Source organism: Flavobacterium sp. (assembly GCF_044369455.1).
Lineage (GTDB): Bacteria > Bacteroidota > Bacteroidia > Flavobacteriales > Flavobacteriaceae > Flavobacterium.
This window is the reverse complement of record NZ_JBIPLW010000008.1, coordinates 57,672-115,342: the sequence shown is the minus strand read 5'-3', so window position 1 is coordinate 115,342 and position 57,671 is coordinate 57,672. Positions and strand designations below refer to the sequence as shown.

At 32.7% G+C, this 57,671-nt stretch carries 44 protein-coding genes and 1 pseudogene (2 of these 45 cut by a window edge); 26 read left to right on the top strand and 19 right to left on the bottom strand.

The genetic code is table 11. The features are described from left to right. From ACIQ2L_RS09430 to ACIQ2L_RS09420, 3 genes are all read right to left on the bottom strand, one after another. Positions 1–176: the beginning of a M56 family metallopeptidase gene (locus ACIQ2L_RS09430; RefSeq protein WP_396158114.1), read on the bottom strand. 1,765 nt of this gene lie to the left of the window's left edge; only the first 176 of its 1,941 coding nucleotides appear in the window; the start codon lies at positions 174–176; its stop codon lies beyond the left edge, outside the window. A gap of 1 nt (position 177) precedes the next feature. After that, positions 178–537 (bottom strand): BlaI/MecI/CopY family transcriptional regulator, encoded by a 360-nt coding sequence (locus tag ACIQ2L_RS09425; RefSeq protein ID WP_396158112.1) that lies wholly within the window; start codon positions 535–537, stop codon positions 178–180. Positions 538–672: 135 nt separating this feature from the next. Beyond that, entirely contained in the window at positions 673–1,896 is a 1,224-nt protein-coding gene (locus ACIQ2L_RS09420; RefSeq protein ID WP_396158110.1) for an MDR family MFS transporter, read from the bottom strand. A 95-nt stretch (positions 1,897–1,991) separates the two neighbouring features. Between ACIQ2L_RS09420 and ACIQ2L_RS09415 the strand changes: the two genes are divergently transcribed. Genes ACIQ2L_RS09415 through ACIQ2L_RS09405 form a run of 3 tightly spaced genes read left to right on the top strand, consistent with a single transcriptional unit; the run spans position 1,992 to position 3,968 of the window. After that, complete coding sequence (locus tag ACIQ2L_RS09415) at positions 1,992–2,579, top strand: DUF1684 domain-containing protein (RefSeq protein WP_396158108.1); 588 nt, start codon at positions 1,992–1,994, stop codon at positions 2,577–2,579. Continuing rightward, positions 2,579–3,223 (top strand): TatD family hydrolase, encoded by a 645-nt coding sequence (locus tag ACIQ2L_RS09410; RefSeq protein WP_396158106.1) that lies wholly within the window; start codon positions 2,579–2,581, stop codon positions 3,221–3,223. Before ACIQ2L_RS09415 ends, ACIQ2L_RS09410 begins: the two co-directional genes overlap by 1 nt. A gap of 55 nt (positions 3,224–3,278) precedes the next feature. After that, positions 3,279–3,968, top strand: a complete 690-nt coding sequence (locus ACIQ2L_RS09405) for a hypothetical protein (protein ID WP_396158104.1) — start codon at positions 3,279–3,281, stop codon at positions 3,966–3,968. A 2-nt stretch (positions 3,969–3,970) separates the two neighbouring features. Here ACIQ2L_RS09405 and ACIQ2L_RS09400 read toward each other — a convergent pair whose 3' ends face one another. After that, positions 3,971–4,735: an NYN domain-containing protein gene (locus ACIQ2L_RS09400; RefSeq protein WP_396158102.1), complete on the bottom strand. Its 765-nt coding sequence runs from the start codon at positions 4,733–4,735 to the stop codon at positions 3,971–3,973. Positions 4,736–4,913: 178 nt separating this feature from the next. On the opposite strand from ACIQ2L_RS09400, the gene ACIQ2L_RS09395 reads away from it, so the two are divergent. Next, the gene (locus ACIQ2L_RS09395; RefSeq protein ID WP_396158100.1) at positions 4,914–5,639 is read left to right on the top strand and encodes a ThiF family adenylyltransferase; all 726 of its coding nucleotides are present in this window, start codon (positions 4,914–4,916) and stop codon (positions 5,637–5,639) included. Between the two features lie 64 nt (positions 5,640–5,703). Further along, positions 5,704–6,360: an HAD family hydrolase gene (locus tag ACIQ2L_RS09390; RefSeq protein WP_396158098.1), complete on the top strand. Its 657-nt coding sequence runs from the start codon at positions 5,704–5,706 to the stop codon at positions 6,358–6,360. Here the strand turns inward: ACIQ2L_RS09390 and ACIQ2L_RS09385 are convergent. The 3 genes from ACIQ2L_RS09385 to ACIQ2L_RS09375 all read right to left on the bottom strand — a co-directional run bounded on the left by ACIQ2L_RS09385 (position 6,357) and on the right by ACIQ2L_RS09375 (position 8,926). Continuing rightward, positions 6,357–7,643: a cryptochrome/photolyase family protein gene (locus ACIQ2L_RS09385; protein ID WP_396158096.1), complete on the bottom strand. Its 1,287-nt coding sequence runs from the start codon at positions 7,641–7,643 to the stop codon at positions 6,357–6,359. The two genes, ACIQ2L_RS09390 and ACIQ2L_RS09385, sit on opposite strands and share 4 nt — an antisense overlap. Positions 7,644–7,755: 112 nt before the next feature. Further along, positions 7,756–8,454 carry an SDR family NAD(P)-dependent oxidoreductase gene (locus ACIQ2L_RS09380; RefSeq protein ID WP_396158094.1) on the bottom strand — a complete coding sequence of 233 codons (699 nt, stop codon included), beginning with the start codon at positions 8,452–8,454 and terminating at the stop codon, positions 7,756–7,758. A 1-nt stretch (position 8,455) separates the two neighbouring features. Continuing rightward, on the bottom strand, positions 8,456–8,926 hold the full coding sequence (locus ACIQ2L_RS09375) for a cell division inhibitor (RefSeq protein ID WP_396158092.1): 471 nt from the start codon (positions 8,924–8,926) through the stop codon (positions 8,456–8,458). 145 nt (positions 8,927–9,071) lie between these two features. Here ACIQ2L_RS09375 and ACIQ2L_RS09370 point away from each other — a divergent pair, with 145 nt between their 5' ends. Next, positions 9,072–9,926 (top strand): DUF2911 domain-containing protein, encoded by an 855-nt coding sequence (locus ACIQ2L_RS09370; RefSeq protein WP_396158090.1) that lies wholly within the window; start codon positions 9,072–9,074, stop codon positions 9,924–9,926. A gap of 56 nt (positions 9,927–9,982) precedes the next feature. Here ACIQ2L_RS09370 and ACIQ2L_RS09365 read toward each other — a convergent pair whose 3' ends face one another. From ACIQ2L_RS09365 to ACIQ2L_RS09325, 9 genes and pseudogenes are all read right to left on the bottom strand, one after another. After that, positions 9,983–11,704, bottom strand: coding sequence for a sodium:solute symporter (locus ACIQ2L_RS09365; RefSeq protein WP_396158088.1), 1,722 nt, complete (start codon positions 11,702–11,704; stop codon positions 9,983–9,985). Between the two features lie 112 nt (positions 11,705–11,816). After that, positions 11,817–14,312 carry a PIG-L family deacetylase gene (locus tag ACIQ2L_RS09360; RefSeq protein WP_396158086.1) on the bottom strand — a complete coding sequence of 832 codons (2,496 nt, stop codon included), beginning with the start codon at positions 14,310–14,312 and terminating at the stop codon, positions 11,817–11,819. 177 nt (positions 14,313–14,489) lie between these two features. Beyond that, a complete protein-coding gene (locus ACIQ2L_RS09355) occupies positions 14,490–14,864 on the bottom strand; it encodes a hypothetical protein (protein WP_396158084.1) in 375 nt (124 codons plus the stop codon). Positions 14,865–15,204: 340 nt separating this feature from the next. Then, positions 15,205–15,789 (bottom strand): Maf-like protein, encoded by a 585-nt coding sequence (locus ACIQ2L_RS09350; protein ID WP_396158082.1) that lies wholly within the window; start codon positions 15,787–15,789, stop codon positions 15,205–15,207. Continuing rightward, complete coding sequence (locus tag ACIQ2L_RS09345; RefSeq protein ID WP_396158080.1) at positions 15,776–16,708, bottom strand: geranylgeranylglycerol-phosphate geranylgeranyltransferase; 933 nt, start codon at positions 16,706–16,708, stop codon at positions 15,776–15,778. Before ACIQ2L_RS09345 ends, ACIQ2L_RS09350 begins: the two co-directional genes overlap by 14 nt. A gap of 36 nt (positions 16,709–16,744) precedes the next feature. After that, a pseudogene (locus ACIQ2L_RS09340) lies at positions 16,745–17,116 on the bottom strand (four helix bundle protein). Between the two features lie 68 nt (positions 17,117–17,184). Then, positions 17,185–17,712 carry a KdsC family phosphatase gene (locus ACIQ2L_RS09335; RefSeq protein ID WP_396158079.1) on the bottom strand — a complete coding sequence of 176 codons (528 nt, stop codon included), beginning with the start codon at positions 17,710–17,712 and terminating at the stop codon, positions 17,185–17,187. Beyond that, positions 17,696–18,457: a Rossmann-like and DUF2520 domain-containing protein gene (locus ACIQ2L_RS09330; protein ID WP_396158077.1), complete on the bottom strand. Its 762-nt coding sequence runs from the start codon at positions 18,455–18,457 to the stop codon at positions 17,696–17,698. Before ACIQ2L_RS09330 ends, ACIQ2L_RS09335 begins: the two co-directional genes overlap by 17 nt. Before the next feature lie 58 nt (positions 18,458–18,515). Continuing rightward, complete coding sequence (locus ACIQ2L_RS09325) at positions 18,516–19,715, bottom strand: serine hydrolase domain-containing protein (protein ID WP_396158075.1); 1,200 nt, start codon at positions 19,713–19,715, stop codon at positions 18,516–18,518. A gap of 276 nt (positions 19,716–19,991) precedes the next feature. Between ACIQ2L_RS09325 and ACIQ2L_RS09320 the strand changes: the two genes are divergently transcribed. From ACIQ2L_RS09320 to ACIQ2L_RS09310, 3 genes are all read left to right on the top strand, one after another. Next, the gene (locus ACIQ2L_RS09320) at positions 19,992–21,209 is read left to right on the top strand and encodes an NAD(P)-dependent oxidoreductase (RefSeq protein WP_396158073.1); all 1,218 of its coding nucleotides are present in this window, start codon (positions 19,992–19,994) and stop codon (positions 21,207–21,209) included. Between the two features lie 96 nt (positions 21,210–21,305). Then, positions 21,306–23,399, top strand: a complete 2,094-nt coding sequence (locus tag ACIQ2L_RS09315; RefSeq protein ID WP_396158071.1) for a glycoside hydrolase family 97 protein — start codon at positions 21,306–21,308, stop codon at positions 23,397–23,399. Positions 23,400–23,411: 12 nt separating this feature from the next. Next, positions 23,412–24,842 carry an MFS transporter gene (locus tag ACIQ2L_RS09310; protein WP_396158069.1) on the top strand — a complete coding sequence of 477 codons (1,431 nt, stop codon included), beginning with the start codon at positions 23,412–23,414 and terminating at the stop codon, positions 24,840–24,842. A 92-nt stretch (positions 24,843–24,934) separates the two neighbouring features. Here the strand turns inward: ACIQ2L_RS09310 and ACIQ2L_RS09305 are convergent, their stop codons facing one another. After that, entirely contained in the window at positions 24,935–25,528 is a 594-nt protein-coding gene (locus ACIQ2L_RS09305; protein ID WP_396158067.1) for a hypothetical protein, read from the bottom strand. 295 nt (positions 25,529–25,823) lie between these two features. Here ACIQ2L_RS09305 and ACIQ2L_RS09300 point away from each other — a divergent pair, with 295 nt between their 5' ends. After that, complete coding sequence (locus ACIQ2L_RS09300) at positions 25,824–27,005, top strand: M28 family peptidase (protein ID WP_396158065.1); 1,182 nt, start codon at positions 25,824–25,826, stop codon at positions 27,003–27,005. Between the two features lie 758 nt (positions 27,006–27,763). Here the strand turns inward: ACIQ2L_RS09300 and uvrA are convergent. After that, on the bottom strand, positions 27,764–30,583 hold the full coding sequence (uvrA, locus tag ACIQ2L_RS09295) for an excinuclease ABC subunit UvrA (RefSeq protein ID WP_396158063.1): 2,820 nt from the start codon (positions 30,581–30,583) through the stop codon (positions 27,764–27,766). A gap of 389 nt (positions 30,584–30,972) precedes the next feature. Between uvrA and ACIQ2L_RS09290 the strand changes: the two genes are divergently transcribed. The 16 genes from ACIQ2L_RS09290 (at position 30,973) to ACIQ2L_RS09215 (ending at position 57,376) form a co-directional block, all read left to right on the top strand. Further along, complete coding sequence (locus tag ACIQ2L_RS09290; protein ID WP_396158061.1) at positions 30,973–32,310, top strand: T9SS type A sorting domain-containing protein; 1,338 nt, start codon at positions 30,973–30,975, stop codon at positions 32,308–32,310. 285 nt (positions 32,311–32,595) lie between these two features. Further along, entirely contained in the window at positions 32,596–33,990 is a 1,395-nt protein-coding gene (locus ACIQ2L_RS09285; RefSeq protein WP_396158059.1) for a T9SS type A sorting domain-containing protein, read from the top strand. A 127-nt stretch (positions 33,991–34,117) separates the two neighbouring features. After that, positions 34,118–36,949: a triple tyrosine motif-containing protein gene (locus ACIQ2L_RS09280; RefSeq protein WP_396158057.1), complete on the top strand. Its 2,832-nt coding sequence runs from the start codon at positions 34,118–34,120 to the stop codon at positions 36,947–36,949. Positions 36,950–37,284: 335 nt separating this feature from the next. Then, positions 37,285–40,404: a glycosidase gene (locus ACIQ2L_RS09275; RefSeq protein WP_396158055.1), complete on the top strand. Its 3,120-nt coding sequence runs from the start codon at positions 37,285–37,287 to the stop codon at positions 40,402–40,404. A gap of 24 nt (positions 40,405–40,428) precedes the next feature. Then, positions 40,429–41,898: a glycosyl hydrolase family 16 gene (locus tag ACIQ2L_RS09270; RefSeq protein ID WP_396158053.1), complete on the top strand. Its 1,470-nt coding sequence runs from the start codon at positions 40,429–40,431 to the stop codon at positions 41,896–41,898. Between the two features lie 27 nt (positions 41,899–41,925). Then, the gene (locus ACIQ2L_RS09265; RefSeq protein ID WP_396158051.1) at positions 41,926–42,807 is read left to right on the top strand and encodes a family 16 glycosylhydrolase; all 882 of its coding nucleotides are present in this window, start codon (positions 41,926–41,928) and stop codon (positions 42,805–42,807) included. A 17-nt stretch (positions 42,808–42,824) separates the two neighbouring features. Further along, entirely contained in the window at positions 42,825–43,595 is a 771-nt protein-coding gene (locus ACIQ2L_RS09260; protein ID WP_396158049.1) for a PKD domain-containing protein, read from the top strand. A gap of 9 nt (positions 43,596–43,604) precedes the next feature. Further along, positions 43,605–47,066 (top strand): hypothetical protein, encoded by a 3,462-nt coding sequence (locus tag ACIQ2L_RS09255; protein ID WP_396158047.1) that lies wholly within the window; start codon positions 43,605–43,607, stop codon positions 47,064–47,066. Then, on the top strand, positions 47,063–48,313 hold the full coding sequence (locus ACIQ2L_RS09250; protein WP_396158045.1) for a glycosyl hydrolase family 17: 1,251 nt from the start codon (positions 47,063–47,065) through the stop codon (positions 48,311–48,313). Before ACIQ2L_RS09255 ends, ACIQ2L_RS09250 begins: the two co-directional genes overlap by 4 nt. Positions 48,314–48,318: 5 nt before the next feature. After that, a complete protein-coding gene (locus ACIQ2L_RS09245; RefSeq protein WP_396158043.1) occupies positions 48,319–49,833 on the top strand; it encodes a glycoside hydrolase family 30 beta sandwich domain-containing protein in 1,515 nt (504 codons plus the stop codon). A 24-nt stretch (positions 49,834–49,857) separates the two neighbouring features. Next, positions 49,858–51,282, top strand: coding sequence for an MFS transporter (locus tag ACIQ2L_RS09240; RefSeq protein WP_396158041.1), 1,425 nt, complete (start codon positions 49,858–49,860; stop codon positions 51,280–51,282). 18 nt (positions 51,283–51,300) lie between these two features. Next, positions 51,301–52,236 (top strand): glycosyl hydrolase family 17 protein, encoded by a 936-nt coding sequence (locus tag ACIQ2L_RS09235; RefSeq protein WP_396158040.1) that lies wholly within the window; start codon positions 51,301–51,303, stop codon positions 52,234–52,236. A gap of 88 nt (positions 52,237–52,324) precedes the next feature. Next, complete coding sequence (locus ACIQ2L_RS09230; protein ID WP_396158038.1) at positions 52,325–54,028, top strand: family 16 glycosylhydrolase; 1,704 nt, start codon at positions 52,325–52,327, stop codon at positions 54,026–54,028. Positions 54,029–54,118: 90 nt separating this feature from the next. Then, a complete protein-coding gene (gene bglX / locus ACIQ2L_RS09225; protein WP_396158036.1) occupies positions 54,119–56,380 on the top strand; it encodes a beta-glucosidase BglX in 2,262 nt (753 codons plus the stop codon). Between the two features lie 203 nt (positions 56,381–56,583). Next, positions 56,584–57,171, top strand: coding sequence for an RNA polymerase sigma factor (locus tag ACIQ2L_RS09220; RefSeq protein WP_396158034.1), 588 nt, complete (start codon positions 56,584–56,586; stop codon positions 57,169–57,171). Positions 57,172–57,232: 61 nt separating this feature from the next. Then, positions 57,233–57,376, top strand: coding sequence for a hypothetical protein (locus ACIQ2L_RS09215; RefSeq protein ID WP_396158032.1), 144 nt, complete (start codon positions 57,233–57,235; stop codon positions 57,374–57,376). Here the strand turns inward: ACIQ2L_RS09215 and nth are convergent. Further along, on the bottom strand, positions 57,373–57,671 hold the 3' end of the coding sequence (gene nth / locus ACIQ2L_RS09210; protein ID WP_396158030.1) for an endonuclease III domain-containing protein. The gene runs 379 nt beyond the window's last position; 299 of the gene's 678 nt are visible here — the last part of the coding sequence; its start codon lies off the right edge, out of view; it ends in the stop codon at positions 57,373–57,375. The two genes, ACIQ2L_RS09215 and nth, sit on opposite strands and share 4 nt — an antisense overlap.

Sequence of the window (57,671 nt, the reverse complement as noted above, 5' to 3'; positions counted from 1 at the left end):
AGTATAATTTTCTTGATAAAGAAAAACGGTAATAGGAGCGAAGTGAATAATCCAAATAACAGAAACCAACGATTACTGTTGAAAAACGTTTCTTTTCGAACCAAAAAAAGATAGGCCAAATAGAAAACAGCAATCAATCCGCTGGATTTTAAAAGATAAATGAATATTGGTTCCATATTACTTCTTGTTTTCGATGATGGTTAAAATCTCTCTTAACTCTTCTGCCGATATCTTTTCTTCTTCAGCAAAAAAAGAAACCATATTTTTATATGAACTATTGAAATAAGTATCAATAGCCGTATTCATAAAACGCTTTCTATAGTCTTCCATTTTAATAATAGGAAAATATTGATGTGTGTTTCCATAAGCGTTATGCGAAACAAAACCTTTTTCTTCAAGGTTTCTTATAATAGTAGAAAGGGTATTATAATGCGGCTGGTCTTCTGATATTTCTGCCATGACATCTTTTACAAATGCTTTTTTTAGCTTCCATAAAATTTGCATGATTTCCTCTTCCTTATTTGTTAACTTTTGCATATCCTTAAATTTAATTGTCATTCTGAGCTTGTGAAGAACAAATATACAACTATATTTTTAGTTACGCAACTATATTTATAGTTATTTAACTATTTTTTAAGGAATAAAAAACACGAATGGAGGTGAAGTATTGAATTATATAGCTTTGACTTCATTTTGAACAAGTCTGAAAACCCAAATCCCTAAAATAAAACCCAATAAACCTAGAAGTCCCATAAACAACCAATTCATTTGGTACCCATAATATTGAATAATTTCCATTCCTATTTTAGCACTCAGGATATGTGCCAAACTAAAACTCATCGTATAAATTGCCATATACCGTCCTTCGTGGCCTTTGGGTGCTCGACTTAATGCAACCGAATTGGAGAAAGGAAAGGCAAACATTTCAGCAAAAGTCATAAAAAGCATCATTATAATTAAAACTCCAGCCCAAGTATTGATTAGCATTAAAAACAAACTTATAGCCATAAATAGACATCCTATTGAAACGACTTTTACTTTATCGATTTTTTTTCGTTCTACATAACCCACGATGGCCATTTCACAAAAGAAAACCAATACACCATTCATCGTTAATAATAAACCTGTTTGAAACTCAGTTAAATTAAATTGTTCTCTATGATATAATGGAATAGTCGTGAAAAGTTGAAAGAATAAAATCCCAGTTATAAGGCAAGTCCCAAGAAAAATCCAAAAAGGTTTGTCTTTAAAAACGGAATGGGTTAAGACTTCTCCGGGATGTTCTTTGTCTAAATAAGGAGATTTCTTTTTCTCTTTTACTTTAAACTTAAAAATAAGAATGGCCACTATACACGTTGCACCGTCAACCCAAAATAATCCTCTATAACCTATATTCATTATAATCAATCCGCCCAAAGCTGGACCGGCGGCAAAGCCAAGGTTAATAGCAAGACGTACTAAGGTTAAGGCACGCGTTCTACTTTCAGGTTTGGCATAAGCACCAAGCGAAACAAACATAGCAGGTCGAAACATATCAGCAACGACCATAATGACAAACATACTTATGCAAAGTCCAATAAAACTGGTGATAAACTGTATTACAAAGAATAGTAAGCCACTGGTGAACAAACTGAAAATCATGATTTTATAAAACCCGATTTTATCCGATAGTTTACCTCCAAGCCACGAGCCTAGCATAGAACCAGTTCCGAAACAAACCATAATCCAACCTACTTCACTATAGGTAAAATGCAAATCTTCCTTCAAATACTTTGAAAGAAAAGGCAAAACCATCGTTCCTGCACGATTGATAAAAGTAATAATGGCGAGTATCCAAATTTCTCTTGAAAATCCTCTGAAATTATTGATGTATCGCTGAAAAGCTACTTGGAGCATGAAGTAATGTTTGATTTACAAATTTAAAAAAACTTTGTGGCTCATACTCTTGGAAGCGTAGTTAGTTTTACAGTATTTTTGTTAAAAAGTACACAATGAAAAAAATATTTTCACTTTTGTTTTTACTAACAAGTTTTTTGATAACAGCACAAGAATCATCAAAAGAATTCCAAGACACACTCAATAAAGATTATTCAAATCGTGAAAAGAGCCCATTGACCGCAGAGGATTTTGCATCTTTTAAATCGTTGGATTTTTTTCCTATAAATACTAACTTTATAGTGGAAGCGAAGTTCGTCCGTTTACCAAACGAAAAAATATTCAAGATGAAAACGTCAACATCACGAACACCCGAATATGTGAAGTATGGCAAATTATTGTTTACAATTGATGGAAAAGATTTCAAACTCAATTTGTATCAAAATATAGAATTAATTAAAAAAGCAGGTTTTGAAGATTATCTTTTTCTGCCTTTTTCTGATTTGACTTGCGGAAAGGAAAGCTACATAGGCGGAAGGTATATTGATATGCGAATTCCAAAAGGAAATACAACAATAGTCGACTTCAATAAAGCGTATAATCCTTATTGTGCTTACAACCATAAATATTCTTGTCCTATTGTTCCTCTCGAGAATGATTTAGAAATTGCCATTTTGGCTGGTGTAAAAAAGTTTCATGACTAATGCAATACTTCAATTTGCATACTCACAAGTTCACTAACAATCCAACCACTTTGGAATTGGTCAATCAATATCCTTGGGAGTTTGACGAAAATATTCCGCAGTATTCCATTGGAATTCACCCTTGGTATATTGATGAAAACAGATTGGAAACCGATTTACGAATTATTGAAGAAAAACTGCAACTTCGCGAATGTTTAGCTCTAGGCGAATGTGGTTTAGACAAACGCATAGAAATTCCATTAGCATTGCAAATCGAAGTTTTTGAAAAACAAATTGAGTTGGCAGAAAAGTATCAAAAACCATTGGTAGTGCATTTGGTGGCTGCTTTTGATGAGCTCATTGCAATCAAAAAAAGAGTAAATGTTACCGTTCCAATAATTATTCATGGTTTTTCAAAAAACGAACAACTGGCAAAGCAGTTATTGGATAATGGATTTTATTTGTCGTTTGGAAAATATTTATTGCATAACCCGGAGTTGAAATATGTTTTCATATCGATTCCTAATAATCGGTTTTTTCTTGAGACTGATACCGTTGGAGAAACTCTAGAGGAAGTATATAAATTGGCAGCTCAATATAAAAGGATGACCGGCACAGAAATAATAGAAGTGGTTGCTAATAACTGGAAAAAAGTTTTTGGTTAATTCAGAAATACTGAATAATTTTTCCCTAACTTTAAAATTTATAAACGATACAATAATGAAGAAACATATTTTAGTAATAATAGGAGTATTTTTTTCGGTCTTAGGATACGGACAAGAAGCAACCAACAGACTAAAGTCTTTAGAAGATTCGGGAGTAAATTTATATCAAGCTCGTTCTAGGAGTAAAATTGCTAGTATAAACGGTTCACCCTATATTATTAAAATCTTTTCGCATGCCAAAGTTGGAACTGTTATACAAAATGCACTTGTGCGTTATAATGCATGTGATGATGAATTTGAGTTTATAAGTTCAAAAGGAGATACTTTAGTCTTAAGTAAATCGGAAGATTATGCCGATATCACTCTTACAGCAATGAAAACCCGTTATCAATTAGTAAATTTTATCGAAAAAAACGGTAAAAGTAATTTGGGTTATCTGATTAACTCTTATGAAAAAGACGGCAACATTTTGTATAAAAGACAAAAAGTAGATTATTATCCCGCTAAAGCCGCAAAATCATCATATGAGACAAGCACGCAGGCAAGATATTCTGAAGTTAAAGCCATTTTTTTTATTAAAATAAAAGATAATGAAATTACAGAATTGCCTTCGAGTAAAAAGGGATTATTAAAATTATTTCCTGAGAAAAAAATCGAACTTGAAACTTTTTTAAAACAAAATGATATTGACTTAGAAAAAGAACAAGATTTAATGCGATTGTTAGATTTTTTTAGTTTGCAATAAATCTATTTTCTTTTAATTAACGCATGGCTTTTCCCGTTAAAATCTTTACGAACGACTTCGTAGTTTGGTAAACTTTCAAACAATCCGGTTAAGTTTTTAAATCCAAAGGCTCGCGTGTCAAAACTAGGGTCAATTCTTCTCAAGTTGGTTCCTATTTGAGAAACATAAGCCAAATCATCTTCATCTACTGATATATCAAAAGCCTTATCAATCATTTTGAATTTGGTATCTTCCTTTATAGAAACAACCTCGGTTTTTGGCTTTACTACACCTTGAACTTTTCTAGGTTGTTTCTTTGCTGGTTTTTCTATCTCTGAATTTAGTTGGTCCTCCGGATAAATATTTTCAACAAATGTGAAAATTTCACAAGATTGAATAAAGGCAACGGGTGTACTTTTACGGCCTATTCCCATTACAAAAACACCTTGTTCCCTGATTCTCTTTGCCAAACCGGTATAATCACTATCACTCGAAACAATGCAAAAGCCATCTATATTTCTTTCGTGTAAAATATCCATAGCATCAATAATAAGAGAACTGTCTGTAGAGTTTTTCCCATTGGTGTATGCAAATTTCTGAATAGGATTAAACGAGTGTTGATTTAGCGTTTCTTTCCATCCTTGCATTTGAGGAATGGTCCAGTCACCATAAATTCTTCGAATAGTTGCTTTGCCATATTTAGCAACCTCTTCGAGCATTTCTTTTAAAATTTTTGGCTGCGCATTATCGCCATCAATTAATATGGCTATGTTAAAATTTGATTTCATGTATTACTTTTAAAAATACTACTCATAATTATGTAGCATAATACAAAGGTACTCGAATAATAGCTGTGTTAGTATTAAAAAAGCGTATTGTAGCCCTTTATTGTAAACATCATAACTATTTCTTTATTTTTGCCACTTCAAATTGGATAAGATTTTAAATTTTCAAATACTCTAATAAATGGCAAAGTGGCAAGAAAGAGCAGCGCTCTTATTCAAAAATGACGGATTAAACAATTTAAAAAATTCCAAGGTATTGGTGGTTGGACTTGGTGGTGTTGGTTCATTTGCAGCTGAGTTTTTAGCTCGGGCTGGAGTTGGAAATCTAACTATTGTAGATGGTGATGTCGTAGATATTACTAACATAAACAGACAATTACCAGCGCTACATTCTACTGTTGGATTGCCTAAAGTTCATGTGGTAGGTGATCGATTAATGGATATTAATCCAGAGTTGAACCTAACTCGAATAGAGGAATTCCTTTCGCCAGAGCGTGCATTAGAAATTATCACTCCCGATTATGATTATGTTTTGGACTGCATTGATAGTGTTACTCCAAAACTACATTTGATTATTGCTTGTAAAAGGCAAAGAGTTAAAGTAATATCGAGTATGGGAGCAGGTGGAAAAATGGAAGCTGCCAAAGTAAAAGTTTCGTGTATTAGTAATTCAACCAATTGTTTATTGGCTAAAACCATAAGAAAGCGCTTAAAAGAGTACAAAATAGACAAACTAAAAGTGGTTTTCTCTTCGGAAATACAAGACGAGAGCAGCTTAAAAATGACCGATGGCACCAATTACAAAAGATCGTTTTATGGCACGAACAGTTATATGCCCTGTCTTTTTGGATTGTATGCCGCTGAAACGGTAATTCGGTATTTGTTGAAGAAAGAGGAAAGAGAATAGAGTAAAGAGAATAGATTATAGAACCAAATCTTGGGAACAGATTGCCACGTTCCTTGCAATGAACATGATTAAAACGGTAATTTTCGATATGGATGGTGTAATTGTAGATACTGAACCTGTTCATCACTATGCTTATAACCAACATTTCAAACAATTAAACATCGATGTTTCACCCGAAATGTATGCTACGTTTACAGGCAATTCGACCAAAAATATTTTTGAAAGATTAAAAGTGCAATTTAATTTATCGGATGATGTTCCAACTTTAGTGGAAACGAAACGCAATTTATTTAATGAAGCATTTGATAGCAAAGAAGATTTATTTTTATTAGATGGTGTAGAAGATTTGATTAAAGATTTACATCAAAACGGAATGCAATTGGTTTTAGCATCTTCATCTGCTAAAGTAACTATAAATAGAATTTTCAATCGTTTTGGATTGCATAAATACTTTACTCACATTGTTTCTGGTGAAGATTTTCCAAAATCGAAACCACATCCAGCTATTTTTCAACATGCCGCATTTTTGGCAGAAACTCTTCCAGAAAACTGTATCGTTATCGAAGATAGTACTAACGGAATTAAAGCGGCAAAAGCGGCCGGAATTTATTGTATTGGTTATGATAGTTTTCATTCAAAAATGCAGGATTACTCGATGGCCGATAGGGTAATTAGTAATTTTGTGGATCTTAATTTTGAAACGATACAAACGATAAATTAACCAACTGCTTCCTTATAAACTTTAAGGCACTTTTCACGAGCTTCTTTATGGTCGACAATAGGAAGTGGATAATCTAAAGAATTCCACTCGGGTATCCATTTTTTGATGTATACTAAATCCTTATCAAATTTTTTGATTTGTTCCGTTGGATTGAAAATTCTAAAGTAAGGAGCTGCATCAACACCGCTGCCTGCAGCCCATTGCCAGTTTCCAACGTTACTTGATTGTTCATAATCTAACAATTTACTTGCAAAATAGGTTTCGCCCCAACGCCAATCAATTAATAAATGTTTGCACAAAAAACTTGCCGTAATCATTCGTACGCGATTGTGCATGTGTCCGGTAGCATTTAGTTCGCGCATACCAGCATCTACAAAAGGATAGCCCGTTTTTCCTTCGCACCATTTTTGAAATAAAACTTCGTTATTTTCCCATTTTATTCCATCATATTTTGGACGGAAACTCAATTTGTTTGTGTGTGGAAAATGCCATAGTATTTGCATAAAAAATTCTCTCCAAATCAATTCTTTAAAAAATGTTTCGTTTTTACTTTCAATTGCCTTGGCTATCATTTTCCGAATAGAAACTGCTCCAAAACGTAGGTAAATCCCAAGATAGGAAGTTTTGTTTAAAGCTGGAAAATTGCGAGTAGCTTCGTAATTATCAATCAAAGAATTGGAAATATCGAAAGGTGTTATTTTTATAGTAGAAGTTTCAAAACCGATATCATTCAAACTTAAAAATGGATAGGAGTGAAGTGTAATTTTGTTAAGTAAATACTCTGATTTATAATTAATTAACTGTATCTTTTTAAAGTTATCTTTCCATTTATTTGAATAAGGTGTATAGACAACATAAGGTGTTCCATCGTCTTTGACTACTTCGCTTTTTTCGAAAATGACTTGGTCTTTGCTAGTTTTAAATTCAATAGTATGTTGTTTAAACAAATGATACAAATCCAAATCTCTTTTACGGGCATAAGGTTCATAATCATGATTGGTATAAACTGCTTTAATAGTATTTTCTGCAATCAGTTTCTGAAAAACTTCAATAGGTTTTCCATGAAAGACAGCCAAAGATTTTCCAACTTCTTGTAATTGGTTTTGGATTTTTTCTAGTTGTTGGTGAATAAAAGTAACGCGCGCATCGGCTACTGGTAATTGAGATAGAATATCTTCATCAAAAATAAAAATTGGTAACACCCCTTCATTACTATTTAAAGCGTGAAAAAGTCCAACATTATCATCCAATCGTAAGTCGCGTCGAAACCAGAATAGGTTCATAATATCTAATTTTTTTGTTTAAGTTGGTTTAAGGTTGTTTAAAGTAGTTTAAGTTTACATACCCTGGATAGTAACAATTTTAAACTCTTAAACCTTTAAACTTTTAAACTTTTTATCCGTTCACTAGCAGCGTTGACATGCCACCATCAACATGAAAAGTTTGTCCCGAAATCCAACTGCTTTTATCACTCAATAAGAAACTAGCCATTTGTGCCATATCTTCGGATGTACCTACACGTTTTAAAGGATGACGCAACGCTGACTTTTCTCTTTTTTCCTCATTGCTTAAAAATTTCTCTGCCAAAGGTGTATCTGTTAATGAAGGTGCAATCACATTCACTCTAATTTTTGGAGCATATTCTGCAGCTAATGCTTTAGAAAAACCTTCAATAGCTCCTTTGGTAGCTGCAACACTAGTGTGAAAAGGCATTCCCATTTTTACAGCCACAGTACTAAATAAAACAATACTTGATTGTTCAGATGCAGTTAGCTGTGGAAGTATTGTTTGAATGACTTTAACCATTGAAAAGAAATTAAGTTGCATATCACTTTCAAAAGTTTCTAGTTTTAAACCTCTAAAAGGACGCAAATTAATACTACCAGGGCAATACACCAAACCGTCAATAACTGCGGGTAACATTGAACTGTCTAATGTATCAGTAATTGCATCAAAAGAAATGTAGGTTATGTCTAATCCGTCAAGATTTTCATTAGTTCTAGAGGCCACAAAAACGGTATTGTCTTTCTGTAATTCTTTTGCTAACTCATAACCAATGCCATAAGAGCCTCCAATTAGTAGTATGTTTTTCATTTTATTGTTCTTTAAATTCTCCAAAAAGTTCGATTAATTTTTTTCTGCGATACTCAAATATTTCTTTAAGTTTTGGTTTCACTAAGAAAGGATGTACCATTTGTCCTAAAATTCCCATAGGTACTTTATAATCTACAATATCTTCCATTTCAACACCACCGGGAATTTCTTTAATAAAATGCTTGTGGTGCCATAGTGCATAAGGTCCAAAACGCTGTTCGTCAACAAAATATTTCTTATCAACCACATGTGTTATTTCTGTTACCCATTTGGTTGGAATTCCCAAAACAGGAGTAACGATATACTGAATAATTTGCCCTGGAAACATTGGTCTATCTGCGCCGGAAAGGATTTTAAAACCCATATATTCGGGAGTTATTTTTTGTAAATTTTTAGGATCCGATAGTAAATTCCATGCTTCGTCCATAGAAATGGGTAAATTTTGTTTGCTATGCAATCGATATATTTTCATTTGAAATTATTTTGTGTAAAATTACGCTTTTTGTTTAATGGTTTCTTTAAAAAATTAAACACACGTCAATATTTATGTTATTCTTAACATTTAGGAATCCTTACAATAGGTAAATTTGGCCAATGTAAAAAAAAACAACCTCTTTATGAAAAAAATTATTTTTGTTTTGACCTCTATTATTGCAACTTATGTGCTTAATGCTCAAGTTAAGACACCGCAGTCAAGTCCTAATTCAACCTTATCACAAGTGGTAGGTTTAACAGATGTTATGATCAATTATTCAAGACCAAGTGCTAAAGGAAGAACTATTTTTGGAGACTTGGTTCCTTTTGGAAAATTATGGAGAACTGGAGCCAATGCTAATTCTACAGTTTCATTTAGTGAAGATGTCTTAATTAATGGTGCCACATTAAAAAAAGGGAAATATGCTATATTCACAACGCCAAAAGCAGATATGTGGGAAGTAGTTTTCTATACGGACACTGATAACTGGGGTACTCCAGAGGAATGGAATGCAAATAAAGTGGCGGTTGTGACTAATGTTGATCCAATAGGTTTAGGAAACAATGTTGAAACCTTGACCATTTCAATTAATAATATTACAAATGATAGTGCTACTTTAGACATATCTTGGGAGAAAACTATGGTTTCTGTTAAATTTATTGTTCCCACACAAAAAGCAGCCATGGCAAGCATTGAAAAGACATTGGCCGGTCCAACTGCTGGTGATTATTTTTCCTCTGCACAATATTTATTACAATCTAACGGAGATATGAACAAAGCTTTAGAGTATATCAATAAAGCAACAGCAATGACAAAGCCTGGAGCTGAAGTTCCCTTTTGGTATTTACGTCAAAAATCTTTAATTCAAGCCAAACTAAATGATAAATCTGGTGCAATTGCAACTGCTAAATTATCTTTGGCAGCGGCAGAGAAAGCCAAGAATGATGATTATGTAAAAATGAATAATGATAGTATTAAAGAATGGTCTAAGAAATAATTTTTTATTTTCTTCAAAGAAAAACCACGATTTCTATTACAGATTTTGTGGTTTTTTTATGCAATTACTTTTCCTTTATCTCTAAATACGAACTGCGTAAGTATAGATAAAATAACCGTTAAGGATGCCCCAATAAAATTTAACCACAGATAACCTAATTTCTCTTGACCCGCTGGGTAAATATGAATAGTATAGTAGTAAATGAAAAAGATAGTTGTTTGACTAACCACTGCGCTATAAAAAATAGCATTAGCTTTTACATATTTAATATAGAAGCCAACTAAAAACACACCCAATACGGTTCCGTAAAATATAGAGCCAACGATATTGACCAATTGAATTAAATTTTCAAACAAGGTCCCAATACAAGCAAAACCAATGGCTATTAATCCCCAAACAAGTGTGAAAAACTTAGTGGCATTTACAAAATGCTTTTCTGATTTTTCTTTTGTTACATTTCGTTTATAAATGTCTATGGCAGTTGTAGAAGCTAAAGCTGTTAAACCGGAAGCTGAAGATGACATCGCTGCAGATAGAATTACAGCTAATAATAGTCCGATTAATCCCGAAGGTAAATAGTGTAAAATGAAATAAATAAACACATAATCTTTGTCGTTGGTTTCCGCTTTTTCATCTACTTTACTTATGATTACTTTGGCTTCTTCGTGTAGGTCTTTTTCTTTTCCAGATAGTGAGATTAATTTATGTCTCAATATTTTATTATCGTAGCCTTGATTTAGGTGATCGATATAAATTAAGTTAAATTCTTTTTTTTCTTCTGATAATTGTGCTAATTGTTTTTCAAGCGAATGATATTCTTCTGCATACTTTGATTTTTCTATAGCTACTTTATTAACAGGATTAAAGTTAAGTGGCACAGGATTAAATTGAAAAAATACAAAAACCATAACACCAGTAAGTAAAATAAAGAATTGCATGGGCACTTTTAGAAAACCATTCATGATTAACCCCATTTGACTTTCGCGGTCAGATTTTCCAGATAAATAACGCCCTACTTGCGATTGGTCAGTTCCGAAGTACGAAAGCATTAGAAAAAAACCGCCAGTAATTCCACTCCAAAAAGTATACTTATTTTCTGGGTCAAAAGAGAAATCCAAGATGTTCATTTTGTCATTGGCGCCAGCAATATGCATCGCATTTGAAAAAGTCATGTCATTTGGTAACAAATGTAATATCAGAAAAAACGTTGTAAACATTCCCAGCATGATGATAAACATTTGTTGCTTTTGGGTAACGTTTACGGCTTTGGTTCCGCCTGCAAAAGTATAAATCATTACCAAAATCCCAATTATTATATTCAGCATTGTTAAATTCCAGCCGAGAATTGACGATAAGATTATAGATGGAGCATAAATGGTTAAGCCAGTTCCTAAACCACGTTGAATAAGAAAAAGTATAGCTGTTAGTGAACGTGTTTTTAGATCAAATCGTTGCTCAAGGTACTCATAGGCAGTATATACTTTTAGTTTATGATAAATCGGAATGAATGTCATCGAAATGACGACCATCGCAATAGGCAATCCAAAATAGAACTGCACAAATCCCATACCGTCATGATAGGCTTGCCCTGGTGTTGAAAGAAAGGTTATTGCGCTAGCTTGGGTCGCCATGACAGAAAGTCCAACGGTCCACCACGGCGTTTCTTTATTTCCCAAAATATAATCTTCTACATTTTTGCTTCCTTTGGTTTTGTATACACCATAAAAAACTATAAATAAAAGCGTTACCGATAAAACGATCCAGTCGAGTTGTTGCATATCTTAATAGAATAATTGCATTAGCACAAAGAATATTATGATGTAAATGGCATTGATGACCAAAACCCAAGTGTAACTATTTTTCCAAGCAGTAGTTTTTTTGTTATCCATATTATTTTCCTATTGCAATTATATTCGCTAATAATCTGTATGCTCCCGAAACACCTTCGGGTAATTCTCTAAAGAAACTTAAGCCAGTATATATATATGTACCTTTTCCATAGTTTGCGATTAATAAAGCACCATTTTTTGGAGTTTCACCTTTGTCGTTAGACGAAAGAATAGGGATAAAGGCTGAATCCCATTCGCTTGGATAATATAATCCTTGTTCTTGTTTCCAACCTATGAAATCTTCAGCAGTAATCTTATTTGGATAATTTAAAACAGGGTGATTGGGTGCTATAAATCGGACTTCAGCATTTTCATCGGTAACACGGTCTCTTGATATTTTTAATGAATATGGTGCAATGTCTCTAGTAACTAAATCATCCGTAGTATTATATTGTACAATCATGGATTTGCCATTTCTAACAAAATCAAAAAGTATTCTTTGTTTAAAAGACAACGTAGTTACAGTATTATAAGCGCGTATTCCGGTCATTACAACGTCAAATCCATGAAGTCGTTCAGTAGAAATTTCTTCTGGTTTGAGAATTTCAACTTCATATCCCATTTGAGTTAGACATTTTGGAATTTCATCACCGGCACCCATAATGTATGCAATCTTTTCTTCTTTGGTTTTAATTTTTAGTCGAATGGCTTTAGCTTCGGCTGGTTTTAAAACCAATTGTTTGTATATGTGCGGATAGTTGATGTCGATTTTGCTTTGGTCAAAAATTTGTCCATCAACAGTAATAATACTTTTGATATTGATTTCACTTATATCTTTTGACGGAGAAACAGTAAATACAACTAAAACTTCTTGTCCTTTTTTATCGATTGTAAAGGGTATTTGTGAAGGAGTTGCTTCCCAACCTTGAGATAGCTCTAACTTTATACTGCCGTTGCAATTATCTTTTCCGGCTTTTACTTTAACAGTAATAGATTTGTCTCTGTCGTTATTAAAAATATATACCTTCTCGGTAAAAGACGAGGTTACTGTTGGAACAATATCTAGTGGTTGATAGACTTCACCTTTGACATCGTCATTAAATTTGTATACAATATTGCGTTCAAACGTCATTTCGACTCCAGCAATTTCAATCAAAACGCCAACCTTAGTATTACGTAAAACATCGGGAATACCTATATTTTCTTGATTATCCACTTTATACATTCCAATTGTACCTTTTTGGCTTAACCAATAAGGGTTTGTGTATTCGAAGTCATTAGGTAATTCTAATGTATCATTTAAAACATATGGAATATTGTATTTTAATTCGGTTACTTTTTGCTCTACTTTGTGAACATAAACAGGTGCAGAGCCAACGCCTAATAATTTCATAGGAACGGTACTTCTGTTGATGGCTTCAAACTTAAATTTTATAGTACTTCCGGGTGATGCTTCTTGACTGTCCGTTGTTGCTTCAAGATACAATCCAGCACAAGCTGCTATTATTTTTTTTATCTCTTCAGACTTAATAATTTTCCAATGTTTGTCATCTAAATTTTGAATTAGAGTATAGGCCTTAACTAGTTCAAGAATTGAAGCTGAAGGATTTTTAAAATCAAAGTTTTTTTCAACACTATAAAGAATGTCTCCAATAGCTTTTCCACCGTTTACCCGATTCCAACTGGTATCTATACCATCAAAAATGTTGGTTTTATCCTTAGTAATAAGACCTTTCAGGAATTCTAAATATTCAGAATCTTCGCCTCGAGTTCCCGTAGAACCAAAACCTTGTGATTGATGCCGACTTCTGCTCAGCGCTGCAATTTCTTGATTGGATTTACCTAACAATTTGTAATACGTTCCAATTTGAAGTGCATTCAAATTAGTTTTATCTGCTGTTTCAAATTTTTCTTTACTTCCATAAAACCACCACGATGTATTGAAAAACAATCGTTTGGGTTGCCAAGTTGTAACGTATTTAAGTTGATTAGGAAACACTTTAGAATCGTTTACTTTGTCAAATGCTTCAAAACTTAGAATAGCTGAAGCCGTATGATGTCCATGAGTTGTTCCGGGTGAACGATGATCAAATCGATTGATAATTACATCGGGTTGAAATTTTCGAATCGCCCAAACGACATCACTTAATACTTGATCTTTATCCCAAATCTGTAACGTTTCATCTGGGTTTTTAGAAAAACCAAAATCATTTGCTCTTGTGAAATATTGTTCTCCACCATCTATTTTTCTGGCTTCAATGAGTTCTTGCGTTCGGATTACTCCAAGCAATTCTCGTAATTCGGAGCCAATTAGGTTTTGTCCACCATCGCCGCGCGTTAAAGACAAATATCCTGTACGTGCTTTTACATCATTAGATAAATAGGTTATTAATCGCGTGTTTTCATCATCAGGATGCGCTGCTACATAAAGTACAGAACCAAGGAAATTTAGTTTTTGAATTTGATTGAATAGCTCAACTGCGTTTGGTTTGGGAGGTTGTTGGGCGAATACGTTTGCCTGTACGAATAGTAAAAAAAAAAGAAAAATTTGTTTCATAAGAAAGTTAATGCCAGTCTTCAAATATACAAATCTTGTTTCTAGTTTACAGTTTCATTTTTGTGGTTTTTTGTTTATTTAACAATTTTATCTTAACACTAACGGTAACAAAAAAAGCCTCTAATTGGGGACTAGAGGCTTTTTTCTTTTATAAACTAAAAAAAAACATGAATGAACTTAATCAGTAGAGGCAGTTTGATTTGGGAATCTTCCTTTGGAATTATAGGGATACATTTTTTTATGTAATTCAAGCATTAAATAAGGCTCATCTCCATCATAATCAGTAATGGAAACTTTAACTTTATTGTACAGAGAATATCCGCCGTAATTTTTTGGCAATTCTTCTGCTTCGATCCATTCGCCTTGATCTTTGAATAGATATACTTTTTCATTAAGATCAAAATACGCTTGAATATTTGGAAAATAATAATATCGTATTTCAGTTGAATTGGTCTTTAATGAATTTGTTTCATTAGATTTTGTTTCTTGTGCATTAGAAAAAGCGCAAATAAAGAAAATCATCAATAGAAGTAATTTGTTTTTTGTTTTCATAAATTAATATTTTTTTAAGTTTTGGGGCGTTAAAATGAAAAAAAACATTCTACAAAACTGTTTGAATTTATGTGGCAAATATAAACAAATAATTTTTAATAATAATAGATAAAATGCAAAAAAAGTCGATAAAACACACTTTTTATTTAATTTTATAAGTAAATATGTACATTAATATTTTAGTAATCCCTTTCTTTATCTATAAATTCTTTATTGTCAAATTTATATTTATAAGTGTAAATTCCTTTTTGAAATAATACATTATTAGGATAGATGTTTGGTATAAAAATGGTAATTTCAATGTATGTATAGCGTTCTGGTTTTAATAAACATTAGGTTTTCAACTAAGTTTACTTAAGTATTGATATACTTTTTCAGTTGGGAGTCCAACAACATTTGTATACGATCCATCAATTCTAGTTATTCCAATTAATCCAATCCATTCCTGAATTCCATATGCACCAGCTTTATCAAATGGTTTGTAATGGTCTAAATAATAATGTATTGCTTCATCCGAAAATTTATTAAAAGTAACTTTGGTTACATCAAAAATGGTTTCAGTTATAGCAATTGTCTTGAAACAAACCGAAGTCACGACCTCGTGTGTTGCATTTGATAAAGATTTTAAAATAACAAAAGCATCATCGTAATCTTTTGGTTTTCCTAATGCTTTATTATTGAGCCAAACAATCGTATCACTTGTAATTAAGAGATCATTTTCTTGTAGTTCACCATCAAATGCACTGGCTTTTAGTTGTGCTAAATAATTAGTAATTTCAACACCTTGTAAACTTTCAGGATAGATTTCTTCTATATCTTTTACTCGAATTTCGAATTCCAAATCTAAATCTTTGAAAAACTGTTGCCTTCTAGGCGAACCAGATGCTAAAATGATATTGTATTTTTTGAGTTTATCCCTTAGCATTATAATGAATGTTTAAATTAATCACTAAAACAGAAAGGATTCCGAAGAAAATAACCCATTTTAAAACTGTACTTAATAAATGAAATTCTTCTTTTGATTTTGCATTCCAAATTTTAATCATAAAGAAAATCATTGGCGCCACAACAAAAATAAACCCATAAATCACCGCAAAATAAAGAGCATTTCCCATCAAATAGGTATTGATGTACCAAAACAAGATTAGTGTCGAAAAGTTTGCTAGTCCAAAAACAACTCTTGAGGTTTTTATTACACCAAGAGCAATCGGTAATGTGCTCATTCCTTGATTGTAATCACCTTCAACATCCTCCATATCTTTAACTATTTCTCGTATTAAATTAATAATGAATGCAAACACTGCATAATCAATTAACATCGAAAATAGAATACCCATTTCTGCTCGATTTCCATCATAAGTTGCAGGTAACAAATCGAATAAACCGATTATGAGTACGCTAAACGATAGGAGTAGTGCAACTATAATATTTCCAATTAATAGCATTTGTTTTAAACTGGTAGCATACATATACAAAGTAGCTGAAATAATAATAAAAGCTCCAGTAAAACTTGGTCTTTGGATTACATTAGATAAATAAAAACCGATACCAACACCGGTTATATTTAGTATGAAATAAAAATTATAAGCTGCTTTTTCAGAAATCGTTTTTCCCACAATAATACTATTTGGTCTATTATCATAATCGGTTTCTTGATCTAAAATGTCATTAATGACGTATCCAGCGGCAGCAATCAAAACAGTTGACAAAACCAATAATCCGTATTGAAAGTGGTTTAAAGCCAACGGAATGTCTTGCAATTTTAAAAACCCATAACGAAAAATTAACTGCATAAAAGCAAGTAGGAGTAGGTTTTGGTAACGAATTAGTTTGAGATATTTCATAATTTAGTATTCAGTGTTCAGATTATAGTGTTCAGTTTATTTGTCTTTAACTCCAAACTTTTCAGGATTTAAAATCATATAGTTTATTAATTTCCCAATTTCAATACAACTATTATTTAGTTCATCGAATTCGATTTTATCTATATAGTTACATTTTAAAGCAAATTCTAAGCATACAATTGTTTCAGAATTTTCAGCATCAGAATCAGTCAGCTTACTATGAAAATGTTTTGGAAAAACTCTTTTTCTATAGGATTCAGTAATAGTAACAGTTGCACTGCGGGAGGAACGCCTTATTTGGTCTGTAAGCGAATACATTTATTCTGTAGGAAATTTTTTTGTGATTTGAAAAATTTTCATAGCCAAATCGAATGATTTTTGATACGCTAATAAATCTTGAAATCTCATTGAATTAATTTTAAGATATTTTTAAAATGATTAACTGCTTACTACAACCTGAATACTGAACACTAAATTTAATCATGTTTTCCATCATAGTACATATGCCATTTGCCCTGCACTTTCATCACTTGTTCAATCACCTCTCGAACAGCGCCTTTTCCGCCTTTTTTATGGGAAATGTATTTGCAAATCGCTTTTATTTCAGCACTTGCATCTTGCGGACAGGTTGGCAAACCTACTAATTGCATCACATGAAAATCGGGAATATCATCACCCATATACAAAACGTGTTCTGGATTAATAGTGTATAACTCGGTATATTCTTTAAAAGTTGCAACTTTATCGGGTGATGCCAAATGAATATCTGTAATTCCCAAATTTTTCAATCGGATACGCACGCCTTCATTGTTTCCACCCGAAATAATGCAAACATGATACCCACTTTCAACCGCTGCTTTCATTGCAAAACCATCTCTTATGTTCATGATGCGAAGCATTTCGCCAGTTGGAGTAATGTGTACTGAACTATCCGTTAGGACGCCATCTACATCAAAAATAAAAGTGGTGATGTTGTTTAATAATTCTTTATAACTTTTTCCCATTATCGATAATAGATTTTGTTAGCATTTTATAAATTTCTTTTTGATTTTCATCTGATAAAAAACTCAAATGAGCATTAATAGTTTGAGTATCTTTCCTTTTGGCTGGCCCAGTTTGCGCTTCAATAGGGGAAAGAGACACAATCTTATTTGCCGTTTCTAGAATTAATGGCTTTAAAATATCAAATGACAAACCATTTTTATTGCAGATCTCATTCCCAATTTGATAAAGGTGATTCGTAAAATTTGATACAAAAACTGCAGCCACATGCAACGCTTTTCTTTGTTCCGAATTAATATTATAAACAGAATTTGAAATGGCTTTGGCAACCGTTTCCAATAATTGTAAGTCGTTTAGGTTTTCAGCTTCTATGCAAATTGGAATGTATTTAAATTTGATTTCTTTTGATTTAGAAAAGGTCTGTAACGGATAAAAAACGCCTTTGCGGTTTTTGCTATCTAGTGTTTCCATGGCAACACTACCCGAGGTGTGCACTACCAATGCATTTTCGAATGCAATATTTTTAGAAATCTCAGCTATAGAAGCATCGGTTACTGAAATTATAGTTACATCAACAGCTTGTAGTTCGTTATAATTGGAAGTAATTTTATCTACCGAAATTAGGTGAGAGACTGATTTTTCACTTCTGGCAAATACCTGTACTAATTCAATTTCAGAGCTTTTAATAAAGGCTTGAATGAGATGCTGAGCAACATTTCCGGAACCAATAATAGACAATCGAATCATGTGGCTAAATTATCGAAAAATTTTAGTTAATTCCGATTATATAAAAGACAAAAACAAACTAATCTTCTCCATTGTCATCTAACTTAAACGGATAATCACCAAATAGAGCCGCCAATTGTTTTGTTTGATAGGTTTTCTTAGTGTATTTGTTCGATAATACAATCATGGTCACTTTTTCTTTTCGCAAATTTATAAAACAAGAGGTATTTCCGTGCCACCATCCGTTGTGATAATAAAAAGTTTCGCCTTTTTTCCATTCGATCAATCGTACACCCAAGCCATAATTCCGCGTCCCTTTACTTTCATAGCTATATCCTTTGTATACTTTCTTGAGCAAATCGGGATTCAAAAAGAACGGTGCATAACGCGCTTTGTCAAACTTCAACAAATCTCGTGGAGTAGAGTAAATGTTTTTGTCACCATAAATTCCATCAAGATAATCAATACCAATTTCCATGCTACCTCTATAAGATGGTGCAATCATATCGCGGTCTTTGGTAATATCAAATACAAAAGTATTGGTCATCCCAAGTGGTGCAAAAATCATTTCTTTCATCGCTTCTGCATAAGTCAAACCCGTAATTTTTTCAATTACTAAGGCAAGCATCGCATAATTGGTGTTGCAATAACTGAATCGGGTATCGGTTTTTGTTTCCAAAGGAATTTTTTTTTCCACCATCACAGTAACAATATCTTCATTGGTAAGCGTTTTATGTTTATCCCAATTCCCATTTTCGAAAGTAAAATAAGCATAGTTTTTCATACCGCTACGGTGATTTAGTAAGGTTTGAATCGTCACATCAGCATATGGAAAATTTGTGATGATAGTATTTAGCTTCTGATTTAGTGAAATCTTTTTAGCATCTATTAGCATTAATACCGCAGTAGACGTTAAAACTTTACTCACCGATGCAATATGTAACGGCATTTCCTTGGTAATCATTTCACCAGTTCTTTTATTGGCATAGCCCATATAGTTTTCATAAATGATTTGACCGTTTTTTGCCACCAAAAAAGCCACATTATCATTTTTTTCGGACCACGTTTTTTCAAAAAAACGACTCACGCCATATTTTTTATCATTGATAAATGATGTAGATAATTTTGGAAGTTCTTCTTGTAAAGACATCATTACGGGAATACCATTTTTATTTATTTTGACAATACCTTCTTCTGTCTTTTCTTGCTTTGAACAAGAAATGGTAAGCAAAATAATAATTAAAAATTGGATTGTATATAGGGAAATTTTAGATGTCATTTTTATTGTATTGAAAAACAAATATAATTATTCATTAAAGTGATACAATTTCTTTTCTAGAAAGCTATCAACAGGTTTTCCACATTTGATAGTAAGAGGAGGATTGCCAATGGCAATCCGGCAGTAGTTTTATTTATAAAACTCACAATCAAAGCTATTTAAAGAACATTTATATTAAAGTTTAATACGAATTAAAATTTAAAAGTTCTTTTATAAAAAAAAGCTTTGAAATCGATTTCGTTACTACTACTTTTGGGACCAAAATAAATTTGCCTTATGCAATTCGGAATTATAAAAGAAAGAAAGAATCCACCCGATAGAAGAGTGGTTTTTACTCCAGAAGAATTGGTTCGTTTAAAAAAAGAACACCCTCAAGTTGTTATAAAAGTGGAAAGCTCAGACATCAGAGTTTTTAATGATGATGCCTACAGCAATTTGGGAATTCAAGTTTCAGTTGACATTTCGGATTGTGACGTTTTCTTTGGAGTAAAAGAAATTCCGGTTGATTATTTGATTCCGAATAAAAAGTACTTTTTCTTTTCGCATACGATTAAAAAACAAGTTCATAATCAAAAATTGTTACGAGCAATTTTAGATAAAAACATTGAGCTTTATGATCACGAAACTATAGTGGATGCGAATAATAAAAGACTCATAGGTTTTGGTCGTTATGCCGGAATTGTTGGCGCTTATAATGGTTTTAGAGGATTTGGAATCAAATATGATTTGTTCAACATTCCGAAAGCTGAAACGTTACAAAATAAAGAAGATTTAATTGCTAGATTGAAAAGACAAACGTTGCCTAATATCAAGATTGTTTTAACCGGACATGGAAAAGTGGGAATGGGAGCAAAGGAGATTTTAGACGGAATGAAACTAAAACAAGTTTCTCCGGAAGATTTCTTAACTAAAATATATTCACAACCAGTATATACCCAAATTGATGTTTTAGATTATAACAAACGAATTGACGGAACCAATTCCGATAGCAATAATGATTTCTACAAGAATCCTCAAAACTACACATCAGATTTTGAGCGATTTTCTAAAGTGGCTGATATCTTTATGGCTGGGCATTTTCACGGAAATGATGCGCCCGATATTTTAACGCATGACATGTTAAAAGCCCCCGATTGTAAATTAAAAGTGGTGGCTGATATTTCTTGTGATGTAGGTGGGCCAATTGCCTGTACCATAAAAGCGTCAACTATAGCGGATCCATTTTTTGGGTATTTGCCAAGCGAAAATAAAGAAGTGCCATTTACGCATCCAGGTTCAATAATGGTCATGTCTGTTGATAATTTGCCTTGTGAATTGCCAAAAGATGCCAGCGAAGGTTTTGGCGAAATGTTTATGGAACATGTAATTCCGGCGTTTTTCAATAATGATAAAGATGGTATTCTTGCGAGAGCTAAGATGACCGAAAATGGAAAATTAACACCTCGTTTTGCCTATCTTCAGGATTATGTAGATGGAAATACGGTTCACGGCTAAAACAAATTTTTAAGTTAATAACTATATTAAATCTCGAATTCGTTTGGGATTTTTTGCTTTTAAAAAGTTGTTATATTTAGAAAATTTTTAATCCCTATGATGCGTCTTTTTTTAGTAGTTTGTTTATTGGTAAATTTTGTAATTAAAGCGCAAACTGTCCAATCTCCTTCAAAATCAGTTCAACTTGAGTTTAAATTGGATAACAACGGAAAACCCTATTATTCTGTAAACTATAAAAGTAAAAATGTCGTTAAACAAAGCTATTTAGGTTTGAAATGTAAAGACGGTGCCGATTTGGTTTCAAATTTCAGCATTGACAGTATTGGGAACAAAACGGTTAATGAAACCTGGCAGCCTGTTTTGGGTGAACAGTCCAATATAAAAAACAACTACAACGAAATGATTGTGGCGCTTTCACAAAAAGCATCGGGAAGAAAGATGAACATCATTTATAAAGTTTTTGATGAAGGCATTGCCTTTCGTTACGAGTTTCCGAAGCAAAACAAATTAAACTACTTTATCATTTCTGATGAAGTATCGGAGTTCAACTTAACGGGGAACCACAAAGTATTTTGGTTGCCAGGTGATTTTGATACCAACGAATACAATTATGAAGAAACCTTGTTTTCAGAGATAAACACCGATATAGTCAATCTGAATAACGGAATCGGTTTTAAAGCGATTACGAAAAAGTTTGCGGTTCAAACACCCTTAATGATGAAATCATCGGATGGAATTTATCTCAATATTTTTGAAGCTGCTGTTGTAAATTATCCCGTAATGCAACTTGATGTTGATGTTCAGAATTACACATTAAAATCGAGTTTGGCACCCAATGCCTTGGGAGATAAAGCCTATTTGCAAACGCCTTGTGTTTCTCCTTGGCGTACCATTATGATTAGTGATGACGCTCGAGATATTGTAGGGTCCAAAATGATTTTAAACCTCAATGAACCTTGTAAACTTGATGATACTTCATGGATAAAACCAATGAAATATGTGGGTGTTTGGTGGGAAATGCATGTGGGTAAATCGACTTGGGATTATGCAGGATCACAGAATGCGCAAAACAATGGTGAGTTAAAACCAACTGGGAAACATGGTGCTACTACTACCAATACAAAACGCTACATCGATTTTGCCGCCAAGCATGGTTTTGATGGCGTTTTGGTCGAAGGTTGGGATGTAGGTTGGGAAGATTGGTTCGGCAATTGGAAAGAAAATGTGTTTGATTTTAAAACACCTTATCCCGATTTTGATTTAAAAGAAGTCAATGATTATGCAAAATCAAAGGGCATTAAAATGATTATGCATCATGAAACATCGGCTTCTGTTGCAAATTACGAACGCTATTTAGACCGGGCGCTAAACCTGATGAAAGCGTTTGGTTATACCGCTGCTAAAACGGGCTATGTGGGTAAAATAATTCCACGTGGTGAATTCCACGACGGACAAACCATGGTCAATCATTACAATTTTGTAGCACAACGGTTTGCCGATTATAAAATGATGGTTAACTCGCATGAAAGTTCACGACCAACAGGATATCATCGAACCTATCCCAACTATATTTGTGCTGAAGCGGGTCGTGGCACTGAGTTTAATGCATGGAGTATCGGAAATAAAGTAAATCATGAAACTATTTTACCTTTCACCAGATTACTTGGTGGTCCGATGGATTATACGCCAGGTATTTTTGAAATCAAAATGAGTGCTTATGATAAAACCAAGAAAGAGCAAGTTCATTCTACATTGGCAAAACAATTGGCGTTGTATGTAACCATGTATTCTCCGTTGCAAATGGCAGCTGATTTACCAGAGAATTATGAAAAACACCTTGATGCCTTTCAATTTATAAAAGACGTACCTGCAGATTGGCAGGAAAGCAAGTATCTCGAAGCCGAACCTGGCGATTATTTAACCGTTGCTCGAAAAGATAAGAATTCAGAAAATTGGTTTCTTGGAGCTATCACCGACGAAAATGCTAGAAATACCGAAATTAAACTGGATTTTCTTTCACCCAACAAAAAATACCAAGCCACTATTTATCAAGATGGGAAGACGGCACATTGGGAAATAAACCCAATCAATTACGAGATAAAAACGATACAAGTCACTTCGAAGTCAAAAATTAAATTACATTTGGCTGAAGGTGGCGGAACCGCTATTTCTTTTAAACCAATCAATTAAACCAATATTATTATGAGTACAACCAAAACCAATTGGGCACAATTTATTCCACTAGTAACCGTCTTCTTCTTTTGGGGATTTGTTGCTGCCAGTAACGATATCTTAATCCCTGTTTTTAAAAAAGCATTTCATTTAACTCAAGGAGAAAGTCAATTGGTATCTGTAGCGTTTTATGTCGCCTACACTGTGGGTTCGATAATTTATATGATTGTTTCTTATTTAACTAAGGGCGATTTAATTAATAGAATAGGTTATAAAAATTCGTTGGCGCTTGGCCTTGTTATTTCTGCACTTGGAACGTTGTTGTTTTATCCTGCGGCAAATATGGGTTCCTTTCCATTAATGCTTTCAGGTTTATTTATTGTGGCACTCGGTTTTTCATTACAACAAACGGTTGCTAATCCATTAGCAATTGCACTCGGACCAATTACAACTGGTTCACAACGATTAACATTAGCTGGAGGAATTAATAATCTTGGAACAACCATTGGGCCATTAATTGTGAGTTTTGCCATTTTTGGAGCTGCAACAACTGGAAATACTACTATGAGTATTGAAAGTGTAAAAATTCCATACCTAGTTTTAGGAGGAGCATTTTTATTAGTAGCTATCTTACTGAAGTTTTCCTCATTGCCCGATAAACCACAAGCGGTTGTTGAAGTAGAAGGAGAGAAAACTACTAATAGAAGTTCTGCATTAAAATATCCACAGTTGGTTTTGGGCATGATTGGTATCTTTGTTTATGTTGGGGTAGAAGTTTCTACGGCAAGTAATTTGCCAGCTTATATGGAAAAAAATCTTGGGTTTATAACTAAAGACATAGCGCCTTATATTTCATTATATTGGGCTAGCTTGATGATTGGTCGTTGGACCGGAGCTGTTGAAGCTTTTACAGATAACATGAGTACCCAAAAAATAGTACGTTTTATTGCTCCATATATAGCATTTGGGGTATTCTTATTGGTTAATGCCATTGCGGAACATGATTTGACACCTTTCTATATTTATGCATTAATAATCCTAGTTTTAATTGCGGCAGATATTGCCAGTAAAGGAAATCCTGCCAGAATGTTATTGATATTCTCTGTTTTGGGAATTGTCGCATTATTAACAGGAATGGCAACTAATGGCATGGTAAGTGTTTATGCTTTTACTAGTGTTGGTTTATTTTGTAGCACACTTTGGCCTTGTATTTTTACATTAGCTATAAGTGGTTTAGGCAAAAACACTAGTCAAGGAAGTAGTTTTTTGATTATGATGATTATGGGTGGTGGCATAGTGAGTTGGTTGCAAGGGTATATTGCTGATATCACTACAATTCATGCCAGTTACATCGTTGGAGTGTTTTGTTTTGCTTATTTGGCTTTTTACGCTTGGAAAGTTTCAGGAATATTGAAAAATCAAGGAATTGATTTTGATAAAAAAGTAAACAACTCGCATTAACACTCATTTGATTTATAAAATCAAAAATCCCGCATCGTTTTCACTTTGCGGGATTTTTTTCAACAAAATCAAACCATTCAATTTAACCTAACTTATTTTTTTTCTTCTATTTTAGCTTTGGTGCCATCTGCTCTATAATAGTAATAATCATTGTCAGTATAGTTTGAAGCAGTATAATAATGATCATCGTTATAGCAATTAGTATAGTTGTAGGCATAACCAGAGTTATAATACCTTTTTATGGATCCAAAGGTGTCTACTATTTCACCTCTGTAGTTGTATATAATTCTCATTCCACCAATTTGAATTAAACCAACTCGGTTGTATCTCATATAAACACTTCCAATGCGACTTACTCTATCGTTACTATCGTAATTGATAAACGTGTTACCAACGCGTCTAACCCTACCAAAACTATCATGTTCTATTCGAGTACCATAGTTAAATGTTCTTCTTTCCTGAATTGAAGCACCACGTTTTCCAGCAGCTTTATAAAAATAATCTCCTTGGCCATCCTGTGGACGCGTATTAAAATCAAAATCTCCATTAGGAAAAACAAAAAACTCAATGCCTCTTTCTACAAATGAAATTGGTTCTTCAAAGCTGAATCTTGTTCTGCTTTCTGTTGCGTTTATAAATCCAGTTGTCATTAAAACGCTTGCTACTAAAAAGGTAATTTTTTTCATGATTTATACATTTATGCGTTAATAATTTGCTCTTTCTCCCGATACTTCGGGATTCGGCTTCTTCGAACAGAAAGTATTTCTGATGATATGAACACTTTCAATCAATGTGCCAAAAGCACGAATACAATTCTTAAGGTTTGATTAATATATTTTAAACATTAGTTAATCAGGTTCTTAAGACAAATATTATTTTAATGTTACTGATATTTTAATGCATTATAAATAACTTTTGTATTCAAATTTTATTACATTTGTTTCGTTTTAAATTTAATTCAACAAAAAGTACAATTACCCAATGAAAAAAAACCTACTACAATTTTCATTTGCTTTATTTCTATTATTTTCTGAAGCATACAGTCAACAATACATACCTTATTACGGAACAGTAGTTAGCCAAGTATCCGAATCGAATGTTTTGATCAATTTGACAGAATTTGAAAACCTTGGCGTAAAAAGAAGAGGCACAACACCATTACAAAACACACTAAATTGGTTAAAAGCCGAATATTTAAGTTATGGGTATACCGCTGCTCAAATGCAAGAATATAGCTTTACCAATGGTTCTACCACCTGTAAAAATTTGGTTGTGACCAAAGTGGGAACGCTATATCCAAATACGTTTATCATTTTATGCGGACATTATGATACAATAAACGGTAAAGGAACTAATGATAACGGTAGTGGCGTGGCTACTATTTTTGAAGTAGCGCGTTTACTAAAAAACATCCCAACAGAATATTCGATTAAGTTTATAAACTTTAGTGGAGAAGAAGATGGATTAATAGGAAGCCAGCACTTTGTTTCTACTGTTGTCAATGCTACCAATCCTAAAATGGATATTAAATTGGTATTTAATATTGATGAAGTAGGAGGAAGAGCAGATATGACCAATGATACCATTACATGCGAGAGAGACACAGGAAGCCCAACTTCTAATAATGCAGCATCCAATATAATTACTAATGAGTTAATTAATTGTGTCGAATTATATTCGTCATTAAATACCTTCCTAGATTATGCTTATGCGTCAGATTATATGCCATTTGAAGATAATAATGAAATCATTACTGGTTTTTTCGAAAGAAATGAAACGCCTCACAGGCATACTGCCACAGATTTACTAATTAATATGGATCCTGTTTACGTATACAATATTGCAAAAGCTGCAACAGGTGCCATGTTGCATTTTGCAAAAGCGTCAACCACTGCATTAGATGTAAACGAACAAGATTCTTCCCAAATAAGTCTATATCCTAATCCAGCCTCAACTGATTTAAATATTAGTTTAGGTTCATTAACTCAATCAAATTATTCTATTTCACTACTCGATATACAAGGAAAAGTAGTGCTGAACAAGCAAATTGAAAATGCAGGTTTAATAGAAACAGTTTCCCTTCAAGGAATAGCCAAAGGAATGTATTTGGCGGTTGTGCAAACTAATAACAACCGATATACTAAAAAAATCATCGTTGAGTAATCAATGTTCTAGTACCTAAAAAGCCACAATTTATTGTGGTTTTTTTTTATAGTTTTTCTTGCCGCTAATTAGTTTTGTTATTTAGGAGCACACTTTTATCTTTCTTTTCAATACTGCTCCCGCTATCCACTATATCTCGCTTCGCGAGGATGTCGTTTCTATCGGGGCTAATTAGGATGTCATTTGCTTCTTCTATATCAATCAAAAACTACAAACATCACATTTGTAGTTTTTTATATTGTTGTGGGCACGGATTGCACTCGAGCGAAGCGAACTGACGAAGTAAATCCGCGCTATCGACCGTTGAACATATCCGAGCGGTCGGGGTTTTTAAAACATTTTATCAAATATAGTATTTTTGAGAAAACAATGATATAAAAACGGAAGCTTTATTATTACTTCTGTTTTAGTTAACCGCATTGCCCCGCTACCGCACGAATCCTTTCGTGTGGTTTATAATTTAAAATACTGAAATACAACAACTTTATCTATTAACCATTCTGGTGCTCGTTTGCAACGAGTACCTACTTACCTTTTTATGGAAAATAAAGCGTTTGTAACGCGGGTTTTAAAACATTTTATCAAATATAGTATTTTTGAGAAAACAATAATATAAAAACGGAAGCTTCATTATTACTTCTGTATTGGTTAACCGCATTGCAAATGCTACGATCTTTGTTCTAATTTAAGTTGGTACTCGTAACAAACGAGCACCAGTTGGGAGAATTGCTAGAAAAATAGTAGTTGAATAATACCTATTATATTTTTTCTTTCAAGTAAAAACCAGTAACTGATTTTGTATTCTTAACAATGTCTTCCGGTGTTCCAGTCGCAAGCAATTGTCCACCATTTTCGCCACCTTCAGGACCTAAATCAATAATCCAATCCGCACATTTTATCAGGTCGAGGTTATGTTCCACTACAATGATGGAATGACCTTTTTCGATTAAAGCGTCAAAGGATGCTAACAGTTTTTTAATATCATGAAAATGCAAACCCGTAGTGGGTTCGTCAAAAACAAACAAGGCTTTTTCTTTGGTAACACCTTTTACAAAAAACGAAGCCAATTTAATTCGCTGTGCTTCACCACCCGAAAGAGTAGAAGAAGATTGCCCCAATTGCACATAACCCAATCCAACATCTTGCAAAGGCTGTAACTTTTGCGTTATTTTAGTTTGTTTGTTTTCGGCAAAGAACGTAATGGCATCATCAATAGTCATCGTTAGGATATCATCAATATTTTTGCCTTCAAACGCCACTTCTAACACTTCTTTTTTGAATCGTTTTCCACCACAAGTGTCACAAGGCAAAGAAACATCAGCCATAAAAACCATTTCCACATTTATAGAGCCTTCACCTTTGCAAGTTTCACAACGTCCACCATCAACATTAAACGAAAAATGTTTGGCTTGATAGCCTCTAACTTTCGATAGCTTTTCTTTCGCATACAAATCGCGTATGTCATCGTATGCTTTTATATACGTCACTGGATTCGAACGTGAACTTCTCCCAATTGGATTTTGATCTACATATTCAATGTGCTTTAAATGTGAAAAACTTCCAGTCATTTCCGTAAATTGACCTGCTTTATCGCCAATTCCTTCTAGTTTTTTCTGCATCGCTGGAAACAATATTTTTTTTACCAAAGTACTTTTTCCACTACCAGAAACACCTGTAATTACTGTTAAGCTTTCCAAAGGAAACGAAACATCTATGTTTTGTAAATTGTTTTCTCTAGCGCCTTTTATTTCGATAAAGTTGTTCGATTTTCTTCGTTTTTTTGGTACTTCAATTTCAAGTTGTCCGTTTAGATATTTTGCAGTCAACGAATCTGCTTTTAGAATTTCTTCAAAAGTACCTTCGGCCACTAATTCACCACCAAAAGTGCCCGCTTCGGGACCAATATCAATAATTCTATCAGCAGCTTTCATGATGTCTTCATCGTGTTCTACCACAATAACGGTGTTGCCTAAATCACGAAGGTTTTTTAATACTTTAATTAATCGTTCGGTATCTTTTGGATGTAAACCAATGCTTGGTTCATCAAGAATATACATCGAACCAACCAAACTGCTACCAAGAGATGTAGCCAAATTGATTCGCTGTGATTCACCACCAGATAAGGTGGAAGAATTTCTATTTAAGGTCAAATAATCCAATCCTACATCACTTAAAAATGCTAATCGATTGTTGATTTCAATCAAAAGTCTTTTGGCAACTTTTTGGTCATACTCTGAAAGCGATAGCTCCTTAAAAAAAGGTATTAATCGTTTAATGGACATATCTACCAATTCTGAAATGGTTTTAGCTTCGCTCTGTTCGGCTCCGCCTCGGGTGCCTCCCACGCTAATATAATTAGCTTCTTTGCGAAGCCTTTTTCCTTTGCACGTCGTACATTTAGTTTTACCGCGATAACGCGAAAGCATCACACGATTTTGTATTTTATAATTTTTATCTTCTAATTCGGTAAAGAAATCATCTAAGCCCGTAAAATAGCTATTTCCTTTCCAAATCAAATCTTTTTGTTCGTCCGTAAGTTCAAAAAAAGGTTTATGAATCGGAAAGTCAAATTTGTAAGCATTATTTATCAATTGATCACGATACCAGCTCATACTTTCACCACGCCAAGGGAAAATGGCATTTTCAAAAACAGAAAGTGAAGTGTTTGGAATCACTAATTCTTCATCAATCCCAATGATGTTGCCATATCCTTCGCAAGTGGGACAAGCGCCATAGGGATTGTTGAAACTAAAAAGATGGATGTTTGGTTCTAAAAAACTGATACCATCCAATTCAAAATTAGAACTAAAAGGTAAACGTTTATTTGATGCCAAGTCTTGAAGATAACAGACTCCTTTCCCTTCAAAAAAAGCGGTTTGAGTAGCATCAGCTAATCGGTTGTAAAATTCTTCTTCCTCTTTAACTACAATTCGGTCAATGATAAGCAGAATGTTTTTATTGTCATATGAATGTTGGTTAATGTCATCCAAACGAACCATTTCGTTGTTGACTAAAATACGAGCAAAGCCTTGTTGCAACAATACTTTTAGTTTATCTTCTAATTTACGACCTTCTTCAAGATGAATAGGCGATAGGAGCAACCATTTACTATCTATTTCAAATGATTTCACAGCCGTAATCACATCAGTAATCGTATCTTTTTTAACTTCTTTTCCCGAAATGGGAGAATACGTTTTTCCAATACGTGCAAAAAGTAATTTGAGATAATCATATATTTCAGTCGAAGTTCCAACAGTAGATCGTGCATTGGTGGTGTTTACCTTTTGTTCAATAGCAATGGCTGGAGCAATGCCTTTAATATAGTCAACTTTGGGTTTGTCTAATCTTCCAAGAAATTGTCGTGCATAAGAAGATAAACTTTCAACATAACGTCTCTGACCTTCAGCGTATAAGGTGTCGAAAGCTAAACTAGATTTGCCAGAACCAGAAAGACCGGTAATTACAACTAATTTATTACGAGGAATCACTACATCCAAATTCTTTAAGTTATGAATTTGTGCTCCTTTGATTAAGATATTTTTTTTTGGCTCTAATGTGGCAATTTCAGAAGATTTCATCAAGTTACTTTTGGAAGATTGCAAATGTAGTTAAATATAAAATGAAAAAAATAATTACGAAGTTGTTGAAATTACAATAATTATACAATTCTTATACTTTTGTTAAAATAATCAGTAAATTAGTTTATTATATTTACATTTAAAATTGAAATGGTAATTGGAGAATAAATTAAATCAGTGAGAGTTTTATTTTATTACAACATTGCCACATCAATTAAACATATAAGAAAACAGAATTTTTATTTTTTAAAAAGTTGTTAATTCTCATCTAATTTGAAATTATTACTTTTTTATAAATTTCTTTCTCTGTATAGTTTTTGTATAGTTAAACAAAAATCAAGTGAAAAAACTTTAATTTATTTTTACAAAAAATTTTAAAAAAAAAAATTATGAAAAAAATTACTTTCTTTTTATCATTATTATTTAGTACAATTTCTTTTTCTCAAATTGTTACAAATGGTAATTTTCAAACTGGTGATGAAGCACCGTGGTATGGTAATGCAGCCAATGTTGTTGACTTAGGCGCCGGCAATTTTGTTAATCAAGCAAACGTTGCTTCTCCAGGTAATGCTTTTGATGTTAATTTAAGCCAAGTAGTTACGTTAACTAACGGCACTACGTATCAATTAATTTTTGATGCATTTACCGATTCAGTGACTAATACAAGGCCGATAACTGTTGGTCTTGGACAGACTGGCCCTCCTTTTTCTGCTTTAACAGCAACGCCTACATTAACAGCTAATTCTCAGACCTTTACTTATCAATTTACTATAAATTATGGCGATACTGTTACCGACAGAGTCATTTTTGATATGGGAGCTGCAACAGGTTTTGTTTTTATTGACAATGTATCTGTTGTTGAAGTTATAAATACTTGTAATAATGGAGTTCAAGATGGCAATGAAACAGGAATCGATTGTGGTGGTTTTTGCCCACCATGTATTACAGGTCCAACCGTAAATTCTCCAATTCCACCAGCAAGAATGCCTGATGATGTAATTTCTATTTACAGCGATGCTTACACAAGTATTTCGCCAATAAATTTAGATACAGGATGGTGTGGGGCAAATGCAGTACAAGCAACTACTGCGGGTGGTGGTGCCAACAACGTGTTAGCATACAAAGGCAATGCTTGTCAAGGAATTACTTTTCCTAATGCAACTCGAAATGTGTCAGGATTTACTAATGTACATGTTGATTTTTTCATTCCAACGGGAACTAGTTTGGTTGGAAAGGTATTCAATTTAAAAATAATACCTAATACTGGTGGAGGCGCAGCTGAAGTAGAAATTCCGATTGATATTAATGGTCTTTCTCCACTTCCAGTTCCTGGTACATGGTATTCTTTTGATAGAGCTTTATCTAATTCTCAGTTGGCAACTTTAGTGACCAATCCTATTATGCATGAGTTTGGAGTTACAAGTAACTTAAATAATTTGGTATGGTACGATAATCTTTATATTTGGAGATTACCTTTGAGTACAAATGAGTTTGATGCTAGCTCAATTAAATTATATCCTAATCCAGCTAGCAATTTTTTAAAAATAGAAGCAATTTCAATTATTGAAAAAGTTTCTGTTTACAATCTTTTAGGACAAGAAGTTTTATCAAAGTCTCCAAATTCTGAAACAGTGACACTTGATGTTGCTAATCTACAATTAGGAGTTTATGTTGTTAAAACTTCTATTAATGGAAAAATAGCTTCTACAAGATTTATAAAAGAATAAGTCAAAATTATTTAGTTTTTAAAGCACGAAATAAATTTCGTGCTTTTTTGATATTTATATCAAACAAACTTACCCAACTGAAGTAATTTATTCACAACATTAACACAACATTAGCCTTTTTTTTGTTTTCAAAAAACTGAAGGATAAAGTAAAATAAACCCTTATATTACTTCAATTTGAAGTACTCACGAAGTATTTGTGAGTTGTATAGTTTTTATATACTTAATAAAAATTAAAATGTTGTATAATAATATTAAGTTTGATAATCATTAAAAAGCAATAAACATGAAAAAAATTACATTATTTTTATTCCTTATGATTTCTTCATTAGGATTTTCACAAGATCTTTTATTAGGTTTTGAAACTACTGAAACGGGTGGTGTTAACGGAGGACCTTTCGGTGATATTGGTGCTAATTTAGCACCTGCACCTGTTTTAGAAACTGGAACTGGAACAAATACTTCGCGAGTACTTAAAATTACAGGTAATCCTGCAGCTGAACCTTGGCAAGGGATAAATTTAAATTTAACCTCACTAGTTAATTTAACAACTATCAAAACAATGACTATGGATGTACTTTCTGCTGATCCGATTACTTTTTTAGTGAAAGTTACTGGTGGTGTAGGTGGTCCTCCTATAGTCGCAGCATCTGCTTCACATCCAGGAGGAAACGCATGGCAAACTATTTCATTTACATTTAATACTGCACTTGATGGGCAAGCAGCATTAGCTAATGGTACTTATGGTGGTTTTGTTATTCATACGTATTGGGTTGCTGGTGAAACGTCATTTTTTCCCGGTGGAAACCCAATTCCAAGACCAGCAAGAACTTTTTATGTAGATAATATTAAAGGACCACTTGGAACACCTCCAGTAATTCCTGCTCCAACTACTGGTGCTCCAGTGCAACCAAACAGGCCTGCTGCTGATGTTAAATCAATATTTAGTGATCACTACGCACCAATTACTACCATTGGATACACTGGTGGTGATGATAACACATATAATACTTCTTGGTGCCCAGGCTCAACAAGTTTAGTTGTAATTGATGGTAATAACACAAATAGAGTTACTGGTTTAGGATGTGAAGGTGTTTCCTTTTTATCAGGTAGATTTGACTCTACAGGATTTACTCATTTTCATATGGATATATGGACATCTGAACCAACAACAATAGGTAAAGTTTTTAATTTTAAATTTTCTAATTGGAGTGGAACAGGTGGAGAAACTAATGCCTATCAATATGATGGAAATAGTTCTACCTTTTTACAACCAGGACTTGAAGGAACTTGGATTCCAATAGATGTGTTATTATCTAATTTCACTACCGTTGGTGGTACTAACAGAACTGATTTTGTTCAATTCGTAATAACTTCTAATTTAGGAACGGTGTATTATGACAACATTTATTTGCACAAAAACACTACTTTAGATTCACCAGATTTTGAAGTTTCAAAAGCAAAATTGTATCCAAATCCTGCTACTAACGTTTTAAATATTCAATCAGTTTCAAACATCGAAAAAGTTAGTGTATATAATCTTTTAGGACAACAAGTTATTTCAGAAACTCCAAACAAAGCTTTAGTTTCATTAGATGTATCAACTCTTCAAGTTGGTGTTTATGTCGTAAAAACTACTGTTGACGGAAATGTATCTTCAACAAGATTCATAAAAGAATAGCTTTAAGCAAATTATTTTTGAAAAGCACGAAATTTATTTCGTGCTTTTCTATTTTTACACTTCAAAAACTTAAATTGTGAAATTAATTCATAAATACTAGTTATTGAATTCGTAATATTGTAATACAATGACACCTAAAGACACTCAATATAAAAAAAATATTTGCTTAGCATTACTGCTACTTTTATCTACATTTAGTAATGCTCAGGATTTACCTCCTATTGTAAATTATACGCCATCATTATATAAAGCTGGAAATCAAAATTGGATGATATCACAAGATAAAAACCAATATTTATATTTTGCTAACAATGATGGTCTACTTGAATTTAATGGTTCAATCTGGACATTATATAATTCACCAAACGAAACAATTGTTCGATCGGTAAAAGTAATTGGAGACAAAATCTTTACAGGTTGTTATATGGAATTTGGCTTTTGGGCAAGACAAGATCATGGAAAACTCAAGTATACTTCGCTAAGTAATACGATTAAATCTAAAATTCTTGTTGATGAACAATTTTGGAATATTTTGAATTATGAGCAATGGGTTATTTTTCAATCGTTAAATAGAATTTATATTTATGATACCATCACCAAGAAATTCAAAATAATTATTCCTAAAGGAAATATTTTAAAATCCTTTAAAGCTGCAAATTCAATATATTATCAGACGGTCAATTTTGATTTGTTTGAAATTGAAAATGGTGCAAGTAAGTTAGTGACTAATAATTCTATTCTTAAAAACAATAAAATTGTAAATGTTTTTGCTACTGATGATGGATTATTAATTCATTCGCAGTTTAATGGATTTTATCAAATAACTAATGGTAATTTGACGAAATTTAATACTGAAGCAGATGCAGAAATAGCTGCAAGTAGTATTTATAGTAGTCAAATGTTAAAAGACGGAAGTTTTGCTGTTGGTACAATTTCAAATGGCGTTTTTATTTTAACAAAAAACGGAAAAGTGAGATTTCATATGACTCAAAATAAAGGTTTGTCAAATAATACGGCGCTTTCTATTTTTGAAGATAATGATCAGAATTTATGGATTGGGCTAGATAATGGAATTAATTGCATCAATTTGCAATCGCCAATTAGAAGTTTTGTAGATGAAACAGGAATGTTAGGGACGGTCTATGCTTCAATTTTACATAACGAAAAATTATACATAGGAACCAATCAAGGATTGTTTTATAAAAAAGGTTTAAATGAAGGTCAGTTTAAATTTATTCCAGGAACTAAAGGTCAGGTTTGGTCTCTTTTTGCTTATGACGGAACTTTATTCTGTGGTCATGATTCTGGCACGTTTGTCATTGAAGGCGAATCGTCAAGACTAATTTTTTCGCAATCGGGCACATGGAAATTTGAATTACTACCAAATAATAAAAATTGTATACTTCAAGGAAATTATTATGGTATTTCAGTTATCGAGAAAATAAACAATCAATGGATATTCAGAAATAAAATTTCAGGATTCGATTATTCCTCTAAGTATTTTGAAATTACAAACACAAACGAGGTATATGTAAGTCATGAATATAAAGGTGTTTTTCGTTTTCAATTAGATTCTGATTGCAGAAAAGGTTCAAAATTGTTTGCTTATACAAATCCAATCAAAGGTAAAAATGCAAGTTTATCTAAATTTAACAATACAATCTATTACGCATACAAAAATGGTTTTTACAAGTTAAATCAAAAGACAAAACAATTTGAAAGAGATAAATTATTAAGTAGGGTTTTTGATAAAGACGAATATACATCTGGAAAATTAATTTTGGATAATTCCAATAAATTATGGGTATTTTCAAAAAATCACATAAACTATTTTACTGTTAACAAATTAAATTCCGATTTAAAAAGGAATATTATTTCAATACCTTCATCAATTACCAATTCGATGTTAGGATATGAAAATATAGCGCAACTATCTAATTTACTTTATTTGATAGGAACTACAGACGGCTATTATACTTTTAATATTAATGAACTTGGATTTAAGAATCACAAAGTTGTTATTTCTGACATTAGTATTAATAAAATTAATGACAAACTTATTAATTATTCAATATCAGAACCCGGTAAATTTGCTCATGATGAAAACAACATCACGATTAGTTATACAGTTCCCGAATACAATAAGTATATTATCTCTGAATATGAGTATTTGCTGGAAGGTTTTCAAGATAAATGGAGTGAATGGAACCAAAATTCTTCAATTGGTTTTAAAAACTTGCCATCAGGTGATTACACTTTTAAAGTTCGATCAAAATTTGTAAACTCACAACCAGATAATTTAGCAACCTATACTTTTACAATATCAAAACCTTGGTATTCTACAAATTTAGCTTTGATCATTTATCTTCTAATGATTTGTGTATTGGCATATTATATCAATAAAGCTTATGAAAGTTATTATTTTAAACAAAATTTAAAGCTAATAGAAGAGAATAATCTATTGCTTGAAATTAAAGAATTAGAAAACGAACAACAATTAATGAAATTACGTAATGAGCAACTTTCATTAGATGTAAATGAAAAAAGTAGAGAATTGGCCATTTCAACGATGAGTTTGATTAAAAAAGATGAATTATTAGCTTTAATAAAGGAAGATTTAAAAAAATCTTCCGATGAAACGAGTTCTAAAAGTATTAAGTCAGTAATAACAACTACCATAAATAAAAATATTTCTGTTGATAATGCATGGAATGCCTTTAAAGAAGCATTTGATACAGCAGATAAAGATTTTTTAAAGAAAGTAAAACAAGCTCATGAATCTTTGACTCCAAATGATTTGAGACTTTGTGCTTATTTGAGATTAAATTTATCTTCTAAAGAGATTGCTCCATTACTTAATATTTCCGTTCGAAGCGTTGAAATTAAGCGTTATCGTTTGCGAAAAAAAATGGATTTATCTCATGAAAAAGGCCTAGTTGAATATATACTTTCGATTTAACATTATATATTATCCTTATTGTAACTATACATTAACTATACAAATTCTTTTTTATTTGATCTCTAAAAAAAATAATTGTTTCTAATATGTATATAATACTAGATAAACTATTGGTTTAATTAAACCCTTCATTTAAAACTAACTTGTATAGTTTGTTTAATTAGTTATTTTATTATTGAAATATAATAATTGTAAATTTACAAAATAAGTAATTCTTCAACTTTTTATTATTAATATAAAAAATAAACCACTAAATGTATTGTACATAATTAATTCCATAATTATTTGAATGCATTTTAATTAATCCGATAAAAAAAAACTAACAATTATTAAACATGAAAAAAATTATTTTATTATTAACCATTTTTACTTTTTCAAATTCAATTTTTTCACAAGGAAACAAAGTTGTGGTTTCTTCGAATAATGATGGAATGAAACTCACAGTTGATGGTAAAGATTTTATGATTAACGGAATGAATTGGGACTATTTTCCAATCGGAACTAATTATTCATATAGTCTTTGGAATCAGTCGGACAAATTGATACAAGAAGCGTTGGATGAAGAAATGGGATTATTAAAAAATATGGGGGTTAATACTATTAGAGTATATACGGGGATGCCAAAAAAGTGGATAGAATATGTGTACACTAATTATGGGATATATACCATGTTAAACCATTCATTTGGTCGTTATGGTTTAACTTTGGATGGTGTGTGGACGCCAAATACCAATTATTCAAACACTAAAACTAGAGCGCTATTGTTAAAAGAAACACAACAAATGATAACCGAGTATAAAGATACTAAAGGCTTGCTTTTGTTTTTACTTGGTAATGAAAATAACTACGGCTTATTTTGGGATGGTGCTGAAACAGAAGATATTCCAATAAAAGATAGAAAATCTACAGTACGAGCTGAATCAATGTATAGATTATTTAATGAAGCTGTGGTTTCGATGAAATCTATTGATAGCACTCATCCAATTGCTATTTGTAATGGTGATTTACTTTTCCTTGATGTCATTGCAAAAGAGTGTAAAGATGTTGATATTTTGGGTACTAATGTTTATCGTGGGGTTTCATTTGGAGATTTATTTGAACGAGTTAAAAAAGAATATGGTAAACCACTTTTCTTTTCAGAATTTGGATCAGATGCATTTAATGTTTTAACCAACCAAGAAGATCAAAAAGCACAAGCTTTTTACCTTAAAGGAAACTGGAAGGAAATTTATGAAAATGCCGCAGGTATGGGTAAAGCAGGAAATTCTTTAGGAGGTTTTACTTTTCAGTTTAGTGATGGATGGTGGAAATTTGGTCAAACTAAAAATTTAGACTCACATGATAGTAATGCTTCATGGTCGAACGGTGGTTATCAAAAAGATTTTACTGAAGGAGAAAATAATATGAATGAAGAATGGTTTGGAATTTGTGCCAAAGGGCCATCAAATGAAAAAGGATTATATCAACTGTATCCTCGTGCTGCTTATTACGTTTTAAAAGATATTCATAAATTCAATCCTTATGCAGCAGGTGCAAACAAAAATTCATTAAATGCTGCTTTCGATGAAACCAATTTAATGGATGCTGCTTTAAGAGCTAGAGGTGATAAAGCTGCTCTTGGCACTAATGACACAGATATATTAAAAGTAAGTAATTTAAGAGCTGAATTCACTACATTTTCAACAGGTGGAAGTTTGTTAACTACACCAGATGAAGATGATCCAGCTACAAGTAACTATCCTAGCCGAACAGGTTTTGATCATATGCAGTCCTATTTTCTTGGTGTTGAAGGAAAACCTTCAGCTAACATGACTGCAAATGTGAATGTGAACATTTTAGGTCGTGTAGCAGTAAATCCTATAAATGAAATTTTCTATGAAAGCAGAGGTAGAGAAGAGACAGTTTTAACTCAAGATGGACCTGTAGTTTCTAGTGATCTCAATAGAGTACAGGTTTATAACGCTTCTTACAAATGGACGGCAAAAGATTTTGAAGTCAGAGGTTTTTACAGAACGGGTCATTATCATTGGGGTTATGAAGGCGATTTTTTTGCTTTATATTCTGAAGCAAATTACGGTCCTAATTTAGATATATACAACGGAGAAACTTTAGGTTTTGAAGTTGATGGAAGGGGAAGTTTAAATGGATTCAAAGCTGCTTTTGGTCCACAACTTTGGTGGGGAGCCAATCCTGCTTACTTATTAAAATACAGCAGAAAAATTGGAATTTTTGATGCTTCTGCTGTTTATCATGAAGACGTTTCTGGAGCAGCACCAGCCGTAACTTCCATATTTATTCCACAACCAAAAACAAGAAGAGCAACGGTACATTTCAAAACAAAACTAGGGAGTTTCGGAATGGAATTTGGTGGAATTTGGGGAGGTCAACCTTTAAATGGTAGAGAGTTTCAAATGATGGATGGTGATTTGGTAAAAGTAGATAAAGTCAAATCGAGCGACAATTGGGGTGGAAAAGCAAAATTAACTTTTTCAGAAGGCAGATTTAATGTTTATGCTCAAGGAGCTATACAAGGATTAGTTGCCAATGGTGGCGCCGATAATACTCAAACTTTCACAGGTTGGCGTTTAAAAGATTCAGGAAGTGGAAATCAAATGAATGTCCTAACTGGTTTTACTTATAATGTAAATTCTAAATTACAACTTGCTCCAAACTTTTTATGGCAAAAACCATTGGTTGAAGCTATGCCAAACGGAGTTGATGCACCAGGTAGATTAAGAAATATAATAGAAGATCCCTTTATCGTAAGAGTTAATCGTGAAACTGTTGGAGGGGAGTTTTTGTTAACGTATGACCCAACTCCGGCTACTTGGATGTATGAATGGAATAACGACATGGTAGAAGATGCAAAATTTGCATTTAGCACTGGTTTTGTTTTCCGTCATTTGCCAACAACTATGGATGCTGCAATAGGATTTTTAGCCAATAGAACTGCTTTTGCATTCGAAAGATCAGCTCCAGCTCAAGATTTATGGGAATCTAATACAAGAATAGTATCTAAATTAACTCCTGATTTAGGGATGATTGCAAACATATATTTTGGAAATGGACAAGCAAATGGCGACTCCGAAAGAACAATTAATAGAGCTGGTGGCGATATAAGAATGATTTATAAAAAAGTAAAAGTGGTTTCCTCTGTTAAATTTAACGATTGGGGACCATTTGACTACCATAGAGATTTTAACTTAACTTTCCCCGTTCAATCAGCATTAGACATATCAACTTCTGTTGGAAAACCTAGTTGGTTCATTTTACCAGATACTAGAATAGGAATAATGGGTATTTGGCGTTCTTTAGACCAATATTCACCAAGATATTTACCAACTTTTGTTCCAGAAAACACATTTCCACCGGTGCCACCATTAAGTCCAGTTGGATTTGGGAATGGTTCAGAGTGGGAAATTAGAACATACGTACATATTAATATTGGAAAATAAATTAAAAATTAAAAAATTGAAAAGATGAAAAACACAAATTTTAAATTATTTAGAAATTCGCTTCTTTTAGTATTGATTTTACTTATCAATTATAGTTGTGAAAGAGATTTATCTGATGATGCTACAAATGCTACTTATCCTAAAACAGCAGAAATTTTTACGGATACTCCTGTTGCAATGGGAAGTAATTTTTACTTTCCGTATGGCCCGGATGCTCTTAATCCAATCGGATCAAAATTTGATGCATGGACTGTCGATACTGAAGTAAGCTATAAAGGCAATGCTTCTATGCGCTTTGATGTACCTAATGCAAATGATCCTCAAGGCAATTACGCAGGAGGTATATTTAAAGTTGATGGTTCCGGTCGTGATTTAACAGGATACGATGCCTTAACTTTTTGGGCAAAAGCGTCTCAAGGCGTTACTGTGGGAGAAATTGGCTTTGGTGAAGATTTTTTCCCCAACAAATACATAACAACAATAAAAAATGTTAGTATTGGCACCAATTGGAAAAAAATTATTATTCCAATTCCAGATGCATCAAAACTAGTGCAAGAAAAGGGGATGCTGAGATATTCTGCTGGTACACAAGGAACCAATGGTTCCGGTTATACGTTTTGGATTGACGAACTTAAATTTGAAAAACTTGGAACTATTGGTCAACCAAGACCATCAATTGCAAATGGTGTAAATAAGATAATTAGTTCCTTTATAGGAGTTACAATTCCAATCACCGACTTGAAAGAAACGTTTAATATGCCTTCAGGTTTGGATCAAGCAGTATTTCCTGCCGCGGCATATTTTGTATTTAGATCTTCTGACCCAAATGTTGCAACAGTTGATCAAACTGGAAAAATTAGAGTTGTAGGTACTGGAAGTACTGTTATTACAGCTAATATTGGAGGGACTTTAAGTGCTACTAATGAATTTGTTGGCGGGTTAAACACTATTGACTCCATAACCGTTAATTCCCTTGGTACTTTTTCATTACCACCAGTACCAACAAGAGACCCAAATAAAGTACTGTCAATTTTTAGTGACAGTTACACTAATGTTCCAGTTGCTTACTACAATGGTTTCTGGACTCCAGGTTCAACTACTGGCTCAGCCGACTTTTCAGTGAATGGCAATAATTTTTTAAATTATACAACTTTCAATTATGTAGGAATTGCAACGTCTAATCCAACATTAAATGCAACTACTATGACGAACATTCACTTTGATATGTATATTCCTAATAGCGTACCCGCAAATTTTAGCTTCTTGATTTCAATTGAAGACTGGGGTCCAAATCAGGTTGATAATGGAGGTGATGATACCAGACAACAAATATTTGTGACGGCATCTCAAGTTCAAGCAAATACCTGGATTTCAATAGACGCTCCTTTTACGTTGGTTAACAAAAACAATATAGGGCTAATTATCATGGAGAATATTAATGGTTCGTCATTATCAAATTTTTACATGGATAATATTTATTTCTTCAAACCATAATCAAAAAAATTAAACTTAAAAATTAAGATGATGAATTTAAATATAAAATCAATACTGTCTTTAGCTCTTGTAATTGCATTATTTTCTTGTTCTGAAAGTGAAAAACAAACTGTTACAACTAAATTTAATTTAGTTTTTGAAGATGAGTTTGAGGTAAATGGTTCGCCAGATCCTGCAAATTGGTCTTTCGATATTGGAAGAGGACCTCTTAACGATGGTTGGGGAAATAACGAATTACAATTTTATAAATCTGAGAATACCATTGTGCAAAATGGCTACTTGATCATTACAGCTAAATCCGAAGCTTTTGGAGGCGTTAATTATACTTCTTCAAGACTTAAAAGTCGTAACAAGTTTGAACAAAAATATGGTCGTTTTGAAGCACGTATAAAATTACCAATAGGTAAGGGAATGTTTCCCGCTTTTTGGCTATTAGGTGAAAATTTCTGTGAAGCGCAAACTAAAATTGGTGACAATGTTACTTGCGACAGTTCTTTACCTAATTATGAAGCCGGAAACGTCCTTTGGCCACAATGTGGTGAAATTGACATCATGGAATATTTAGGAAATAAACCAACAGAAGTATTTGGTACTATTCATGGTCCTGGTTTTTCAGGTGGAAATAGTATTTCTAAAAAATACAATTTGTCTAATGACAGATTTGAAAATGATTTCCACGTATTTGGTGTAGAATGGACCGAAAATCATATCAATTGGTATGTTGATAATGTTTTATATAACCAAATTACAAGAAAGGATGTAGAAGATAAAGATGGTGAATGGGTTTTTGATAATTCATTCTATATGATTTTAAATTTAGCTGTTGGTGGTAATTTACCAGGTAGCCCTAATGCCACTACATCTTATCCACAAAGAATGATTGTTGACTACGTGAGAGTTTATCAATAATATAAATTTTAAAAATCATGAAAAAATCGATAAAAATTGTCAGTCTCTTATTTGTATTACTAAGTTTTATAGCTTGTGATAATTCAGATGATTATGTTTCAAATCAAAATGAATTATTTGCCAAATATACTTATGTCAAAGAATCTACGCCAGGAAAGGTATCTTTTATAAACACCTCTTCAAATGCTGATAGTTTTGAATGGGATTTTGGAGATGGTACAACATCAACAATTAAAAATCCAATAAAAACGTATACACAAACTGGCGAATACACTGTAAAACTTACAGCTAGAATAAGTGCAACAGGCACTAGTAGTTCTTTTACAAGTAATGTTTCTATATTTGTTTTTCAAGGCGGGTTAATTATTAATGGGGATTTTGAAACAGGAACTGCTCCATGGACTTTAGGAGTCACAAACGCCATACCTTCAGTGCTTTTGGCAACTAATAATGGTAACACTTTTTTTTCTATTCCAGTAAATGCTGCTGGTAATGCTTTTGATGTTAATTTATCACATATAGGATTAGAATTAACACAAGGCACAACATACCGTCTTACATTTGACGCTTGGTCAGATGTAAATAGAAGTATGATAGTTGGTATCGGATTAAGTGGAGCGCCTTTTACAAATCAATCTGTTACAAGGGATTTAACACCAACAGTTCAAAATTTCAGTATTGATTTAGTTGCCAATTTTACAAATACAAATTCTAGAGTCCTCTTTGATTTAGGAGCTTCTATCGGCAGAGTGAATATAGATAATGTAAAACTTAATCCTTTACCTTAATTAAATTTTATGATTGAATCACAATTTTTTAAACCTATTGAAACGAAAGAAATTGAACTTCAAGAGGTAATGATTAAGGATGAAAGGTTTTTAAAAATAGTAAACCCTAATCAAATGCGACCATTCTTTATGAGTGTCGTAAGTGATTCAAATCATTGGTTGTTTATATCAAGTAACGGAGGATTAACTGCCGGAAGGAAGAATGCTGAGTTTGCTTTGTTTCCCTACTATACAGATGACAAGATTACCGAGTTTGCTGATATAACAGGAAGTAAATCTATTTTTCAAATTCATTTAGATAATCAAACTCATATTTGGGAACCCTTCTCGGAGCGATTTAACGAAAACTATAATTTAAGCAGAAATTTATACAAAAACCTTTACGGAAATAAAATAATATTTGAAGAAATCCACCATGATTTTCAGTTGACTTTTAGATATCAATGGAGTACCAGTAATATATACGGTTTCGTAAAAACATCTGAAATCATAAATGATTCAGATAACAATTATTCCATTAGACTTTTAGATGGTATTCAAAATATTTTGCCTCATGGTGTGAGTAGTGATTTGCAAAATAGCACTAGTAATTTAGTTGATGCCTACAAAAGAAATGAACTTCATACAGAAAGTGGTTTAGGCATTTTTGCTCTTAGTGCTATTATCGTTGATAAAGCTGAACCAAGCGAGGCTTTAAAAGCCAATATTGCATGGTCATTAGGATTAAACAAACCGTCTTTCTTACTTTCATCATTACAAGTATCAAATTTCCGTAAATCTCAAAAAATAAGCCTTGAGACTGATATTAAAGGTGAAAAAGGAGCTTATTTTGTTTCAACTGATTTGTTATTAGCAAAGAATTCCTCTGAATCTTGGAAAATAATTGCCAACGTTAATCAAAACCAATCTCAAATTATTGAATTAGCTCATGCGATTTGTGATGATAAAGCATTAGAGGATAAATTATTAGCTGATATCGAATTAGGAAAGCAAAATCTTATTGCTCTTAACGCTACAGCTGATGGTTTGCAATTTACTGCAGATAAACGCAAAGATACACGTCACTTTTCAAACGTATTATTCAACATCATGCGTGGTGGAATTTTTGATAATAACTATCAAGTTGAGAAAGGTGATTTTGTAAATTATATTTCAAAAGCAAATATTGTCGTTTTTGAAAATAATTCTGGTTTTTTTACTAGTTTACCAGAAACTTTTGATTATTCGCATTTGCAGCAATTAATTGTCAATATTAATGATGCCGATGTAATTCGGTTATGTACAGAATATTTACCTCTTAAATTTAGTAGGAGACATGGCGACCCAAGTCGTCCTTGGAATAAGTTTTCTATCAATACCAGAAGTGAAATTGATGGTTCCAAAATATTAGATTATCAAGGCAACTGGCGCGATATATTTCAGAATTGGGAAGCTTTAGCTTATGCTTATCCTGAATTTATTGATGGTATGATTCATAAGTTCTTGAATGCTTCTACTTTTGATGGTTACAATCCCTACCGTGTAACAAAAGAAGGTTTTGATTGGGAAACCATCGAACCCGATAATCCTTGGTCGTATATTGGCTATTGGGGTGATCATCAGATTATCTATTTATTAAAATTTTTAGAGTTTATAGAGAAATACCAACCTGGTAAATTGAACTCTTATTTTGATAAAGAATGTTTTGTTTATGCAGCTGTTCCTTATACAATAAAATCGTATCAAGAGATTTTGCAAAATCCAAAGGATACCATTTTGTTTAACCATGAATGGGATGCTAAAATCAATAAAAGAAGAGACAGCATTGGTGCAGATGGTGCCTTGTTGCGAGACAATAATGATGAAATCTATCACGTAAATTTTATCGAAAAAATATTGGCTACCGTTTTGGCAAAAATGTCCAATTTTATTCCGGAAGCTGGGATTTGGATGAATACACAAAGACCAGAATGGAATGATGCCAATAATGCACTTGTTGGAAATGGCGTTTCAATGGTTACCTTATACTATTTGAGAAGATTTTTGAAATTTTTCCAACAATTATTAGATAATTCCAATCAAGAAACCATTAAAATATCGAATGAAATGGTGGAATTTTATCATGCTATTAGAGAAAATTTAATTGCATTTCAACCGCTTCTTTCAAACAAAATTTCAAATCAAGATAGAAAGAAAATATTGGACGCATTAGGTCAAGCTGCCTCAGAATATCGCTATCAAGTATACAACAGTGGTTTTTGGGGTAAGAAAAGAACCCATTCTATGGCTGGTTTGAAAAAATTTACACAAGTAAGCATTGATTTTATAGAGCATGCAATTAATGCCAACCAAAGACACGATAAACTATACCACGCTTATAATTTAATGTCGATAGAAAATGACGGAATATCCATTTCCTATTTGCCCGAAATGTTAGAAGGTCAAGTAGCTGTTTTAAGTTCAGGTTATTTAGATGCAAAAAAATCAATTGAAGTATTAAATGCCTTGAGAAGCAGTGCTTTGTATAGAAAAGATCAAAATAGTTATATTTTATATCCAAACAAAAAATTACCAAAGTTTCTAGAGAAAAACACAATTCCAAAGGAGAAGGTTGAAAAATCCTTTTTACTGAAAAAACTCCATGAAAACGGTAATCTTCAACTAATCAATCAAGACATAAAGGGTGGATTTCACTTTAATGGAAATTTTCATAATGCAAACGATTTAAAAGAAGCGCTACTCAAGCTAGCAAGTACCAAAGAATACAAAGAATTAGTAGCGTCAGAAACAGAAGCCGTTTTGCAAATCTTTGAAGATGTTTTTAATCATAAAGCTTTTACAGGTCGTTCAGGAACATTTTATGGTTATGAAGGTTTAGGGTCTATTTATTGGCACATGGTTTCGAAATTGCAGGTGGCGGTTTTAGAAGTCACTAATCAAGCTATTGAACGAAATGAAAATCAAGACGTTATTAATTCATTAAGTACTCATTTTGAAGAAATAGGAGCCGGAATTGGCGTTCATAAATCCCCCGTTGTTTATGGTGCTTTTCCAACCGATCCTTATTCGCATACTCCATTCAATAAAGGAGCTCAACAACCTGGAATGACTGGACAGGTTAAAGAAGATATTTTGACTCGTATCGGTGAATTGGGTGTGAAGATGCACGATGGAAAATTGCAATTTCAACCTAATTTGCTTCACAAAAAAGAGTTTTTAGCCGAAGATACCGAAGCTGTATTTGTTCAAATTGATGGCACTAAAAAGTTAATTACTTTAGAGAAAGATTCTTTGGCATTTACCGTTTGTCAAGTTCCAGTTGTTTATAAAAAAGCTTCAAAAAACAGTATGGAATTGTATTTTAAAAACGGAACTAAAGAAACATATGATACTTTAGAATTAGATGACACACAAAGTAGAAAAATCTTCAATCGTACTGGTGAAATTTCCAACGTGGCAGTTTTTTTAAATGAAGATTACTTGATACAATGAATAAATTGATTTGCATCATACTACTCTTGTTTATATCATGTAATCAAATAAATACTAGAAATCTAGTTTCAAAGGAAATGACCGCAGAAAAATTATTAGGAAATATAAACTATCAAGCCATTTGTTATGGTGGCTATAGAACACAAACTAGAGATATTATTCCAACAGTTACTGAACTTAAAGAGGATATGTTGATTTTATCAGCAATGAATATAAAAGTCATTCGTACCTATAATGTGCATCATAATGAAATTATTAATTTATTAAAAGCCATATCAGAATTAAAAGAAACGGATACCAATTTTGAAATGTATGTCATGTTAGGTGCATGGATTGATTGTAAAAATGCATGGACAAAAGAAAATCCGATACACGACCAAGAAAGTGATCGAAATGCAATTGAAATTGATGAAGCAGTACGATTAGCCAATAAGTATCCAACTATTATAAAAGTCATTGCAGTTGGAAATGAAGCCATGGTAAAATGGGCAACCAGCTATTATGTAACGCCAAATATTATTTTGAAATGGGTAAACTATTTGCAAGATTTAAAGAAACATGGAAAATTATCTAAAGAACTATGGATTACAAGCTCAGATAATTTTGCTTCTTGGGGTGGAGGAGACAGTGAATATCATTTAGAAGATTTGAATAAATTAATTAAAGCAGTCGATTATATTTCAATACACACCTATCCGATGCATGACACGCATTATAATCCAGTTTTTTGGGGAATAAAAGAAAACGAACTGCAATTGAAAGAAAAAGAAAAGATAGATTTTGCTATGTTAAGAGCGAGAGATTATGCCATATCACAATACACGAGTGTAGTAAATTACATGAAATCTATTGGTGTCAATAAACCAGTTCATATCGGGGAAACGGGTTGGGCTACCTTATGTAATGAACTTTACGGAAAACTAGGTTCAAAGGCGACAGATGAATATAAAGCAGCACAATACTATAATCTAATGCGCGACTGGACGAATAAAATTGGAATATCTTGTTTCTATTTTGAAGCTTTTGATGAGAGTTGGAAAGATAGTGCAAATCCTTCGGGTTCAGAAAATCATTTTGGGTTAATTAATTTACAAGCTCAAGCTAAGTATATGCTTTGGAACGCTATCGACAAAGGAACTTTTAAAGGTTTAACTCGAAACGGAAAACCCATCACAAAAACATATAATGGTGATGAGAAAGCATTATGGTTGGATGTAAAAACGCCAAACAAGGTTTTAAAAAATTAATACAAATGGAAAAAATTAAGTTTGTAAAAACCTATTTTAAATTTTTGATAATAATAGTTGTCATGACATTTTCATTACACAGTTGTAAAGTAACCAATACTCTAAATGTCGAAGTTTATGAAACTTCTGCAGAGGGAAATTCATTAAAAAAAGTCGATCAATTTTCAAAAGATAGTAATCCTATTATAATTACTTTAAATCCCAATGAAAAATTTCAAACCATAACTGGTTTTGGAGGATCATTTACAGAAGCTTCGGCCTCTGTACTCAATCGATTGAGTAAAAAAAATCGAAAAAAAATATTGGATGCTTATTTTAGTGAAGATGGCGCTAATTATTCTCTAACTAGAACACATATAGCGTCTTGTGATTTTTCTTTAAGTAATTATACGTACGCCAAAGTTGAAAATGATTTAGAATTAAAAAATTTCACAATTGAAGATGATAAAGACGATATCATTCCGATGATTTTGCAAGCAAAGTCAATATCTAAAGATGGTTTTAACATCATTGCTTCTCCTTGGTCTTGTCCACCATGGATGAAAGACAATAAAAAATATGTGGGTGGAAAGTTATTACCTGAGTATAATGACACATTTGCTTTGTATTTTTCTAAATATTTAGATGCGTATAAAAAAGAAGGTATCGATATTTGGGGAGTTACTGTAATAAATGAACCTCATGGTAATGGAAACAATTGGGAAAGCACTCTATTTTCTCCAATCGAAATGACTGATTTTGTTCAAAATCATTTAGGGCCAAAACTAGAAAAAGACGGTTGGGGTGATATAAAAATACTGGGTTACGATCAAAATAGAGCGGGAATAAAAGAATGGGTTGATGTGATGTATAAAGATGAAAACACATCTAAATATTATGACGGTTTGGCTATTCATTGGTATGAAAGTACCTATGAGGTATTTCCCGAAGAATTACAATACGCCCATCAAAAAGCACCAAATAAATATTTAATTCAAACAGAAGCTTGTGTCGACTCTGAAATTCCACACTGGAAAGATGATGCTTGGTACTGGAAAAAGGAAGCTACCGATTGGGGTTGGGACTGGGCAAGTGAAAAAGACAAATATTTACACCCAAAATACGCACCAGTCAATCGTTATGCAGCCGATATCATTGGTTGTTTGAACAATTGGGTTGATGGATGGATTGATTGGAATATGGTTTTAGATACACAAGGTGGACCAAATTGGTTTAAAAACTGGTGTGTGGCGCCTGTGATTGTTGACACTGAAAAAGACGAAGTATATTTCACACCTTTGTATTATGTAATGGCTCATTTTAGCAAATTCATGCGACCTGGAGCAATAAAAATTGGATGCACGATAAGCAATAGTGAGCTAATCTCGACTGCGGTACAAAACCCAGATGGTTCAATTGCTGTAGTGATTTTTAATCCAACTGAAAATAGTCAAACAGTAGAAATTAAACTAGAAGATAAAAACACTATTGTTTCCATATATAAAAAAGCATTGCAAACTATAATAATCAAACCAAACTAACAAATAATTTAAAACAAAATCTATATGTCAAATACTAATTCAACACCATCAGGAAAAGTTCCAATGGGTCAAAAAATTGCTTTTGGATTAGGTATGCTCGCCAACCAGATGTTTCCAGCAATGATTGGGATTTTCACCGTTGTTTTAGTAGAAAAACTAGGATTTAGTGGATTGCTACTTGGTTTAACGTATTTTATTCCTAAGTTTTATGATGCTTTGTTTGATTTGATAATGGGTTATGTGAGTGATAATACCAAATCGAAATGGGGCAGAAGAAGACAGTATGTTTTAGCTGGAGCAATTATTTTAGGAATTTCGTTTTCATTAATGTGGCAATTGTATGCTGAAAACGGAATTATGTACAATTTTTGGTACTTTTTATTGATTTCATTGATTTTTTATTCAGGATTGACCATTTTTAGTATTCCGTATGTAGCGATGGGTTACGAAATGAGTGATGATTTCCACGAACGAACTAATATTATGGCGACTTCACAACTCATTGGTCAGTTGGCTTGGGTTGTTGCACCTTGGTTTTGGGTGATAATGGCAGATCAAACCTTGTTTCCATCAAGTGAAGTTGCGGTAAGAACTTTGGCGGTCTACGTCGCGATTGCTTGTGCGATTTTAGCTGCAATTCCCGCATTTTTTATTCCAAGTAAATCCACGCTTAACGAAAATTATAGCCCGATTGATTTAAAAGGAATCCTCGGAAGTTTTGGCGAAATAAAAGAAGGTTTGAAAGCTTCGATAGAAATTAAACCGTTCCGAAAAATTTGTATCGCTACTTTTTTAATTTTTAACGCTTTTCAAACTACAGCAGGATTTTCTTACTTCATCATCAAATATTATTTATTTAAAGGAAATGAAGATGGTTTTGGATTATGGCCTACTTTATTTGGATGTGTAGGAGCAATTATCACTACAGTTGCGGTTATTCCTATCGTGGCAAGAATGTCAAAAACAATGGGAAAAAAGAAAGCTTTCTTATTTTCTCAAGGGATTTCTGTAGTGGGTTACATCTTACTTTATTTATTATTTGTTCCCGGAAAACCATATTTGTTTTTGTTTGCATTGCCATTTTTCTCATTTGGTATAGGTAGTTTATTTACCTTAATGATGTCTATGACTTCCGATGTAATTGATATCGATGAACTGAATACAGGCAAAAGAAGAGAAGGAAGTTTAGGCGCAATTTATTGGTGGATGGTAAAATTTGGAACCGCTGTTGCAGGATTATTAAGTGGTTTGATTCTTTCTTTGGTCGCTTTTCAATCAAATGCCGCTACACAAACAGACGATACTATGTTTTGGTTACGTATTTTCTTTGTCGGAATTCCGATTTTGGGAACATTAACCGCTATTTGGGTAATGAAAGATTATGATATAGATGAAGTCAAAGCCAGAGAAGTTAGAGATCTTTTAGATAAACGAAAAGGCAATTTATAAATATAACTCCAATAAATTATGTCATTTAGAGAAGGTCACTATTTTTCAATCACCAATTATACTAGTGCTTCTGAGCAACAAAATACACTTTTTAGTGATGCTCCAAGAGTAGATTTTTCTGAAATCTCTTCAAAAAAGTTAGCTGAATTGTGGAATGAAACTTTAGAAAAAGGGATGCATGGTATTTGTTTCAGTCTCTATGAAGACAGTCAAAAACCAGGAGATATTATTACAGCAGAACAAGTTAATAGACGTATTCAAATATTGAAGCCCTACACTAAATGGGTTCGCTCTTTTTCATGTATTGAAGGAAATGAACATATACCAAGAATTGCACACCAAAATGGAATGAAAACCCTTGTAGGTGCATGGCTTGGAAATGATTTAGAACTCAACGAAAAAGAAATTGAAAGCTTAATTCAATTAGCAAAAGAAGGTTGTGTGGATATTGCTGCTGTCGGAAACGAAGTAATGTATAGAGGTGATTTAACCGAAAAACAATTGTTGGATTATATCCATCGTGTTAAAGAAGCGCTACCCAATGTTCCCGTGGGGTATGTAGATGCTTATTATGAGTTTTCACATCGTCCTAATATTACCGAAGCTTGCGATGTAATCCTAACGAATTGTTATCCTTATTGGGAAGGTTGCCCAATAGAGTACTCAATACCTCACATGCAAAGTATGTTTGGTTCTGCTAGCGATGCCGGAAAAGGAAAGCGCGTAATCATTACAGAAACTGGTTGGCCAAGTGAAGGCGGTTCGCTCAAAGGAGCTATTGCATCTGATGATAATGCTATGAAGTATTTTATTGAAACCCAATTATGGGCAAATCAAAATAATATTGAAACGTTCTATTTTTCCTCTTTTGATGAGTCTTGGAAAGTAGGACCTGAAGGCGAAGTAGGCGCATATTGGGGTTTGTGGGATAAAAATGAAAAATTAAAATTCTAGTGTAACAAAATTGTAAAATAATTAAAAAAACAGGTGTTAAAAGAGTGTTGCTTTTTTAAATCCAAAAAAAAAAAATAAAACACAAATTATGAAAAAGAGAATTTTATTTAAAACGCTATTTACCCTATTTTTAGTTTCACAATATGGGTATTCTCAAATTGATGTTGTATATAATAATTTAGTTTGGTCAGATGAGTTCAATACCAATGGAGCAATAGATTCAAACAAATGGTTTCAACAAACTCAATTACCAGCAGGAGGAAGTTGGTTTAATAATGAAGTTCAACATTACACCAATCGTTTGGAAAATTCATTTGTAGATAATGGTAATTTGAATATTGTTGCAAAAAGAGAAAACTTTACAGATCAAAACGTAACAAAACAATTTACCTCCGCAAGGTTAAACTCTAAATTTGCTTTTACTTATGGACGCGTAGATATCAGAGCCAAAGCCCCAAATGCACAAGGTACATGGCCAGCTTTATGGTTGCTTGGTAAAAACGTCAACGAAGATGGTGGTTTTTTTGATTCTAATTTTGGAACTACTAGTTGGCCCGCTTGTGGTGAAATTGATATTATGGAACATGGAATTTTCCCAGGACAACCAATTAATTATATTGGGGCTGCAATACACACCACTTCATCTTCCGGAAACACTATAAATAAAGGAGGTATTCAAGCGTCAGATATAGCACAAAACTACCATATTTATTCTATGAATTGGTCACCTAATCAAATTACATTCTTATTAGATGATGTTGCTTTTTACAACTACAATCCACCAGTAAAAAATGCAAGTACTTGGCCATTTAATCTTGATCAATATTTTTTACTGAATGTTGCAATGGGAGGTTTTGCAGGCACAATTCCAGCAAATTTCACACAAGCATCTATGATAATTGATTATATTAGAGTGTATCAAAATACTGCAATAGATACTCAAGCACCAACTAATTTTGTAGCTTCTCTTGGTTCCGTTACTGGTTCTTCAGTTGAATTGTTAATGAATGCAAATGATAATTCAGGTACAATCGCTTATACTATTTCCTATCCCGGTGGAACAACCACCACTGTGTATAATCCGTCTGGAGTTCAAAAATCAGTAGTTATCCAAAATTTAGCGTCTAACACCAATTATTCTTTCACAATTGCAGCAACTGACATGACTGGAAATACGGTTTCTAATAGTCCGATAGTTCTGAATGCAACAACAAATTTTAATCCGCAGTGTCAAGGAAACAGTACTCAAGCCACTGAAGGCACTTTTACTTTAGGGTATAATTACACTTTTCAAACTATAGGAACAGATGTTAAAATCACATTTGAGTTGCTAGACAATAGAGTAGGATTGGTTGCTTTTTTAAGAAGACAATCGCCATTTACTGAAACTCAAATGACCAATGTATCAGGACAAACTTTTACACAAACGATTACTGGACAAACATTAGGTTCAACAATATCTTATGCAGTTAAATTTGCATACGCTGGAGGTTTGTCTGTAACGAATTATTTTTCTTATGTTGTGGGTAATAATAATTGTTCCCTTGGAATATCAAATTTTGTTATGAAAAAGCATTATGCTTATCCAAATCCAGTAGAAAATATATTGAATTTGCAATTAAATGATGATCAAAATAAAATTACTTTATCAGATGTCTTAGGAAAAATTCATTATGTAGATGTCGTAAATGCTGACTATACTTTTAACATGAGTGGGTATCAATCAGGAATTTATTTTTTGAGAGTTGAAAATTCATTTGGTATTCAAAATTTAAAAATTATTAAGAAATAGTATTTTTGCATTTATTTTTATAAGGGTATCATCAAAAAGGTTAAATCTTATTTAGCCTTTTTGTTTTATTAAATGACTAAATATATTTATATGAATAAAATTGCTTCTTTGGTATTGCTGAGTTTTTCATTGTTAAGTTATTCCCAAGAAAAAGATATGGACAGAAAGGTTGATGATCTTTTAAAAAGAATGACTCTAACTGAAAAAATAGGTCAGCTTAATCAATATAGTGGTTTTTGGGATTTTACAGGTCCAGTTCCTAAAGAAGGAAGTGCCGCAAAAAAGTATAAAGACATTAAAGCAGGCCAAGTTGGTGCTATGCTAAATGTTAAAGGCGTTAAGAATATCTATAAATTGCAAAAAATAGCTGTTGAAGAAACACGTTTGGGAATTCCGCTTTTATTTGGATTTGATGTAATTCATGGATACAAGACTATTAGTCCAATTCCATTAGCAGAAGCAGCAAGTTGGGATTTAGAAGCCATACAAAAATCAGCTGAAATTGCTGCAGAAGAATCAGCAGCAGCTGGAATAAACTGGACATTTGCTCCAATGGTGGATATTACAAGAGATGCACGTTGGGGAAGAGTTATGGAAGGTGCAGGAGAAGATCCTTTTTTAGGAAGTAAAATTGCAACTGCACGTGTTAAAGGCTTTCAAGGTGATTTAGCAACAAATAAAAATATTATAGCTTGCGCAAAGCACTTTGCTGGCTACGGATTTGCAGAATCTGGAAAAGAATACAATACAGTTGATGTTAGTAATGAAACACTTCACAACATAATCTTTCCCCCATTTAAAGCTACAGTCGAGGCTGGTGTTCGAACTTTTATGAACTCTTTTAGCCAATTGAACGGTATTCCAGCAACTGGAAATAAATTTTTGCAAAGTGATATTTTAAAAGATGCATGGAATTTTAAAGGGTTTGTAGTTTCCGATTGGGGTTCTATAAATGAATTAGTAACACATGGTTTTGCCAAAGATAGTATACATGCAACAGAAGTGGCGATTAATGCGGGTTCAGATATGGATATGGAGTCAAGTGTTTATATAAAATTTTTAAGTGAATTGGTAGAAAATGGAAAAGTAAAAGAAGTAACTATTGATGAGGCCGTTAAGAGAGTTTTAAAAGTGAAATTTGAATTGGGTTTATTTGATAAACCTTATAAATATTGTGATGAAGCACACGAAAAAGCAACTTTAGGAAAAAAAGAGTTTCAAGAAGGCGTTTTAGATATTGCAAAAAAATCAATTGTATTATTAAAAAATGAAGCTAATCTGCTGCCTATAAAAAAGTCTGGGCAAAATATAGCGCTTATTGGCGCTCTGGCAAATGATAAAAATAGTCCATTAGGAAATTGGAGATTAGCTGCCGATGATAATACAGCAATTTCAGTTTTTGAAGGAATGCAAAATTACAAAGGCAATAAATTGACTTATGCAAAAGGAGCAGATGTCGTAATTGGAGAAACACGTTTTTCTAAAGAGGTTAAAGTGAATACAACCGATAAGTCAGGCTTTGAAGAAGCTATTTTAATAGCAAAAAGTTCAGATATTGTCGTTATGGTTTTAGGAGAAAACGGGTACCAATCTGGTGAAGGAAGGAGTAGAGCCGATATAGGCTTGCCGGGCGTTCAACAAGAGTTATTAGAAGCTGTTTATGCTGTAAATAAAAATATTGTATTAGTATTGAATAATGGAAGACCATTAGCTTTTCCTTGGGCTGCAGAAAATATTCCAGCGATAGTTGAAGCATGGCAATTAGGATCTCAAAGCGGTAATGCGATTGCACAAGTTTTATATGGTGATTACAATCCAAGTGGTAAATTACCAATGACATTTCCAAGAGCTGTTGGTCAGCTGCCACTATATTACAATCATAAAAGTACTGGTCGCCCGGTTCCAGAGAAGGATGAAGGCGTCGTTTTTTGGTCCCACTATAGTGATGAAAAAAACACTCCCTTATATCCTTTTGGATATGGATTAAGTTATTCTAAATTTGAATATTCTAATCTGATACTTGACAAAACATTTTTTTCTGAAAATGGTGAAATAGTGGTGTCTGTTGATTTAAAAAACAATAGTGAAGTTGCAGGAAGAGAAGTAGTTCAAATGTATATTTGCGATTTAGTGGGAAGTTTTGCAAGGCCAGTTAAAGAGTTAAAAGGTTTTGAATTAGTAAAATTAAAGCCTTTCGAAACTAAAACAGTCACCTTCATTATAAATAAAAAAACAATTGAATTTTATTCTCCAAATTCAAAATGGGAAGCTGAAGAAGGAGATTTTAAAGTTTTTGTTGGTGGAAATTCTGAAACTACTATTGAAAAAGATTTTCAATATATTAAAAACTAAAGAAAATATGGGTTACGGAAATTGAAGAAGAAATTCAATTCGATTTGATAAAGTTTCGTTTATTTTTAATTTTTATTTGCTTTTTAAATTAAAATATTGTTAAATTTGACATTATTATTAATTCACACAATCTTTTGCCTATAGACAAAAATTACTTTTTAGATTAAAAAATATTTTTTTAACCCTTACTAAAAGGTAATATTATGGCAAAAATTGAAATCCCTGATGCAATATTAGTAAACAAGTACATTGATGGAGATGAGAATTCATTATCAATTCTTGTAAAGCGCCACCAATCAAAAATTTATGGATATATTTATTCTAAAGTTTCGGATAGAGACCTTACGGAAGATATTTTTCAAGATACGTTTTTTAAAGTAATACATACTCTAAAAAGTAGAAAGTATTATAATGAGGAAGGTAAATTTTTATCTTGGGTTCTTCGAATCTCTAATAATTTGATTATCGATAAATTTCGTAACGATAAGAAAATGTATATGAAAAGAGATACAGAAGAGTTTTCAATATTTGCTTCAATTACAGACAATTCTCCTAACATTGAAAAAGAATTAATCAAAAATCAAGTTGATATTGATTTAAAAAAACTAATTCAAAAATTACCTCAAGATCAAAAAGAGGTGCTTATGATGCGTTATTATTCAGACATGAGTTTCAAGGAAATTGCGGACATTACAGGCGTTAGCGTCAATACAACTTTAGGCAGAATGCGTTATGCCATAACGAACTTAAGAAAAGTAATTGAAAAAAATAAAATTTATTTGCCCTCTTAAACAATAAAAAGTAATTTATTGCGTTATTCTATAAACATCTTAAAATTAACTAGATTTTTATATGGCAAAACTTTACTCTAAAAGAAAATTAGCAACAAAAAAAATGTTACCTAAAAAAGAAACAATTCGATTAATTCTTCAATATTCTTGTGCATTGAATATTGTAAAAGTTGGTAACATGAGCTTCGATACTATTGCTAACTAGAAAACATCCCGATAAACATCGGGATTTTTTTTATAATACTCTTCCAAAACAGTTTTTCTTCCTATAGTTTTGGTTATAATGTCTTTTTCTAAATTCCAACCTCTAGCAGGACTATATTCTCTTCCGTACCATATTATTTGAAGGTGTAAATCACTCCAAGTGTTTTTCGGAAAAATCTGCTTTGCATCTTTCTCAGTTTGTTGAACATTTTTGCCATTACTTAAATTCCATCGATTCATCAAGCGATGAATGTGTGTATCGACAGGAAATGCAGGTACTCCAAATGCCTGAGACA

Bases quoted from the DNA above. Each gene is read 5' to 3' on its own strand.
- ACIQ2L_RS09425 (WP_396158112.1), bottom strand. From the start codon at position 537: ATGCAAAAGTTAACAAATAAGGAAGAGGAAATCATGCAAATTTTATGG.
- ACIQ2L_RS09420 (WP_396158110.1), bottom strand. From the start codon at position 1,896: ATGCTCCAAGTAGCTTTTCAGCGATACATCAATAATTTCAGAGGATTT.
- ACIQ2L_RS09415 (WP_396158108.1), top strand. From the start codon at position 1,992: ATGAAAAAAATATTTTCACTTTTGTTTTTACTAACAAGTTTTTTGATA.
- ACIQ2L_RS09410 (WP_396158106.1), top strand. From the start codon at position 2,579: ATGCAATACTTCAATTTGCATACTCACAAGTTCACTAACAATCCAACC.
- ACIQ2L_RS09405 (WP_396158104.1), top strand. From the start codon at position 3,279: ATGAAGAAACATATTTTAGTAATAATAGGAGTATTTTTTTCGGTCTTA.
- ACIQ2L_RS09400 (WP_396158102.1), bottom strand. From the start codon at position 4,735: ATGAAATCAAATTTTAACATAGCCATATTAATTGATGGCGATAATGCG.
- ACIQ2L_RS09395 (WP_396158100.1), top strand. From the start codon at position 4,914: ATGGCAAAGTGGCAAGAAAGAGCAGCGCTCTTATTCAAAAATGACGGA.
- ACIQ2L_RS09390 (WP_396158098.1), top strand. From the start codon at position 5,704: ATGATTAAAACGGTAATTTTCGATATGGATGGTGTAATTGTAGATACT.
- ACIQ2L_RS09385 (WP_396158096.1), bottom strand. From the start codon at position 7,643: ATGAACCTATTCTGGTTTCGACGCGACTTACGATTGGATGATAATGTT.
- ACIQ2L_RS09380 (WP_396158094.1), bottom strand. From the start codon at position 8,454: ATGAAAAACATACTACTAATTGGAGGCTCTTATGGCATTGGTTATGAG.
- ACIQ2L_RS09375 (WP_396158092.1), bottom strand. From the start codon at position 8,926: ATGAAAATATATCGATTGCATAGCAAACAAAATTTACCCATTTCTATG.
- ACIQ2L_RS09370 (WP_396158090.1), top strand. From the start codon at position 9,072: ATGAAAAAAATTATTTTTGTTTTGACCTCTATTATTGCAACTTATGTG.
- ACIQ2L_RS09365 (WP_396158088.1), bottom strand. From the start codon at position 11,704: ATGCAACAACTCGACTGGATCGTTTTATCGGTAACGCTTTTATTTATA.
- ACIQ2L_RS09360 (WP_396158086.1), bottom strand. From the start codon at position 14,312: ATGAAACAAATTTTTCTTTTTTTTTTACTATTCGTACAGGCAAACGTA.
- ACIQ2L_RS09355 (WP_396158084.1), bottom strand. From the start codon at position 14,864: ATGAAAACAAAAAACAAATTACTTCTATTGATGATTTTCTTTATTTGC.
- ACIQ2L_RS09350 (WP_396158082.1), bottom strand. From the start codon at position 15,789: ATGCTAAGGGATAAACTCAAAAAATACAATATCATTTTAGCATCTGGT.
- ACIQ2L_RS09345 (WP_396158080.1), bottom strand. From the start codon at position 16,708: ATGAAATATCTCAAACTAATTCGTTACCAAAACCTACTCCTACTTGCT.
- ACIQ2L_RS09335 (WP_396158079.1), bottom strand. From the start codon at position 17,712: ATGGGAAAAAGTTATAAAGAATTATTAAACAACATCACCACTTTTATT.
- ACIQ2L_RS09330 (WP_396158077.1), bottom strand. From the start codon at position 18,457: ATGATTCGATTGTCTATTATTGGTTCCGGAAATGTTGCTCAGCATCTC.
- ACIQ2L_RS09325 (WP_396158075.1), bottom strand. From the start codon at position 19,715: ATGACATCTAAAATTTCCCTATATACAATCCAATTTTTAATTATTATT.
- ACIQ2L_RS09320 (WP_396158073.1), top strand. From the start codon at position 19,992: ATGCAATTCGGAATTATAAAAGAAAGAAAGAATCCACCCGATAGAAGA.
- ACIQ2L_RS09315 (WP_396158071.1), top strand. From the start codon at position 21,306: ATGATGCGTCTTTTTTTAGTAGTTTGTTTATTGGTAAATTTTGTAATT.
- ACIQ2L_RS09310 (WP_396158069.1), top strand. From the start codon at position 23,412: ATGAGTACAACCAAAACCAATTGGGCACAATTTATTCCACTAGTAACC.
- ACIQ2L_RS09305 (WP_396158067.1), bottom strand. From the start codon at position 25,528: ATGAAAAAAATTACCTTTTTAGTAGCAAGCGTTTTAATGACAACTGGA.
- ACIQ2L_RS09300 (WP_396158065.1), top strand. From the start codon at position 25,824: ATGAAAAAAAACCTACTACAATTTTCATTTGCTTTATTTCTATTATTT.
- uvrA (WP_396158063.1), bottom strand. From the start codon at position 30,583: ATGAAATCTTCTGAAATTGCCACATTAGAGCCAAAAAAAAATATCTTA.
- ACIQ2L_RS09290 (WP_396158061.1), top strand. From the start codon at position 30,973: ATGAAAAAAATTACTTTCTTTTTATCATTATTATTTAGTACAATTTCT.
- ACIQ2L_RS09285 (WP_396158059.1), top strand. From the start codon at position 32,596: ATGAAAAAAATTACATTATTTTTATTCCTTATGATTTCTTCATTAGGA.
- ACIQ2L_RS09280 (WP_396158057.1), top strand. From the start codon at position 34,118: ATGACACCTAAAGACACTCAATATAAAAAAAATATTTGCTTAGCATTA.
- ACIQ2L_RS09275 (WP_396158055.1), top strand. From the start codon at position 37,285: ATGAAAAAAATTATTTTATTATTAACCATTTTTACTTTTTCAAATTCA.
- ACIQ2L_RS09270 (WP_396158053.1), top strand. From the start codon at position 40,429: ATGAAAAACACAAATTTTAAATTATTTAGAAATTCGCTTCTTTTAGTA.
- ACIQ2L_RS09265 (WP_396158051.1), top strand. From the start codon at position 41,926: ATGATGAATTTAAATATAAAATCAATACTGTCTTTAGCTCTTGTAATT.
- ACIQ2L_RS09260 (WP_396158049.1), top strand. From the start codon at position 42,825: ATGAAAAAATCGATAAAAATTGTCAGTCTCTTATTTGTATTACTAAGT.
- ACIQ2L_RS09255 (WP_396158047.1), top strand. From the start codon at position 43,605: ATGATTGAATCACAATTTTTTAAACCTATTGAAACGAAAGAAATTGAA.
- ACIQ2L_RS09250 (WP_396158045.1), top strand. From the start codon at position 47,063: ATGAATAAATTGATTTGCATCATACTACTCTTGTTTATATCATGTAAT.
- ACIQ2L_RS09245 (WP_396158043.1), top strand. From the start codon at position 48,319: ATGGAAAAAATTAAGTTTGTAAAAACCTATTTTAAATTTTTGATAATA.
- ACIQ2L_RS09240 (WP_396158041.1), top strand. From the start codon at position 49,858: ATGTCAAATACTAATTCAACACCATCAGGAAAAGTTCCAATGGGTCAA.
- ACIQ2L_RS09235 (WP_396158040.1), top strand. From the start codon at position 51,301: ATGTCATTTAGAGAAGGTCACTATTTTTCAATCACCAATTATACTAGT.
- ACIQ2L_RS09230 (WP_396158038.1), top strand. From the start codon at position 52,325: ATGAAAAAGAGAATTTTATTTAAAACGCTATTTACCCTATTTTTAGTT.
- bglX (WP_396158036.1), top strand. From the start codon at position 54,119: ATGAATAAAATTGCTTCTTTGGTATTGCTGAGTTTTTCATTGTTAAGT.
- ACIQ2L_RS09220 (WP_396158034.1), top strand. From the start codon at position 56,584: ATGGCAAAAATTGAAATCCCTGATGCAATATTAGTAAACAAGTACATT.
- ACIQ2L_RS09215 (WP_396158032.1), top strand. From the start codon at position 57,233: ATGGCAAAACTTTACTCTAAAAGAAAATTAGCAACAAAAAAAATGTTA.